General features: G+C 57.8%; 56 protein-coding genes (2 of these 56 cut by a window edge). 28 read left to right on the top strand and 28 right to left on the bottom strand.

Annotated features, from left to right (window positions below; genetic code table 11):
- The 8 genes from mrdA to lipA form a co-directional block, all read left to right on the top strand.
- On the top strand, window positions 1-899 hold the end of the coding sequence (gene mrdA / locus IM295_RS13110) for a peptidoglycan DD-transpeptidase MrdA (RefSeq protein ID WP_028012338.1). 1003 nt of this gene lie to the left of the window's left edge; 899 of the gene's 1902 nt are visible here — the last part of the coding sequence; its start codon lies off the left edge, out of view; the stop codon is at window positions 897-899.
- 2 nt (window positions 900-901) lie between these two features.
- Window positions 902-2014 (top strand): peptidoglycan glycosyltransferase MrdB, encoded by a 1113-nt coding sequence (mrdB, locus tag IM295_RS13105; RefSeq protein WP_042715186.1) that lies wholly within the window; start codon window positions 902-904, stop codon window positions 2012-2014.
- A gap of 16 nt (window positions 2015-2030) precedes the next feature.
- Window positions 2031-3140, top strand: coding sequence for an endolytic peptidoglycan transglycosylase RlpA (gene rlpA / locus IM295_RS13100; RefSeq protein WP_150143066.1), 1110 nt, complete (start codon window positions 2031-2033; stop codon window positions 3138-3140).
- Window positions 3141-3278: 138 nt separating this feature from the next.
- The gene (gene dacA, locus IM295_RS13095) at window positions 3279-4490 is read left to right on the top strand and encodes a D-alanyl-D-alanine carboxypeptidase DacA (RefSeq protein ID WP_045261014.1); all 1212 of its coding nucleotides are present in this window, start codon (window positions 3279-3281) and stop codon (window positions 4488-4490) included.
- 105 nt (window positions 4491-4595) lie between these two features.
- Entirely contained in the window at window positions 4596-4859 is a 264-nt protein-coding gene (gene ybeD, locus IM295_RS13090; RefSeq protein ID WP_003858718.1) for a DUF493 family protein YbeD, read from the top strand.
- 94 nt (window positions 4860-4953) lie between these two features.
- A complete protein-coding gene (gene lipB / locus IM295_RS13085; protein ID WP_193066797.1) occupies window positions 4954-5595 on the top strand; it encodes a lipoyl(octanoyl) transferase LipB in 642 nt (213 codons plus the stop codon).
- Between the two features lie 291 nt (window positions 5596-5886).
- Window positions 5887-6840 carry a YbeF family transcriptional regulator gene (locus tag IM295_RS13080; RefSeq protein ID WP_193066796.1) on the top strand — a complete coding sequence of 318 codons (954 nt, stop codon included), beginning with the start codon at window positions 5887-5889 and terminating at the stop codon, window positions 6838-6840.
- Window positions 6841-7047: 207 nt separating this feature from the next.
- On the top strand, window positions 7048-8013 hold the full coding sequence (gene lipA / locus IM295_RS13075; protein ID WP_028012333.1) for a lipoyl synthase: 966 nt from the start codon (window positions 7048-7050) through the stop codon (window positions 8011-8013).
- 81 nt (window positions 8014-8094) lie between these two features.
- Here the strand turns inward: lipA and tatE are convergent, their stop codons facing one another.
- Window positions 8095-8295: a twin-arginine translocase subunit TatE gene (tatE, locus tag IM295_RS13070; protein ID WP_028012332.1), complete on the bottom strand. Its 201-nt coding sequence runs from the start codon at window positions 8293-8295 to the stop codon at window positions 8095-8097.
- A gap of 125 nt (window positions 8296-8420) precedes the next feature.
- Window positions 8421-9209, bottom strand: coding sequence for a deaminated glutathione amidase (locus IM295_RS13065; RefSeq protein ID WP_193066795.1), 789 nt, complete (start codon window positions 9207-9209; stop codon window positions 8421-8423).
- A gap of 67 nt (window positions 9210-9276) precedes the next feature.
- Between IM295_RS13065 and crcB the strand changes: the two genes are divergently transcribed.
- A complete protein-coding gene (gene crcB, locus IM295_RS13060) occupies window positions 9277-9660 on the top strand; it encodes a fluoride efflux transporter CrcB (RefSeq protein ID WP_041910922.1) in 384 nt (127 codons plus the stop codon).
- A 218-nt stretch (window positions 9661-9878) separates the two neighbouring features.
- Here crcB and cspE read toward each other — a convergent pair whose 3' ends face one another.
- Together cspE and pagP are read right to left on the bottom strand one after the other, a co-directional pair.
- On the bottom strand, window positions 9879-10088 hold the full coding sequence (gene cspE, locus IM295_RS13055; RefSeq protein ID WP_002439184.1) for a transcription antiterminator/RNA stability regulator CspE: 210 nt from the start codon (window positions 10086-10088) through the stop codon (window positions 9879-9881).
- A 190-nt stretch (window positions 10089-10278) separates the two neighbouring features.
- A complete protein-coding gene (gene pagP, locus IM295_RS13050) occupies window positions 10279-10896 on the bottom strand; it encodes a lipid IV(A) palmitoyltransferase PagP (RefSeq protein WP_193066794.1) in 618 nt (205 codons plus the stop codon).
- Between the two features lie 394 nt (window positions 10897-11290).
- Between pagP and dcuC the strand changes: the two genes are divergently transcribed.
- A complete protein-coding gene (dcuC, locus tag IM295_RS13045) occupies window positions 11291-12658 on the top strand; it encodes an anaerobic C4-dicarboxylate transporter DcuC (RefSeq protein ID WP_028012328.1) in 1368 nt (455 codons plus the stop codon).
- Between the two features lie 94 nt (window positions 12659-12752).
- Entirely contained in the window at window positions 12753-13562 is an 810-nt protein-coding gene (rna, locus tag IM295_RS13040) for a ribonuclease I (RefSeq protein WP_193066793.1), read from the top strand.
- Here rna and IM295_RS13035 read toward each other — a convergent pair.
- On the bottom strand, window positions 13556-14176 hold the full coding sequence (locus IM295_RS13035; protein ID WP_045261019.1) for a flavin reductase family protein: 621 nt from the start codon (window positions 14174-14176) through the stop codon (window positions 13556-13558). The two genes, rna and IM295_RS13035, sit on opposite strands and share 7 nt — an antisense overlap.
- Window positions 14177-14446: 270 nt before the next feature.
- On the opposite strand from IM295_RS13035, the gene rnk reads away from it, so the two are divergent.
- The gene (rnk, locus tag IM295_RS13030) at window positions 14447-14857 is read left to right on the top strand and encodes a nucleoside diphosphate kinase regulator (RefSeq protein WP_028012325.1); all 411 of its coding nucleotides are present in this window, start codon (window positions 14447-14449) and stop codon (window positions 14855-14857) included.
- Between the two features lie 123 nt (window positions 14858-14980).
- On the opposite strand, the gene IM295_RS13025 is transcribed toward rnk, so the two are convergent.
- Window positions 14981-16219 carry a zinc-dependent alcohol dehydrogenase gene (locus IM295_RS13025; RefSeq protein WP_193066792.1) on the bottom strand — a complete coding sequence of 413 codons (1239 nt, stop codon included), beginning with the start codon at window positions 16217-16219 and terminating at the stop codon, window positions 14981-14983.
- 181 nt (window positions 16220-16400) lie between these two features.
- Here IM295_RS13025 and uspG point away from each other — a divergent pair, with 181 nt between their 5' ends.
- Window positions 16401-16829: a universal stress protein UspG gene (uspG, locus tag IM295_RS13020; protein ID WP_028012323.1), complete on the top strand. Its 429-nt coding sequence runs from the start codon at window positions 16401-16403 to the stop codon at window positions 16827-16829.
- Between the two features lie 36 nt (window positions 16830-16865).
- On the opposite strand, the gene IM295_RS13015 is transcribed toward uspG, so the two are convergent.
- From IM295_RS13015 to ahpC, 6 genes are all read right to left on the bottom strand, one after another.
- On the bottom strand, window positions 16866-17636 hold the full coding sequence (locus tag IM295_RS13015) for a DmsC/YnfH family molybdoenzyme membrane anchor subunit (protein ID WP_193066791.1): 771 nt from the start codon (window positions 17634-17636) through the stop codon (window positions 16866-16868).
- Window positions 17636-18193, bottom strand: coding sequence for a 4Fe-4S dicluster domain-containing protein (locus tag IM295_RS13010; protein WP_193066790.1), 558 nt, complete (start codon window positions 18191-18193; stop codon window positions 17636-17638). The genes IM295_RS13015 and IM295_RS13010 overlap by 1 nt, the downstream gene beginning before the upstream one ends.
- Window positions 18190-20466, bottom strand: a complete 2277-nt coding sequence (locus IM295_RS13005; protein ID WP_193066789.1) for a molybdopterin-dependent oxidoreductase — start codon at window positions 20464-20466, stop codon at window positions 18190-18192. The genes IM295_RS13010 and IM295_RS13005 overlap by 4 nt, the downstream gene beginning before the upstream one ends.
- Window positions 20463-20969: a molecular chaperone gene (locus IM295_RS13000; RefSeq protein WP_193066788.1), complete on the bottom strand. Its 507-nt coding sequence runs from the start codon at window positions 20967-20969 to the stop codon at window positions 20463-20465. The genes IM295_RS13005 and IM295_RS13000 overlap by 4 nt, the downstream gene beginning before the upstream one ends.
- A gap of 257 nt (window positions 20970-21226) precedes the next feature.
- Window positions 21227-22792 carry an alkyl hydroperoxide reductase subunit F gene (gene ahpF / locus IM295_RS12995; RefSeq protein ID WP_028012318.1) on the bottom strand — a complete coding sequence of 522 codons (1566 nt, stop codon included), beginning with the start codon at window positions 22790-22792 and terminating at the stop codon, window positions 21227-21229.
- 126 nt (window positions 22793-22918) lie between these two features.
- The gene (gene ahpC, locus IM295_RS12990) at window positions 22919-23482 is read right to left on the bottom strand and encodes an alkyl hydroperoxide reductase subunit C (protein ID WP_008501015.1); all 564 of its coding nucleotides are present in this window, start codon (window positions 23480-23482) and stop codon (window positions 22919-22921) included.
- Between the two features lie 619 nt (window positions 23483-24101).
- Between ahpC and IM295_RS12985 the strand changes: the two genes are divergently transcribed.
- The 3 genes from IM295_RS12985 to IM295_RS12975 all read left to right on the top strand — a co-directional run bounded on the left by IM295_RS12985 (window position 24102) and on the right by IM295_RS12975 (window position 26982).
- A complete protein-coding gene (locus IM295_RS12985) occupies window positions 24102-25007 on the top strand; it encodes a LysR substrate-binding domain-containing protein (protein ID WP_048961264.1) in 906 nt (301 codons plus the stop codon).
- A gap of 140 nt (window positions 25008-25147) precedes the next feature.
- Window positions 25148-26371, top strand: coding sequence for a phosphoadenosine phosphosulfate reductase (locus tag IM295_RS12980; protein ID WP_047367717.1), 1224 nt, complete (start codon window positions 25148-25150; stop codon window positions 26369-26371).
- Window positions 26356-26982, top strand: a complete 627-nt coding sequence (locus tag IM295_RS12975) for a ParB/RepB/Spo0J family partition protein (RefSeq protein WP_028012316.1) — start codon at window positions 26356-26358, stop codon at window positions 26980-26982. Before IM295_RS12980 ends, IM295_RS12975 begins: the two co-directional genes overlap by 16 nt.
- Here the strand turns inward: IM295_RS12975 and IM295_RS12970 are convergent, their stop codons facing one another.
- Window positions 26983-28143 carry a pyridoxal phosphate-dependent aminotransferase gene (locus tag IM295_RS12970; protein ID WP_193066787.1) on the bottom strand — a complete coding sequence of 387 codons (1161 nt, stop codon included), beginning with the start codon at window positions 28141-28143 and terminating at the stop codon, window positions 26983-26985.
- A gap of 121 nt (window positions 28144-28264) precedes the next feature.
- Between IM295_RS12970 and IM295_RS12965 the strand changes: the two genes are divergently transcribed.
- From IM295_RS12965 to IM295_RS12955, 3 genes are read left to right on the top strand one after another with little or no spacing between them, the layout of a single operon-like run.
- Window positions 28265-28879 carry a methylthioribulose 1-phosphate dehydratase gene (locus tag IM295_RS12965; RefSeq protein WP_028012314.1) on the top strand — a complete coding sequence of 205 codons (615 nt, stop codon included), beginning with the start codon at window positions 28265-28267 and terminating at the stop codon, window positions 28877-28879.
- The gene (gene mtnC / locus IM295_RS12960; protein WP_047367714.1) at window positions 28876-29565 is read left to right on the top strand and encodes an acireductone synthase; all 690 of its coding nucleotides are present in this window, start codon (window positions 28876-28878) and stop codon (window positions 29563-29565) included. Before IM295_RS12965 ends, mtnC begins: the two co-directional genes overlap by 4 nt.
- Window positions 29562-30104, top strand: coding sequence for an acireductone dioxygenase (locus IM295_RS12955; protein ID WP_010428475.1), 543 nt, complete (start codon window positions 29562-29564; stop codon window positions 30102-30104). Before mtnC ends, IM295_RS12955 begins: the two co-directional genes overlap by 4 nt.
- A gap of 53 nt (window positions 30105-30157) precedes the next feature.
- Here the strand turns inward: IM295_RS12955 and IM295_RS12950 are convergent, their stop codons facing one another.
- Both IM295_RS12950 and mtnA read right to left on the bottom strand, forming a co-directional pair.
- Entirely contained in the window at window positions 30158-30628 is a 471-nt protein-coding gene (locus IM295_RS12950; RefSeq protein ID WP_059357933.1) for an SRPBCC family protein, read from the bottom strand.
- A 42-nt stretch (window positions 30629-30670) separates the two neighbouring features.
- A complete protein-coding gene (gene mtnA / locus IM295_RS12945) occupies window positions 30671-31687 on the bottom strand; it encodes an S-methyl-5-thioribose-1-phosphate isomerase (RefSeq protein WP_193066786.1) in 1017 nt (338 codons plus the stop codon).
- Window positions 31688-31791: 104 nt separating this feature from the next.
- Between mtnA and mtnK the strand changes: the two genes are divergently transcribed.
- Window positions 31792-32991: an S-methyl-5-thioribose kinase gene (gene mtnK / locus IM295_RS12940; protein ID WP_193066785.1), complete on the top strand. Its 1200-nt coding sequence runs from the start codon at window positions 31792-31794 to the stop codon at window positions 32989-32991.
- 40 nt (window positions 32992-33031) lie between these two features.
- Here the strand turns inward: mtnK and IM295_RS12935 are convergent, their stop codons facing one another.
- Genes IM295_RS12935 through IM295_RS12920 form a run of 4 tightly spaced genes read right to left on the bottom strand, consistent with a single transcriptional unit; the run spans window position 33032 to window position 37848 of the window.
- A complete protein-coding gene (locus IM295_RS12935) occupies window positions 33032-34273 on the bottom strand; it encodes an LVIVD repeat-containing protein (protein ID WP_028012308.1) in 1242 nt (413 codons plus the stop codon).
- Window positions 34270-35334, bottom strand: coding sequence for a sugar ABC transporter substrate-binding protein (locus tag IM295_RS12930; RefSeq protein ID WP_045261033.1), 1065 nt, complete (start codon window positions 35332-35334; stop codon window positions 34270-34272). The genes IM295_RS12935 and IM295_RS12930 overlap by 4 nt, the downstream gene beginning before the upstream one ends.
- A 19-nt stretch (window positions 35335-35353) precedes the next feature.
- Window positions 35354-36349 (bottom strand): ABC transporter permease, encoded by a 996-nt coding sequence (locus IM295_RS12925; protein WP_048999873.1) that lies wholly within the window; start codon window positions 36347-36349, stop codon window positions 35354-35356.
- On the bottom strand, window positions 36346-37848 hold the full coding sequence (locus IM295_RS12920; protein WP_193066784.1) for a sugar ABC transporter ATP-binding protein: 1503 nt from the start codon (window positions 37846-37848) through the stop codon (window positions 36346-36348). The genes IM295_RS12925 and IM295_RS12920 overlap by 4 nt, the downstream gene beginning before the upstream one ends.
- 159 nt (window positions 37849-38007) lie before the next feature.
- Here IM295_RS12920 and IM295_RS12915 point away from each other — a divergent pair, with 159 nt between their 5' ends.
- The 4 genes from IM295_RS12915 to IM295_RS12900 all read left to right on the top strand — a co-directional run bounded on the left by IM295_RS12915 (window position 38008) and on the right by IM295_RS12900 (window position 40762).
- The gene (locus IM295_RS12915; RefSeq protein WP_193066783.1) at window positions 38008-39096 is read left to right on the top strand and encodes an oxidoreductase; all 1089 of its coding nucleotides are present in this window, start codon (window positions 38008-38010) and stop codon (window positions 39094-39096) included.
- Window positions 39097-39153: 57 nt separating this feature from the next.
- Window positions 39154-39897: an SDR family NAD(P)-dependent oxidoreductase gene (locus tag IM295_RS12910; RefSeq protein ID WP_028012303.1), complete on the top strand. Its 744-nt coding sequence runs from the start codon at window positions 39154-39156 to the stop codon at window positions 39895-39897.
- A gap of 183 nt (window positions 39898-40080) precedes the next feature.
- The gene (locus IM295_RS12905; RefSeq protein WP_048338850.1) at window positions 40081-40377 is read left to right on the top strand and encodes a type II toxin-antitoxin system RelE/ParE family toxin; all 297 of its coding nucleotides are present in this window, start codon (window positions 40081-40083) and stop codon (window positions 40375-40377) included.
- Window positions 40358-40762 (top strand): helix-turn-helix domain-containing protein, encoded by a 405-nt coding sequence (locus tag IM295_RS12900; protein ID WP_047367705.1) that lies wholly within the window; start codon window positions 40358-40360, stop codon window positions 40760-40762. The genes IM295_RS12905 and IM295_RS12900 overlap by 20 nt, the downstream gene beginning before the upstream one ends.
- Here the strand turns inward: IM295_RS12900 and IM295_RS12895 are convergent.
- From IM295_RS12895 to entC, 7 genes are all read right to left on the bottom strand, one after another.
- Complete coding sequence (locus IM295_RS12895; RefSeq protein WP_006809671.1) at window positions 40759-40956, bottom strand: YbdD/YjiX family protein; 198 nt, start codon at window positions 40954-40956, stop codon at window positions 40759-40761. The two genes, IM295_RS12900 and IM295_RS12895, sit on opposite strands and share 4 nt — an antisense overlap.
- A gap of 59 nt (window positions 40957-41015) precedes the next feature.
- Window positions 41016-43121 (bottom strand): pyruvate/proton symporter CstA, encoded by a 2106-nt coding sequence (gene cstA, locus IM295_RS12890; protein WP_193066782.1) that lies wholly within the window; start codon window positions 43119-43121, stop codon window positions 41016-41018.
- 149 nt (window positions 43122-43270) lie between these two features.
- On the bottom strand, window positions 43271-43684 hold the full coding sequence (gene entH, locus IM295_RS12885) for a proofreading thioesterase EntH (protein WP_069733602.1): 414 nt from the start codon (window positions 43682-43684) through the stop codon (window positions 43271-43273).
- Window positions 43684-44439: a 2,3-dihydro-2,3-dihydroxybenzoate dehydrogenase EntA gene (entA, locus tag IM295_RS12880; protein ID WP_049138725.1), complete on the bottom strand. Its 756-nt coding sequence runs from the start codon at window positions 44437-44439 to the stop codon at window positions 43684-43686. Before entA ends, entH begins: the two co-directional genes overlap by 1 nt.
- Window positions 44439-45293 carry an isochorismatase gene (locus IM295_RS12875; protein WP_063154729.1) on the bottom strand — a complete coding sequence of 285 codons (855 nt, stop codon included), beginning with the start codon at window positions 45291-45293 and terminating at the stop codon, window positions 44439-44441. The genes entA and IM295_RS12875 overlap by 1 nt, the downstream gene beginning before the upstream one ends.
- A gap of 10 nt (window positions 45294-45303) precedes the next feature.
- Window positions 45304-46914, bottom strand: coding sequence for a (2,3-dihydroxybenzoyl)adenylate synthase EntE (gene entE / locus IM295_RS12870; protein ID WP_193066781.1), 1611 nt, complete (start codon window positions 46912-46914; stop codon window positions 45304-45306).
- A 9-nt stretch (window positions 46915-46923) separates the two neighbouring features.
- Complete coding sequence (entC, locus tag IM295_RS12865; protein ID WP_048961277.1) at window positions 46924-48099, bottom strand: isochorismate synthase EntC; 1176 nt, start codon at window positions 48097-48099, stop codon at window positions 46924-46926.
- 188 nt (window positions 48100-48287) lie between these two features.
- On the opposite strand from entC, the gene fepB reads away from it, so the two are divergent.
- The gene (gene fepB / locus IM295_RS12860) at window positions 48288-49247 is read left to right on the top strand and encodes a Fe2+-enterobactin ABC transporter substrate-binding protein (RefSeq protein ID WP_150143036.1); all 960 of its coding nucleotides are present in this window, start codon (window positions 48288-48290) and stop codon (window positions 49245-49247) included.
- A gap of 46 nt (window positions 49248-49293) precedes the next feature.
- On the opposite strand, the gene entS is transcribed toward fepB, so the two are convergent.
- Window positions 49294-50541 carry an enterobactin transporter EntS gene (gene entS, locus IM295_RS12855; protein ID WP_193066780.1) on the bottom strand — a complete coding sequence of 416 codons (1248 nt, stop codon included), beginning with the start codon at window positions 50539-50541 and terminating at the stop codon, window positions 49294-49296.
- A gap of 108 nt (window positions 50542-50649) precedes the next feature.
- Here entS and fepD point away from each other — a divergent pair, with 108 nt between their 5' ends.
- From fepD to fepC, 3 genes are read left to right on the top strand one after another with little or no spacing between them, the layout of a single operon-like run.
- On the top strand, window positions 50650-51654 hold the full coding sequence (gene fepD, locus IM295_RS12850; RefSeq protein WP_193066779.1) for a Fe(3+)-siderophore ABC transporter permease: 1005 nt from the start codon (window positions 50650-50652) through the stop codon (window positions 51652-51654).
- Window positions 51654-52643, top strand: a complete 990-nt coding sequence (gene fepG / locus IM295_RS12845; protein ID WP_120266909.1) for an iron-enterobactin ABC transporter permease — start codon at window positions 51654-51656, stop codon at window positions 52641-52643. The genes fepD and fepG overlap by 1 nt, the downstream gene beginning before the upstream one ends.
- Window positions 52640-53434: an iron-enterobactin ABC transporter ATP-binding protein gene (gene fepC / locus IM295_RS12840; protein ID WP_059357479.1), complete on the top strand. Its 795-nt coding sequence runs from the start codon at window positions 52640-52642 to the stop codon at window positions 53432-53434. The genes fepG and fepC overlap by 4 nt, the downstream gene beginning before the upstream one ends.
- A 73-nt stretch (window positions 53435-53507) precedes the next feature.
- Here the strand turns inward: fepC and entF are convergent, their stop codons facing one another.
- A protein-coding gene (gene entF, locus IM295_RS12835) for an enterobactin non-ribosomal peptide synthetase EntF (RefSeq protein ID WP_193066778.1) crosses the window boundary here: on the bottom strand, window positions 53508-56981 show its 3' portion. The gene runs 384 nt beyond the window's last position; 3474 of the gene's 3858 nt are visible here — the last part of the coding sequence; its start codon lies off the right edge, out of view — the gene reads right to left on this strand; the stop codon is at window positions 53508-53510.

Below are 56981 nucleotides of genomic sequence, written 5' to 3'. Positions count from 1 at the left end.
ACGTGGCGGTCTCGGCGCTGAGCGCGGGCGTCATCAACCGCAATACCAGCCTGTTTGACCCGGGCTGGTGGCAGCTACCGGGCTCTGAAAAACGCTATCGCGACTGGAAGAAATGGGGCCACGGCCATCTGAACGTTACGAAATCTCTGGAAGAATCTGCGGATACCTTCTTCTATCAGGTGGCGTATGACATGGGCATTGACCGCCTGTCAGAATGGATGAGCAAATTCGGCTACGGACATTACACCGGCGTGGATCTGGCTGAGGAACGGTCAGGCAACATGCCAACCCGCGAGTGGAAACTAAAGCGCTTCAAGAAGCCGTGGTATCAGGGTGATACCATACCGGTGGGTATCGGCCAGGGTTACTGGACGGCCACCCCGCTTCAGATGAACAAAGCGATGATGATCCTCATTAACGACGGCGTGGTGAAAGTTCCGCATCTGCTGCAAAGCACCGTTGAAGATGGCAAAAAAGTGCCGTGGGTGCAGCCCCATGAAGCGCCGGTAGGCGACATCCATTCCGGCTTCTGGGAAATAGCGAAAGACGGTATGTACGGTGTGGCAAACCGTCCAAACGGAACCGCGCACAAGTATTTCGCCGGTACGCCATATAAAGTGGCCGCGAAATCCGGTACGGCGCAGGTCTTTGGCCTGAAAGCCAATGAAACCTATAACGCACACCGCATTGCCGAACGTCTGCGTGACCATAAGCTGATGACGGCGTTTGCCCCTTATGATAACCCGCAGGTGGCGGTGGCAATGATTCTGGAGAACGGCGGCGCTGGCCCGGCGGTAGGGACCATCATGCGCCAGATCCTGGACCACATTATGCTGGGTGATAACAACACCGAACTGCCGGCTGAAAATCCGGCCGCCGCTGCGGCGGAGGACCAATAATCATGACGGATAATCCAAATAAAAAATCGCTGTGGGATAAAATTCACATCGACCCAGCCATGCTGCTGATCCTGCTGGCCCTGCTGGTTTACAGCGCCCTGGTTATCTGGAGCGCCAGCGGCCAGGACATCGGCATGATGGAACGCAAGATCGGCCAGATCGCGATGGGTCTGGTCATTATGGTGGTGATGGCGCAGATCCCGCCGCGCGTCTATGAAGGCTGGGCGCCGTATCTCTACATTTTCTGTATTATTTTGCTGGTGGCGGTAGATGCGTTCGGTGCCATCTCAAAAGGGGCACAGCGCTGGCTGGATCTGGGCATTGTTCGTTTTCAGCCCTCGGAGATTGCCAAAATCGCAGTCCCGCTGATGGTGGCGCGCTTTATCAACCGCGACGTCTGTCCGCCGTCGCTGAAAAATACCGCTATCGCCCTGGTGCTGATATTCCTGCCGACACTGCTGGTTGCGGCGCAGCCTGACCTCGGCACCTCGATCCTTATCGCCCTCTCCGGCCTGTTTGTCCTGTTCCTGTCGGGCTTAAGCTGGCGTCTGATTGGTATCGCGGTAGTGCTGGTTGCAGCGTTTATCCCTATCCTGTGGTTCTTCCTGATGCATGACTACCAGCGCCAGCGCGTCATGATGCTTCTCGATCCGGAAACCGATCCGCTCGGTGCGGGCTATCATATTATTCAGTCCAAGATTGCGATTGGCTCCGGCGGCCTGCGCGGAAAAGGCTGGCTGCACGGTACCCAGTCGCAGCTGGAGTTTTTACCGGAGCGCCACACCGACTTTATCTTTGCGGTACTGGCGGAAGAGCTGGGACTGGTTGGCATCCTGATCCTGCTGGCGCTCTACGTGCTGCTCATCATGCGAGGTTTGTGGATTGCGGCTCGCGCGCAGACCACCTTCGGCCGCGTCATGGCAGGCGGACTGATGTTGATTTTATTCGTTTATGTCTTCGTAAATATTGGTATGGTGAGTGGTATTCTGCCGGTGGTAGGCGTACCGCTGCCGCTGGTGAGTTACGGAGGCTCGGCACTGATCGTGTTGATGGCCGGGTTTGGTATCGTGATGTCGATCCACACCCACAGAAAAATGTTGTCAAAAAGCGTATAAAAATAAGGGGATCGGAATGCGTAAGCAGTGGCTGGGTATCTGCATTGCGGCAAGTTTACTTGCGGCCTGTACAAGTGATGATGGTCAGCAACAGGCAACCGTCGCGCCGCCGCAGCCTGCGGTGTGTAATGGCCCAATCGTTGAAATTAGCGGTGCCGATCCCGTTTATGAACCGCTGAATGCCAGCGCGAATCAGGATTACGAGCGCGACGGCAAAAGCTACAAAATTGTGCAGGATCCGTCCCGCTTTAGCCAGGCTGGCTTTGCCGCCATTTATGATGCTGAGCCGGGCAGTAACCTGACGGCAACGGGTGAAACATTTGACCCAATGCAGCTGACTGCGGCGCACCCGACGCTACCTATCCCTAGCTACGCCCGTATCACCAACCTGGCGAACGGCCGTATGATCGTCGTGCGTATTAACGACCGCGGCCCGTACGGTAATGACCGGGTGATTTCCCTGTCCCGCGCGTCTGCCGATCGCCTGAATACCTCGAACAACACCAAAGTTCGCATTGACCCAATTATCGTGGCGCAGGATGGTTCGCTCTCCGGGCCGGGAACCGCGTGTACCACGGTGGCGAAACAGACCTATGCCCTCCCCGACCGCCCAAATCTGGACGGCGGCATGGGAAGCGTCTCCTCGCCGGCAGAGCCTTCTCAGCCGGCGGGAGAAATACGCCCAATCAGCAATGACACCCTGCAAAGCGATGATGCCACTGGCGCACCGGTAAAAAGCAGCGGCTTCCTTGGCGCACCAACGAACTTAGCCTCGGGCGTGCTGGAGAGCAGTGAGCCGACGCCAGCCCCTGTTGCCGCCCCCGTCGTGCAGCAGCCTGCCCCGGTAACGGCTCCGGTCACGACCCAGAGCGCAGCCGTTGCCGCTCCCGCAGCAGCCAGCGGCGGCTTTGTCGTCCAGGTGGGCGCAGTGAGCGATCGGGCCCGTGCCCAGCAGTATCAGCAGCGTCTAAGCCAGCAGTTTGGCGTGCCAGGACGCGTTGAGCAAAACGGCGCGGTCTGGCGTATTCAGATGGGGCCGTTTGCCAGCAAGTCGCAGGCGGCATCCCTGCAGCAGCGTTTGCAGAGCGAGGCACAGCTGCAGTCCTTTATCGCTGTTACGAAGTAATTAATCGGCGGTATCCGAAATGTCAGTTTGTGTAAAACACATTCACAAACTCATGCTTAAAGTCGGATGCCTGCCTGAATAGCATTTGCTATAGTAAGGCACTTTTTTAATTCCATCACGGATGTCGTAGTTCTGACCATGAAGACCACTTTTTCTGCTCGTTTTGTGCAGCGCATGGCGCTGACCACGGCCCTTTGCGCGGCTGCACTCTCTGCAGCTCATGCTGATGACCTGAATATCAAGACAATGATCCCTGGCGTTCCGCAAATCGACGCGGAATCCTACATCCTGATCGATTACAACTCTGGCAAAGTGCTGGCAGAACAGAATGCCGATGCCCGCCGTGATCCGGCCAGCCTGACCAAAATGATGACCAGCTACGTCATCGGCCAGGCAATGAAAGCCGGTAAGTTTAAAGAGACGGACCTGGTCACCATCGGCAACGATGCGTGGGCTACCGGGAACCCGGTTTTCAAAGGTTCCTCGCTGATGTTCCTGAAACCGGGAATGCAGGTTCCGGTTTCTCAGTTAATTCGTGGCATTAACCTGCAGTCCGGTAACGATGCCTGCGTGGCCATGGCCGATTTCGCCGCCGGTAGTCAGGATGCGTTCGTGGGCCTGATGAACAGCTACGTAAATGCCCTGGGTCTGAAGAACAGCCACTTCCAGACCGTACACGGTCTCGATGCAGACGGTCAGTACAGCTCCGCGCGTGATATGGCGCTGATCGGTCAGGCGCTGATCCGCGACGTACCTAACGAGTACTCTATCTACAAAGAGAAAGAGTTCACCTTCAACGGCATTCGTCAGACCAACCGTAACGGCCTGCTGTGGGATAACAGCCTGAACGTTGACGGCATCAAAACCGGCCACACCGACAAAGCCGGTTACAACCTGGTGGCCTCTGCCACTGAAGGCCAGATGCGCCTGATCTCTGCCGTGATGGGCGGTCGCACCTTTAAAGGTCGCGAAACCGAAAGTAAGAAGCTGCTGACCTGGGGCTTCCGTTTCTTCGAAACCGTGAACCCGCTGAAAGCAGGCAAAGAATTTGCTTCTGAACCCGTCTGGTTCGGCGATAACGATCGTGCTTCTCTGGGCGTGGATAAAGACCTCTACCTGACCATTCCACGCGGTCGTATGAAGGATCTGAAAGCAAGCTATGTGCTCAACACCACCGAACTGCATGCCCCGCTGCAGAAAAACCAGGTGGTGGGTACCATCAACTTCCAGCTGGACGGTAAAACCATCGACCAGCGTCCACTCGTGGTATTGGAAGAAATTCCTGAAGGCAATTTCTTCGGCAAAATCATTGATTACATTAAATTGATGTTCCATCACTGGTTTGGCTAAAAATCGAACACTTGAAAGTGTGATTTTGATCCCCATATACTAAGTATCCTGATAACTCCCACCTGACGTGGGAGTTATTCTTTTTGACGTTACGCCGGAGCTGACATGAAAACCAAACTTAACGAACTGCTTGAATTCCCTACCCCGTTTACCTACAAAGTAATGGGTCTGGCGAAACCTGAGCTGGTTGATCAGGTGGTTGAAGTGGTACAGCGCCATGCGCCGGGTGACTACTCTCCGTCAGTAAAACCAAGCAGCAAGGGCAACTACCACTCGGTTTCTATTACCATCACTGCCACACATATCGAGCAGGTTGAGACGCTGTACGAAGAGCTCGGCAATATCGAAATCGTTCGTATGGTGCTGTAGTCCCTTTGCGGTTACCCGGTTTGCCGGGTAACCCCTCTTCCCCGCTGTGATATACTCCCCCTCATCTTTTGTTTCTCGTCTTCGGAGACGCGTTTTGTATCAGGATAAAATTCTGGTCCGTCATCTCGGGCTGCAACCTTATGAGTCTGTCTCTCAGGCTATGCACGAGTTCACCGATTCACGCGATGACACAACCCCTGATGAGATTTGGCTGGTCGAACATCTGCCGGTATTTACGCAGGGCCAGGCGGGAAAAGCGGAACACTTATTAATGACGGGCGATATCCCGGTGATCCAGAGCGATCGTGGCGGACAGGTGACTTACCACGGTCCGGGTCAGCAGGTCATGTACGTCCTGCTTAATCTGAAGCGCAGAAAGCTTGGCGTACGTGAGCTGGTGACGTTACTGGAACAGACCGTCGTCAACACGCTGGCGGAGTATGGTATTGACGCGCATCCGCGTGCCGATGCGCCGGGTGTCTACGTTGGCGAAATGAAGATCTGCTCTCTGGGGCTACGTATTCGTAAAGGTTGTTCCTTCCACGGTCTGGCATTGAATATTAATATGGATCTTACGCCTTTCCAGCGCATAAACCCCTGCGGCTACGCCGGCATGGAAATGACGCAAATGCGCCAGTGGGTCGATACCGCTACGCCAGAAAATATACGTCCCGTGCTTCTGAAGAATGTGTTAGCGCTACTTAACAATCCCCCACACGAATATATCCCTGCTTAATATATCATCCAGAATGGCTCGATAATTTGACGGGCCACTGTTTATTTACCGCTTTTACGCTTTACAATAATCCGCAGATTCTATATTTTCGAAGCGCCCGAATATTGCCCTTACATATTATTTAGCCTCCGGACAGCACGGCATACACAGGCTAAGTAACTTGAGTGATAATCACACAACTGTTTGTTTTTGATAAACAAGTGGAACAAAAGCAACACTTTACGAATCTCTACAAGCATAATAAATAAATTGAACTATCATTCATGTTGTGAATGTATACGGAGTGAAAGCGTGGAGTATAATAATTTACCAGCCAAACGCCTGAATGACCCTGGTGGCGAAGATAAGCCGCAAATTTTTCGGACTTTACGTAATATTGATCTCAATTTACTGACTATTTTTGAGGCAGTATATGTCCATAAGGGTATCGTTAATGCTGCGAAAATTCTTAATCTCACGCCATCGGCAATAAGTCAGTCAATTCAAAAGCTACGGGCTATATTTCCCGACCCCTTATTTATCCGTAAGGGCCAGGGCGTCACGCCAACGGCCTATGCGACACATCTCCACGAATACATCAGCCAGGGGCTGGAGTCGATTCTGGGTGCGCTGGATTTAACCGGAAGCTATGACAAACAGAGAACCATCACCATCGGCTGCTCCCCTTCTGTCGGCGTGCTGGTGATGCCCGCGATCTTCCAGGCCGTGAAAGAGCATGCGCCTCAGCTTCTGCTTCGCAATGTGCCTCTTAACGAACCTGACGTTCAGCTTGCTCAGTTCCAGACGGACCTGGTCATCGACAGCGGCAGCTTTAGCGCCCGAGCGCTGGGGCAAAATGTGCTTTACGCGGATAACCTGGTGCTGATTTGCCGCAAGCAGCACCCCGTCCTCAGCGAGCCGTTATCCATTGAAAACCTGCGCAACTACGACCACTCGTCTTTCATGACCGAAGGACAGTCTAACCACGCTCTGCGTCAGCGTATTGACGAAATTTTCCCGGAACGTCAGATCAGTTTCAGCAGTTACAATATGTTCACCACCGCATCCCTGATTGGCAGCAGCGATATGCTGTGCATCATGCCTTCACGCCTGTATAACCTGCTGCGGAAATGCTGGCCGCTGGAGAGTATTCCGCTTAGCCAGCTCAATGCAGAATCTATCGAGATTTCACTGCATTACAACAAGCTCAGCTTGCGCGATCCGGTACTGGAAAACGTCATCCGCATTATCCGTCAGGCCTTCTGACAGAGCGTACCCGTACACGTCCCTGCCGCTCGCAGGGCAAAAGGCACAAAACAACAACTATTTTACAAATTGGCGACCTGGCAGGCTGCTTTAACGCCCCTATAAATGATATACTACCTGTCGTTCGTTCAAAAATAGTTGATAAATACAACATTCCCTTGAATTGAAACGCTTTCCTTCGATATTCGCAACTGGAACACGCACGCTATGAGTAAACCCATTGTGATGGAACGCGGTGTAAAATACCGCGATGCCGATAAAATGGCCCTTATCCCGGTTAAAAACGTGGCTACAGAGCGCGAGGCGCTGTTAAGAAAACCGGAATGGATGAAAATCAAACTTCCGGCAGACTCTTCGCGTATCCAGGGGATCAAAGCGGCGATGCGTAAGAATGGCCTTCACTCTGTTTGTGAAGAAGCCTCTTGCCCGAACCTTGCTGAATGTTTCAATCACGGCACCGCGACGTTTATGATTCTGGGTGCCATCTGTACCCGCCGCTGCCCATTCTGCGACGTGGCGCATGGCCGCCCGGTGGCCCCCGATGCCAACGAGCCGCAAAAACTGGCGCAAACCATCGCCGACATGGCGCTGCGTTATGTGGTTATCACCTCCGTTGACCGCGACGATCTGCGTGATGGCGGTGCTCAGCACTTCGCTGACTGCATTACTGCCATTCGCGAAAAAAGCCCGAACATCAAAATCGAAACGCTGGTTCCTGACTTCCGCGGCCGTATGGACCGCGCGCTGGATATCCTGACCGCGACGCCGCCAGATGTGTTTAACCACAACCTGGAGAACGTTCCGCGTCTTTACCGTCAGGTGCGTCCGGGAGCCGACTATAACTGGTCTCTGAAGCTGCTGGAGCGCTTTAAAGAAGCACATCCGCATATCCCGACCAAGTCAGGTCTGATGGTTGGTCTGGGTGAAACCAATGACGAAATCATCGACGTCATGCGCGATCTGCGCCGCCACGGTGTGACCATGTTGACGCTCGGCCAGTATCTGCAGCCAAGCCGTCACCACCTGCCGGTACAGCGCTACGTGAGCCCGGATGAATTTGACGAGATGAAAGCCGAAGCGCTGGCGATGGGCTTTACCCACGCGGCTTGTGGTCCGTTTGTTCGTTCTTCTTACCATGCGGATATGCAGGCGAAAGGCGAAGAAGTCAAATAACACCGTAATATTCATTTACAGTAATGCAAAAAAACCGGCCTCATGAGCCGGTTTTTTTTCGCAAGCCCTCAGGCATTGCCGTTACTCTTTGTGGGAAAGCTTCTCTGCCGGGATGTCATCAGCGCTTTTCTTCGCGGCTGCGTCATCGTCGTTCATCGCTTTCTTGAAGCCTTTGATGGCAGCCCCCAGGTCACCACCCAGCGTGCGTAACTTCTTGGTACCAAACAGCAGGACGACCAGTGCGGCAACCACCAGCAGTTTGGTAATACTAATCTCACCCATAGATACCTTCTTTACTTAAAACAGGCTGCATTCAGCGCCAAAACCCGATCGTATTAACGGTCATTTGGCGCGTGCACACAATAGCAATCTGTAACAAGGTGAATCAAGCATTGTTGAAAAAAACATCACAATAATTGCGGTGGCGCAAAGCGACGGTTGCGAAGAACAGGTAATTGCTGACGCGCAAGCGCAACTCTTTCTAAAATTATCTCCGCCATCAGCAGAACCGGCGCTTCTGCTGCGGCGGCAATCGTCACTCCCAGGGGATCAACCACCCTGCTCTGCCCGATGTTTTTATTGCCGCACTCCCCGGCGGCAACAACATAACAGGTCGTGTCCAGCGCGCGTGCCGCAAGCAGCGTAGCCCAGTGTTGCTCTTTTAGCGGCCCCTTAACCCATGCGGCGGGCAATACCAGCACCTCCGCCCCCTGCAGCGCCAGATGCACCGCCAGCTCCGGGAACCGCAGGTCATAGCAGGTCATCAACCCCACCTTAAACCCGTCGATATCAATGAGCGGTGGGACGACATCTCCCGGATCAACGCGTCGCGACTCCTGGATGCTGAACGCATCATAGAGATGAAGCTTGGCGTAGCGCGCAACAATGGCACCGTCACGGATAGCCACCAGCGTATTCACTGCGCGACCCGGCGTTGAGGGAACGTGCACGGTTAAGACGGTGGTCATCGTTCTGCCTACGCTCTGGGCGAGCAGCTGTTGTAAAAATTCGCCGTCAAGGGCCTGTGCGGACTTCACGGACAAATCCGGGTCGTTATCATCCCTTGCCAGCAACGCCTCAGGAAGCACCAGCAGCGACGCGCCTTTCTGTCGGGCCTGTATCATCAGGTTAACGCACTGCACTGCGTTAACCCGCCAATCAGGCGTGACCGCAAACTGCCCTACCGCAACATACATATTTGTCCCCTCATTATAAACAGCGTTAAACTCGCTACTCTTACACATCAAATAGCAGGTATTTAGCGTGTTACAACTCCTTTTAGCTGTTTTTATTGGTGGAGGCACGGGGAGCGTTGCGAGGTGGTTACTGAGTATGCGGTTTAATCCCCTGCACCAGGCGATTCCATTAGGAACGCTGGCCGCCAACCTGATTGGTGCTTTTATTATTGGTATGGGGCTGGCCTGGTTTAACCGGATGACGCACATCGATCCTATGTGGAAAGTCTTGATTACCACCGGCTTCTGCGGCGGTTTGACCACCTTTTCAACCTTTTCCGCGGAAACGGTTTTTCTCTTTCAGGAAGGACGTATCGGCTGGGCGCTGGTGAATATCGCGATCAACATGATCGGATCTTTCGCGATGACGGGGATCGCATTTTGGCTTTTTTCCTCTGTAAGCACGCATTAACTGCCGGAGCGTTAATGTTGGCTTAATTTTTCTCTGTCACTCTGAAGGCAATACTGAACGAGGGTGACAAATGAAACAGAGTCTGATGAGCGCAGGCATGGTGTTGTTGAGCGTACTGATCGTGGCCAGCTTCCTGAAAATTTACCTGCTTGGCTGATTCATAACGAAAAAAACCCGCTCAATGAGCGGGTTTTGAAATTCTTGCTGACGCGTCTGAATTACAGAGCGATTACGTTAGCAGCAGAAGGGCCTTTGGCACCGTTAGTGATTTCGAACTCTACACGCTGACCTTCAGCCAGAGTTTTGAAACCATTAGACTGGATTGCAGAGAAGTGTACGAACACGTCTTTGCTGCCATCTTCAGGAGTAATGAAACCGAATCCTTTGGACTCATTAAACCACTTAACGTTACCTTTAATCTTAGACATCAAAATTACCTTTACATTAAAAAACGACACAAATGCTGTGTCGGTTACCAGTACATCAATTGTGGGACCTTTTGTCCAGCGGATCTTTGACAAAAAGTGACTAAAGTCGCGTTAATTTTCACTGACAGATTTTTATCGCTTACGAATCAACGGCTGCACGTTTTTTCACCACCAGGTAATGTTTTGTCAGTTAAAACTGAAAACGCATCCAGGCGAAGTAAACGTTACCGTTGTTATACGTTCCCGGAATGTAGGTCATCTGGAACGTTGCAGGGCCGTAACCAACAGAGGCCAGAGGCAGCAATACGGGGATCGGAATGTACTTCCAGTTGTCGCGCGCGGTCACCCCGGCGGTATAGCCCAGACCAACGTGGAAGTTCTCATCCGCCAGCGGGCGCCAGGTTTTTTCCCAGCCGTAGCCGCCAATCGGTTCCCACTTGTTAAAGGAGTCTTTGAAGGCCATCAGATAGATGCCATGCCAGTTTCCTTTTTCATCCCAGCGCGACTGACCAAAACCCGCTCCCCAGGGACGCTCGTTGTATTTATCCGTTTTCTCTTTGTCGTAAGCAAAGCGCGCATGCCACGTTATTGCCGGGACATAGAGATCATAATGTTCAGGCGCTGACCAGGTCTGCGAAACATTATCCGTAAAAGTAGAGTACCAGCCTTTATCCGTCGCGTTGTTCTCTGCCTGTGCAACAGAAGAAAACGTTAACTGACCAATAATAAACAATAAAATAGAGAAAAAAGTATTACGTACAATCACAATGCAATTACCATTCTTGATATTCGAGGCAAAGTTTAACATAGAATAATTGAACCAAGCCTTAACGGCATCACCCCTACTCTTAAATATCAGGCCGCTTTTCGGGAATATTCTTAAAGCGGCGTTCTGCTTATCCCGAATAAACCCACATCATGTACGCCTAATGTCTGTTAACGGTCTCCAGTACTAACAGGCCAGACCACACAAAAGTTTAACATTTTGTTATCATTACATAGACATGTTACGCTGTCATTGCCGGTCAAGATCCTTATGACATAAATGCCTTAGCCATGGCAAAAACGCTGTTATGCTGTTCGTTAGTCGTCTGTTTATTGATTTTAATCAGCAAGGGCGGGCCATTAATTCGGCACATTTTCATCCTTCTTTTTTTATATTAATTTTTTATATCTCAGGGCAGAAAGACACAGGGGAAATCATGCTTACGTTTATCGAACTCCTAATTGGGGTCGTCGTCATTGTGGGTGTAGCTCGCTACATCATTAAAGGATACTCAGCCACGGGCGTTTTATTTGTCGGTGGTTTAACGCTGCTGATAATCAGCGCAGTAATGGGTCATCAGGTTTTACCTGCCAGCGCAGCCAGCACGGGCTACACCGCCACGGATATTGTTGAATATATTAAAATCCTGCTCATGAGCCGCGGTGGCGATCTGGGTATGATGATCATGATGCTGTGCGGTTTTGCAGCCTATATGACCCATATCGGCGCGAACGACATGGTTGTGAAGCTTGCCTCGAAACCCCTGCAGTACATTAACTCGCCGTATCTGTTGATGGTTGCCGCCTATTTCCTCGCCTGCCTGATGTCGCTGGCCGTTTCATCGGCAACCGGGCTTGGCGTACTGTTAATGGCCACGCTGTTCCCGGTGATGGTGAACGTGGGCATCAGCCGTGGGGCAGCGGCGGCAATTTGCGCCTCCCCGGCGGCCATTATTCTCTCCCCGACGTCAGGAGACGTTGTGCTGGCGGCGAAAGCAGCCGAAATGTCGCTTATCGACTTCGCCTTTAAAACCACGCTGCCGATCTCGATTGTCGCCATTGTGGGAATGGGTATCGCGCATTTCTTCTGGCAGCGCTATCTCGATAAGAAAGAGAACATCAGCCATGAAATGATGGATGTAAGCGAAATCACCACCACAGCGCCGGCGTTCTATGCCATTTTGCCGTTCACGCCAATTATCGGCGTGCTCATTTTTGACGGGAAATGGGGCCCGCAGCTGCACATTATTACTATCCTGGTTATCTGTATGCTGTTAGCCGCTGTGCTGGAGTTCGTTCGCGGTTTCAACACCCAAAAAGTCTTCTCCGGCCTTGAGGTCGCGTATCGCGGTATGGCAGATGCGTTTGCTGGCGTGGTGATGCTGTTGGTTGCAGCAGGTGTCTTTGCCCAGGGTCTGAGCACGATCGGCTTTATCCAGAGCCTGATCTCCATCGCCACCTCGTTTGGCTCGGCCAGTATTATCCTGATGCTGGTTCTGGTGGTACTGACCATGCTGGCAGCAATGACCACCGGTTCCGGGAATGCGCCATTTTACGCCTTCGTTGAGATGATCCCTAAGCTGGCTCACTCGTCCGGTATCAACCCGGCTTATCTTTCCATTCCCATGCTCCAGGCCTCAAACCTGGGTCGTACCATCTCGCCTGTCTCAGGCGTGGTGGTGGCGGTTGCCGGGATGGCCAAAATCTCGCCGTTTGAAGTGGTGAAACGCACGTCAGTGCCGGTGCTGGTTGGGCTGATCATCGTCATTATTGCTACCGAAGTGCTGGTTCCCGGCGCCGCCTAAGTGAAATTCCTGATTACCTAAAAGCGCCTGCGGGCGCTTTTTGTGCTTTAATAACCCACAAAAATGAATTGCGCACAACCAATCAGGAAATCACATGTTCAGGAAGGATATCGTTATCCCGTCTGGCGCAGTAGCGCTTGCACTCAGTCTCTTCTCAGCACAGGCCGAACCCCTCAAGGCCACGCAGTACGGCGATTTCGATCGCTATGTGCTGGCTTTATCCTGGCAAACGGGATTTTGTCAAAGCATGGTCGAGCGTAACCGCAATGAACCGGATGAATGTCGTCTGCAAAAAGAGCGCGACAATAAAACCGATTTTCTGACCGTTCACGGGCTATGGCCCGGCCTGCCGAAATCCATTGCCGCACGCGGCGTGGATGAACGTCGATGGATGCGGTTTGGCTGCGCCACGCGCCCTATCCCGAATATGCCGGAAGTGAAGGCCAGCCGCAAATGCGCAGCAGCCGAAACCGGGCTGTCGCTTTCCGGCGCGGCTAAGCTGAACGAGGTCATGCCGGGCGCGGGTGGAAACTCCTGTCTGGAACGTTACGAATATGCCAAACATGGCGTCTGCTTTGGTTTTGATCCCGATGCCTATTTCGGCACCATGGTGAGAATGAATCAGGAAGTGAAAAACAGCGCCGTCGGTCATTTCCTTGCGGAAAATTACGGTAAAACCGTCAGCCGGAGTGATTTTGACAACGCCGTTGCCAAAACCTGGGGCAAGGAAAATATAAAAGCCTTCAAGCTGACCTGCAACGGTAATCCGGCGTATCTGACCGAGATGCAAATTTCACTCAAAGCAGACACCATTAACGCCCCGCTTTCTGCGACATCCTTTGCCCCGCAGCCGCATCCAGGCAACTGCGGAAAACAATTTGTCATTGATAAGGCCGGTTACTGATCGCCCACCACCGGTCGCACCATGTCAAACCGGTGTTCGTCACTGATGCCATAGTAAGCCGTCGGCCCACCCGCACGCAGGATGGGCTGCGCTTTCGCCGTCTGGTATATCCCCTCTTCCAGCAGCGTTTCGGCAATATGGATCCCGACCACTTCTCCCAGCACCAGCCAGGTATCCACCGGCGTACCGTCGGCGCCGGTAAGCTGAATGCACTGAGACAGGCGGCACTCAAAGTTGACCGGGCTTTCCGCCACGCGGGGGGCGCTCACCAGCTGGCTTGCTGCAGGCGTTAATCCGGAAAAGGTAAATTCGTCCTGGTCGTGAGGCAGCATGGCAGAGGTCTGATTCATCGCTTCCGCAAGATCGCGCGTTGCCAGATTCCAGACAAACTCCTTTGTTTCAACAATATTACGCACGCTGTCCTTCCAGCCGTTGCTGGAAAAGCCAATGATCGGCGGGCGATAGTTAAAGCAGTTGAAGAAGCTATACGGCGCAAGGTTGAGCTGACCGGCCTGGTCGCAAGAGGAGATCCAGCCAATCGGACGGGGGCCGACAATGGCGTTCAGCGGGTCATGCGGCAGGCCATGCCCCTGAGACGGTTGGTAGAAGTACATAGCGCTCTCTCGTTGGTAAGGGCTGCGGCGAATGATGTTTCGCGCAGCGCCCGGGTTCAGAACATACAGCGTAACGCAATCCGCCAGGAATGAAGACTGAATAAATTTCAGTGAAAATTCATATGGCACATGAATGTGACCTTCATCACTTCAAACTTGCGCGTTCAGCCAGTATCATCGGGAAAGTTAAACCCTCGCTGCCAGACGGCGAGGGTTTTCTTTTGGAATGGTTTCTGCGTTAGACGCAGCATTAACGACATGGAGTAAAAAATGTCCAGACCTACAATCATCATCAACGAGCTCGACGCAGAACGTATCGACAGGCTGCTGGAAAAAGCAGAATTCGCCTCACTTCCGGTGGCCGATGCCCTGAATGAGGAACTCGACCGGGCGCAGATGTGCACGCCTGAGACGATGCCGCATAACGTGGTCACCATGAACAGCCAGGTGAAATTCCGCAACCTGACCACCGGTGAAGAGCTGACCCGCACGCTGGTTTACCCAGCCCAGATGACGGACAGCAGCGCGCAACTTTCGGTTCTTGCGCCGGTGGGGGCCGCACTGCTGGGGCTGCGCACGGGCGATACCATCCACTGGGACTTGCCGGGCGGTGCCTCCACCCATCTGGAAGTGCTGGAGCTGCTCTACCAGCCAGAAGCTGCGGGCGATTACCTGCGTTAATGTCATTCTGAACAAACGCGACCCGCGTTGCACAGAGGATGCGCCTGCATCCTCTTTCCGAACATCTTCACCCGATTGCGCTACATCGCAGGACAGTAACTTGAGCGCCACCGACGAGTGACCTCACACCACGCCGCCCGGGAACGCATTTACCAGGCCCTTCACTTTTTGCTCAGCGGCCTCAGGCGTTTCCGCGCTGGGCACCAGAATCACCTTCCGGCACTCCTCCTCCCGTTTTTCGAAAATCTTATAAGCACGTTCCGCATCCGCCAGGGGGAGATAATGCGTCACAATCTCTTCCGGCGTCAGCAGCCCTTTTTCGATCAGCGGCAACAGTTCGCCCAGCCAGGCGTGGACGTGCGTCTGGCCCATCTTAAACATCAGCCCTTTATCGAAGGCATCCCCAAACAGGAAGCCATGAATAAACCCGGCATACACGCCGGGTACGCTGACCACCCCGCCGCGCCGGACGGCAGCGATACACTGACGCAGCGCTTTGCCGCTGCTGCCCTCAATTTTAAGGTTGCTGAGGATCGTCTCCGTGGTGCTGCCCTTGGCTTCGAACCCGACGGCATCAATGACGGCATCGACACCCCGCTGCCCGGCGGTTTGCTCGATTATCTTTTCCGCCGCGTCGTTATCATCATCAAAATTGATGGGGATAGCACCGTAGCGCGCCTCGGCAAACCGCAGCCGATAGGGGTGATGGTCGATAACAAAAATCTGCTCAGCCCCTAACAGCCGTGCGCAGGCAATCGTCAACAACCCCACCGGACCGGCACCGAAAACGGCGACGCTGGAGCCTTTTTCAATCTGCGCATTTTTTGCCGCCTGCCAGGCGGTGGGTAAAATATCAGAAAGAAACAGGGCTTTATCATCGGAGAGCAGCTGCGGCACCTTAAACGGTCCGACGTTGCCTTTCGGCACGCGCACATATTCCGCCTGCCCTCCCGGCACGCCGCCGTAGAGATGGCTATAGCCAAACAGCGCTGCCGGCGCGGGAATTTGCTTTTTGTTCAGCGCAGCGCCCTGCCCGGCATTGGTATTCTCACAGGCAGCGTACTGCTGCAGACGGCAAAAGAAGCAGTCACCGCAGGCGATGACAAAGGGGATCACCACGCGATCGCCTTTTTGCAGGTCCTTCACCTCTCGTCCGCACTCGACGATCTCGCCCATAAATTCATGTCCAAAAATGTCGCCGTGCTGCACCTTTGGGATCTTTCCACGATAGAGATGCAGGTCGGAGCCGCAAATCGCCGTGGCCGTGACGCGCAGGATGATATCGTCGGGCTGTTCAATGATGGGATCGGGGACATTCTCAACGCGAACATGGTGCGGACCGTGGTACGTGAGTGCTTTCATGCGACCTCCGAAAGGTTTCAGGTAAGTTTATAAAGGGTAGCTACCCCTGAAAGTCTGCCGGGAAATACGCGCCTTTTGAGATTTATCCTGGCGAGAGAGGAAAAGTGCCGAAGCGCTTACAGAAACCATTCATATTTTGTGGTTGAATGTATCCAGCGTTTATAAACAAGGAGAAACGGTTATGTATAAGACAATCATTATGCCGGTTGATGTTTTCGAAATGGAACTGAGCGACAAAGCTGTTCGCCACGCGGAATTCCTCGCGCAGCAGGACGGAATTATTCATCTTTTACACGTCTTACCGGGCTCTGCCAGCCTGAGCCTGCACCGCTTTGCCGCCGACGTGCGTCGCTTTGAGGAGCATTTACAGCACGAAGCCGAAACGCGGCTGCAGACCATGGTCGGGCATTTCAGCATCGACCCTTCCCGCATCAAAACCCACGTCCGGTTCGGTAGCGTGCGCGATGCCGTCAATGAACTGGCCGCGGAGCTGAATGCAGACGTGGTGGTGATCGGTTCACGTAATCCTTCCATTACCACTCACCTGCTGGGGTCGAACGCTTCCAGCGTGATCCGCCACACCCATATTCCGGTGATGGTGGTCCGGTAAATACCAACAAAAAACCCCGCTTTCGCGGGGTTTTGTTTAACAGTACAGGTGACCAATATTGACGATGGTGCTGATGGTATCGCCGAAGAAGGTCAGGCGGCTGAGCACCACGCCCACCAGCAGGAGCGCAAACACCGCTTTCTGCATCGGCTGGCGCTTCAGCGATAACGCGCCACCCACAACGCAGCACAGCAGGCTGCCCAGATAGAGCGGCGAGCTTAACCAGGCGTGAGCGGTCATTTTCATGATAGTACCGCCGCTGAGCCACATCACCGGCGCGGCAATCAGCAGCGCCATCAGGGCGATAATCCCCTGGCGCAGCGCGGCGTTTGATCCTTTCAGCCCGAGCAGCGGCGTTGCGGCACAGCCCATCACCCAGACCGTCGCAAAGAACAGCATCATGGTGATGCCGTTGGCAATGGCCTGCATCGCCGGTGCCGCGTAGGTCATTCCCTGCACCACCACCAGCAGGATCCCGAACAGGGACGCCAGCAGCGCTGCGCCTTTGTTTCCCTTACTCAGGAAGGCCAGCCCAATCATGGCGCCGTACAGGGTCGCGCCCAGAATTTCGCGGCTCAGCCAGGCATGTTTCAGGTTAATCAACGCGTTGTATGCGTGTTCCGGGTGCGCCAGATGCAGCACCGCGGCAATGGAGGCAACACCCAGAATCAGCCCGGTAATCAGCCAGTGAAGGCGGGTGCCATGCACTTCACCACGCAGCGTACGCCAGGTCAGGAGCAGCGTCATCCCGACGGACATCTGGCTTAGCACGGTAAAAATCACCAACGGCAGTTCGTACTTTTCCATTATTTATCCCCCGGCTGTTTTGGCTGACGGGCCAGAATGAAGCGCGTACCCGGATTAAGCTGAGGCATCTTCGGGAAGCCCGGCGGATACTGCACGGCATTGTTCGGCAGAGGATCGGCATCCAGATCGATAATCGACAGGGCACCGACCGGACACGCGTTCACGCAGGCCGGAGCCATACCGATATCCAGACGTTCATAGCACATGCTGCACTTCTCCGCCTTTTGCGTCTCTTCATTGAAGCGCGGCGCGCCGTACGGGCAGTTACGGATGCAGTTTTTACAGCCGATACAGCGTTCAGGGTTATGGATCACCACGCCGTCATCACGTTTGGTGTAGGCTTCCACCGGGCATGCCGCCAGACAGGCCGGGTTTTCACAGTGGTTACAGGCCAGCGAGAAAAACGCACGCTCCTCATGCGGATAAATTTCTTTATCCAGCGGATAGACATAGCGCCAGTAGCGATCCGGCTCAAGCTGGTTAAAGCTCTTGCAGGCCATGGCGCATCCGCGGCAGCCAATACATTTATCACTGTTCACTAAAAATGCGCGTCTCATGCGTCTGCTCCTTCATTCGCGATAAGGGCAATGTCGACAAACTGGCTGTGGATCGCCGCGCCAGGCGCGCCGGTTGCCATCTTGCCCATATCGGCTGGCGTATCTTTCACGACGTTCTGCACGTTGTACTTAAGCTTGTTAAACCAGGACTCATACATCACCAGGAAATCTTCCGGCACGTTGGTGGTAATCTTCGCCCGCAGCTCCACTTCGCCCACGTCGTTAAACACGCGGACTTTCGCCAGCTCGCGAATCCCCTTCTTGTGCGCGGCGGCTGGGTGGATATAGACAAACGGCTCCGGCCAGAAGACCTGCATCCAGTCGAGGTTGACGAACTGAGAGTGGAGGCCGTACTGCAAATGCGGGGTAAACAGATGGAACGGCAGCTTGCCCTCCGCGGCAGGCAGATACTCCGGCAGCGCTTTATGGCCGTTCTTTTCACACAGCTCGGAGAGGAACTCATACTTGCCCGATGGCGTTTTAAACTTGCGGTCGTGCCAGGCCGCCGAGCTGACCATTTTGGCTTTCACCGGCCCATCCAGCAGATCGTCCCAGGAGCGGATACCGAACTGCTTCGCCATGCCCTCATTGAACTCAAGGTCGAGCCATTTTTTCTGGTCAATGTCCTGCGGGAAGGTACAGGAGCCCGGCTCCATTTTGTTGATGGTACGCGAGAGCAGCACGGCAATATCCAAATCGCTCTTGCACTCGTACATCGGTTTAATGGCCGGTTCATTCACCGAAAGCCAGTAATGCCAGTAAGACGACGACAGGTTCCAGTGCTCAAAGGTGGTGGTCACCGGCAGCACAATATCGGCATGCTGCACCGTCTCGTTGAAGAACTGATCGACGCAGACCACCATCTCCAGCTTGCTGAAGGCTTTTTCCATTTTGTTGCGGTCAAAGTCCTGCGCGAACGGGTTCTTGCACGCCACCCACAGCATACGAATGGGCGGATCGTTGGCATCTAGAATGCTCTGCGCGGTCTGGTTCAGGTTCAGCGCGCGGTCGGAATAGTGGCTCTTTTCGCCGCTGTCGCTGACGAACTCCCCTACCGGGCCGCTTTCTCCCACCATGCCAACAGATCCGACCGGTGGCTTCTGCGTCATCGCATGATAGTTGTAGCCCCAGGTCTGCAGATGGCCGTAGCGGGCACCGCCGCCTTCCACACCGATGTTGCCTGTCATGGCAACAAAAGCGTCAATGGCGCGCACGTTCGCCCCACCGTTGACGTGGCGCTGCATCCCGTAGCCGATCCAGACGGTGGCAGGTTTTACCGCGGTGAACTCTTCCGCCAGCTGGCGAATCACCTCTGCCGACAGGCCACAGATTTCAGATGCCCACTCCACGGTAATACTGCTGCGCAGATACTGTTCAAATTCCGGGAAGCCGTGCGCGAAGTTGTTCACAAACTCCTGGTCGACGCGGCCAATATCCAGCAGGTGCCGCGCCATTCCCAGCGCCAATGCGCCGTCCGATCCCGGGCGCACGCGCAGATACAAATCGGCTTTCGCGGCGGTTTGTGAGAACAGCGGATCAATGACCACCACTTTCGCCCCTTTCTCACGCGCCTGATAGATGTACTTCATGGTATGCATGGAGCACCAGGCCGGGTTTGCGCCCCAGATAATGATGTATTTGGCTTTCACCAAATCTTCCGGGTCGTTACACCACATGTCGCCCATGTCATAGTGATGGGCATCGATCCCGGCTGGCCAGCATGGCGTACCGGCGAACCGCGTGGTGTAACCGAGGGAAGACATCATCCCCTCCACGGCATAACTCATCACGCCCAGGTTGCCGGAGTATTTCGACAGCGCCAGACCGAGCATAGACCCGTCTTTCTTTTTAATCTCCAGCATCTTGCTTGCAATGCGCTGCATGGCCTCATCCCAGGAGATGCGACGCCATTTACCGCTGCCGCGCCCATCCTGGATCATCGGGTATTTAATACGGTCCGGGGAGTAGACCCGGCGCGGGTAGGTCAGCCCTTTCACACACGGGGCACCGTGTGTAAACGTGGACTCGCTTGCCCCGTCAACGAAGGTGATGACATCATCTTTGACCCAGGTTTTTAAGCTGCAGGTGTCGTAGCAGTTACGCGGGCAAGCGTTACGGAAAATTTTGTAGGTTTTTGGGTTAAACGGAATGGGGGGCTGTGCCATGGCACATCGGGATGATAATAGTCCGCCGGGTAATGCGGCAACGGTACCCAGCGCAATCAGCCCTTTTAAAAAGGAGCGCCGGTTTAGCTGCCCTTTATCAATACTCATAATATTACTCTCGTCTTTAATTCATCAAACCAATTAGTCATCTGCAACGCGAGACATTTAATTGCGGATGTTTTCGCGCAATCCTTTATTTTTGCGATAAATGCTGGGAGCCATAATTCAAGATGCCCCTGCACAAAGCGGGCGAGTGCGTCATGATATTGCGGCGAATGTCTGGCATGCGCGGAGAGCATCACCACCAGCTCCATTTCATAGCTGACGTGATCGTCGGGAACGCTATTTTCCCCGGTCACAAAAAGCCCGATGCTGCGCAGGAATTCGCGTACGCTCAGCGTTGTAGCGCCCATCAGCAGAGGCTCTTCGTCCAGATACACCGAGGCATAAGGCGGCGCCAATAGCGTTGCAGGGCCGACAAACAGGGCGTTGAAATCATACTCAACCTCTAACGCCTCATCCTGCTGCCAGGTTTCACTTTCCGGGAATAAAGGATGTAACGAAGCGCATCGCGATGCTATGTCCGCCGCGTTAAAGAAATCACGAAACATCAATCCCTTTATTTCAAATGGGGTTAACGTCTCATATATTGAAGAAGTAGATGTATCTTTGCCATTCATATTAAATATAAATATTTATCGCTATAAAAACGACAAGATATTATCAGCAGGCTTATTATTTTCTTTGATCGAAGCAGGTAATTAACGCATGAAGGGGTTAATAACGAGGATAATTGAGGGTAAAAAAATCTAAAAAAAAGCCACCTCATAAAGAGGTGGCTACTGCAGGTATGTCTTACTTTCTTTTATTATGCGGTTTTGGTGCGGATCAGGTAGTCAAACGCGCTCAGGGACGCTTTTGCACCTTCGCCAGTCGCGATGATGATCTGCTTGTACGGCACGGTGGTGCAGTCGCCCGCGGCAAACACGCCCTTCACGCTGGTTTCACATTTCGCATCGATGATAATCTCGCCCATGCGGTTGCGCTCAATCGCGCCTTCAAGCCAGGTGGTGTTCGGCAGCAGGCCAATTTGCACGAAGATCCCCGAAAGCTGAACGCTATGAACGTCGCCGCTTACGCGGTCACGGTACTCCAGACCGGTCACTTTGCTGCCGTCGCCCTTCACTTCCGTGGTCTGCGCGTTCAGCACGATGTCGACGTTTTTCAGGCTGCGAACTTTATCCTGCAGCACCTGGTCGGCCTTCATCTCAGGCGCGAACTCCAGCAGCGTCACGTGTTCAACAATCCCCGCCAGGTCGATAGCCGCTTCCACGCCGGAGTTACCGCCGCCGATCACCGCCACCCGTTTGCCTTTAAACAGCGGGCCGTCACAGTGCGGGCAATAGGTCACGCCTTTGGTACGGTACTGATCTTCGCCCGGCACATTCATGTTGCGCCATTTTGCCCCGGTGGCAACGATCACGCTGCGAGCTTTCAGCACCGCGCCAGAGGCGGTTTCAATCTGGTGTAAGCCCCCTTCCACCGCCGCCGGAATCAGCTTGCTGGCGCTCTGGCTGTCGATCACATCTACCTCGTAATCGCTGACATGAGCCTTCAGTGCACCGGCCAGCTTCTGACCTTCGGTTTTTGGTACGGAAATGTAGTTTTCAATATCCACGGTATCCAGCACCTGTCCGCCAAAGCGTTCGCCCATAAGACCGGTACGAATACCTTTACGTGCAGAGTAAACCGCTGCCGCCGCGCCCGCAGGGCCGGAACCGACAATCAGCACATCGTACGCATCGCGTTTGTTCAGTTCTTCCGCCGCGCGTTTTTCCGCGCCGGTATCCACTTTGGCGACGATTTCCGTCAGCGTCATGCGGCCCTGGCCGAACTCCTGACCATTCAGATACACCGCCGGAACACCCATCACGTTGCGATCGGTGATCTCATTCTGGAACGTACCGCCGTCAATCGCCGTATGCTTGATGCGCGGGTTCAGAACCGACATCAGGTTCAGCGCCTGCACCACGTCCGGGCAGTTGTGGCAGGAGAGCGAATAATAGGTTTCAAACTCAAAATCACCGTCGATATCGCGGATCTGCTCCAACAGCGCCTGCGCTTCTTTTGACGGATGACCGCCGGTCCACAGCAGCGCCAGCACCAGTGAGGTAAATTCATGCCCCAGCGGAGAGCCGGCAAAACGCGGTCCCTTGTCCGAGCCCGGGTTAGTAATCAGGAAAGAGGGTTTACGAACCGCAAGCGAATTGTCTTCTTTGAAGGTCACTTTCGGCGACAGTTCAGCGATCTCTGCCAGCAGCTCTTTGATTTCTGCCGATTTCGCGCTGTCGTCCAGCGTGGCAATCAGCTCAACGGGTTTAGTCAGTTTCTCAAGGTAGGCCTTGAGCTGGGTTTTCATATTGGTGTCGAGCATAGTTCTTCCCTCTCTTAAGACGTCATCATGCAAGCTGCCTTTGCGGGCGGCCTGAATGCAACTTGCATCATGGTGCTGGAATGAAATGGGCGCGGGGGCGCCCATTGATTGCCGGATGGTGAAAACTTAGATTTTACCGACCAGGTCCAGGGATGGAGCCAGGGTCGCTTCGCCTTCTTTCCATTTAGCCGGGCACACTTCACCTGGGTGAGAAGCCACGTACTGAGCCGCTTTCACTTTACGCAGCAGGTCAGAAGCATCACGGCCGATACCTTCAGCGGTAACTTCGATAGCCTGGATAATGCCCTGCGGGTCAACCACGAAGGTTGCACGGTCGGCCAGGCCTTCATCTTCACGCATGTTGTCGAAGTTACGGGTCAGGGCGCCAGTCGGGTCGCCGATCATCGCGTATTTGATTTTCGCGATGGTTTCAGAGCTGCTGTGCCACGCTTTGTGGGTGAAGTGGGTATCGGTAGACACAGAGTAAACGTCTACGCCCAGCTTCTGCAGTTCGTCGTAATGGTCAGCTACGTCACCCAGTTCGGTCGGGCAAACGAAGGTGAAGTCAGCCGGATAGAAGAAGAAGACGCTCCAGCGACCTTCGGTATCTTTCTCGGTTACTTCAATGAACTCACCGTTTTTGAACGCCTGGTTTTTGAAAGGTTTAATTTTAGTGTTAATCAAAGACATCTGTACTTCCTCCGTGTTTTCGTTGAGAGCTAAGGTAACCAACTTTGCTCATCGGGGCTAATGCGTATGCTTTATCAAATCAATCAGCCAAACCTTACAACTTCAACAAGACAGCAAGGTGAACCTGCTGCGGTACTCCAGAAAGTATAAAGGCCGCCTCAACGGGCGGCCCTGATACCTGAATTCCCCGCAGGTACATTCAGTGCCAGCCGAGGCTGGCGTTGCGTTGCGCTCTACATACCTTGTATCAAGGTCGTAACAGCAGGTTGATTACACCACCAGCCCCCATCGAGAGCAATCCATCAAAAGCGCGTTCCTGCCTATGGCTGTGATAGGTTTTGACTGAGAGAAATACATTACGCTCGTAAATTAACTTTACGTAATCAATTTACGGCAATATATAAATGTCAACATTTATTAAATTGAACCCAGCCCATTCAAAGATAAAATTATCTTAATCTCACATGTAATTCTATTTCAATAATCCGATAGCGTGATATATTAAGATAACTTAAATAACACTTTAAGTTAGTTAACCACAAGGATTGTAAATGGTTAGCTTTAATCTATAGTTATCATCAATATGTTAACAACAGACTCACGGCAAACAGGATGACACATGGCAAATCTTTATGACCTTAAAAAATTCGACCTTAATTTACTGGTCATTTTTGAGTGTATCTATCAACATCTTAGCATCAGCAAGGCCGCTGAAACGCTTTACATCACCCCTTCAGCCGTCAGTCAGTCTTTGCAACGCCTGCGTGGCCAGCTTAACGATCCGCTGTTTATCCGTTCCGGCAAGGGGATCACCCCCACGACCGTCGGGACTAACCTGCACCTGCATCTTGAGCAAAACCTCAATCAGATTGAGCAGACCATCAACCTGATGCACCACACCGACATCAAGAAAAATTTTGTCATTTATTGTTCTCAGATGGTGACGCCAGGCTATCTTCTCGACCCCATTCAACTGTTAATGTCTCAAGAAAATTGTGAGGTAGAACAACGCGATATGCTTGTCTCTGCGGAGTCAGCAGAGGATTTACTGGCCTACCGTAAAGCCGATCTCATTTTTACCGTTGCGCCCGTGAATAATCGCTCCGTTGTCTGCTCGCATTTCACCACCATTCCCACCGTGATGATCTGCCGCGAAGACCATCCGAGAATTGGTACAGAAGTCTCCGTCGAGCAGTTATACAATGAGAAATTCACGATGTATCAAAGCACGAATACGGGCGTGAAGGAGTATCAGGTTCGAGCCAACGAAGCGTTCCCGGAGAGAAACATCGCGTTCCGTTCGGACTCTCTCAGTTCGCTCCTCTCTATGATCAGCATGTCTGATTTAGTCGGCTATATTCCTCTTTCCATTTTTGAAACCTATAAACACGCTTTAAAATTAAAGTCCGTAGCCGCGCCCTTCAAATTGCCCGAAGCGCAAATCTATATGGTCTACAACCGCGCGTCGTTAAACAGCAGTGTATTCGCCAGCTTTATTGAAAAATTGCATAAGTTGGCTCAATAGAATGGACGCGTCATCGCGAAGGTATTTCCAGCAAGAATAGAGTGAAGGCGTAAAATAATTAGTTGAGAATGAAAACATATAATAACATGATGGCAGTTTAATAGCATTAACGGTATTCCATACGCAGGATGCGACTCATCATGTCTATCTATAAATACCCTCTTCAGGAAAACGTTCTGGAGGCTGCTTCAGAACGCATAAACTGGACGCTGCAAAATTTTACCCGCGTGTGCGTCTCATTTTCTGGCGGAAAAGATTCAACGGTGATGCTTCATCTTGCTGCGCAACGGGCGCGGCAGCTGAACAGAAAAATAGATGTCCTTTTTCTGGACTGGGAAGCACAGTTCTCCTGCACCATTGAGCATATTGAGAACATGAGGACCCAATATCGTGACGTCATCAATCAGTTCTGGTGGGTGGCGCTGCCGATCACCACGCAAAATGCCCTCTCTCAGTACCAGCCGGAATGGCAGTGCTGGGAACCTGGCATAAGCTGGGTCAGACAGCCTCCGCCTGATGCCATCACCAGTACGTGTTATTTTGATTTTTATCAGCAGGGGATGACCTTCGAGGCCTTCGTCAGGGACTTTGCCGAATGGTATGCGCGAAGGCGCCCCGCCGCAGTGATGGTGGGCATCCGCGCCGACGAATCCTATAACCGCTTCCTGGCAATCGCCTGCGCACGCAAGCAGCGCTTTTCCGACGACAAACCCTGGACGACCGTCGCGCCCGGCGGTCATGCCTGGTATATCTATCCTCTCTACGACTGGAAAACCGCCGACATCTGGACCTGGTTTGCCAAAACGGGCTGCGCCTATAACCCCCTCTACAATCTGATGTACCAGGCCGGCGTGCCGCCGCGCTACATGCGCATCTGTGAACCCTTTGGCCCGGAGCAGCGACAGGGTTTATGGCTCTATCATGTCGTTGAACCTGAACGCTGGGCCGCCATGTGCGCACGCGTCAGCGGCGTGCGCAGCGGCGGAATTTACGCGGGGCACGACAACCACTTCTACGGTCACAGAAAGATCCTCAAGCCCGACCACCTCAGCTGGCAGGAGTACGCCATGCTGCTCCTCGACAGCATGCCGCAACAGACGGCTGAACATTATCGCAATAAAGTCGCGGTGTACCTGCACTGGTATCAGAAGCGCGGGATGTCCGATCTTCCCGATACGCAGGAGGGTGATATCGGCTCAAAGGATATCCCGTCCTGGCGGCGAATATGCAAGGTTCTGCTCAACAACGATTACTGGTGTCGGGCCCTCTCCTTTAGCCCGAACAAGCCAAAGCACTATCAGCGCTATAGCGAACGGATGAAATCAAAACGCAATGAGTGGGGGATCTTATGCAGCAACGACTGATTACCGAACTGGAAACCTATTTGCAGACGCTCACCGACGAGCAACGTATAGATGCCATCAATGCTTTTCGCCAGGCCATGCATCATCTCAGCCCGTTCAGCGACCAGCCCGTCGACTGCGTGCTGTGGATAAAGCAGGACGCTATCGTTGCCAACGACTACAACCCGAATAACGTGGCGCCGCCGGAAAAGCGTCTGCTGAGTCAATCGCTCGAGCTCGACGGGTTTACGCAGCCCATCGTGGTGACGGAAAGCGAGCCGGCGCATTACGAAATTGTCGATGGCTTCCATCGTCACGAAATCGGTAAAAGCAGGGCCGCGCTGAAGCGCCAGCTTCGGGGCTATTTGCCCGTCACCTGCCTGCGCAAAGATCGCCAGCAAAAGCTTGACCGGATGGCCGCCACCATCCGCCACAACCGTGCGAGGGGACGCCACCAGATCAACGCCATGTCCGACATCGTCCGGGAGCTGGCCCAGCTTGGCTGGAACGATGAGAAAATTGGTAAGGAACTGGGGATGGACAGCGACGAGGTGCTGCGCCTGAAGCAGATCAACGGCCTGCTGGAGCTGTTTGCAGACCGTCGCTATTCCGAAGCCTGGACGGTGAAATAGTCAGAGCGTCGCCAGACGCTCTGCCGCAGCCAGCAGCGTCGATTCCTGTTTCGCAAAGCACAGGCGGATCAGCTTATGCGGGAAGGGATCGGCGCAGAACACCGACAGCGGAATAGCCGCCACGCCCACCTCCGTCGTCAGCCATCGGCAAAAGCTGACGTCGTCCAGATCGGAAATCGCGCTGTAGTCCGCCAGCAGGAAGTATGTCCCTTCACACGGCAGAATTTCCAGACGGCTTTTGCTCAGCGCATTTACAAACATATCCCGACGCGCGCGGTAAAAATCCGGCAGCTCGCGATAGTGCTGCGGTTCGCTGCGCAGCATGTCCGCCAGCGCCAGCTGGGCCGGGGTATTGACCGCAAAGGTCAGGTACTGATGCACCTTGCGCAGCTCCGCGCTGATGGCCGCGGGGGCCACGCAGTACCCTACCTTCCAGCCGGTCATATGGTAGGTTTTTCCAAATGACGACACCGCAACCGCGCGCTCGCGAAGCTGCGGATGGGCCAGCACGCTGGCGTGCCGTTCCTCCGCAAAGCAGATGTGCTCGTAGACTTCATCGCTCAGGACGTAAATTTCCCGCTCGGCGATAGCCTGCCACAGCGCGGCAAAATCGGCCTTTTGCCACACCGTCGCCGACGGGTTGTGCGGGGTATTCAGGATCACCAGGCGCGTTTTATCACTCAGCAGCGCGGCGAACGCCTGCCAGTCCGGGCGGAAATGCGGCGGCTGGAGCGCCACGCGCTTCACCACGCCACCGGAGAGTTCAACCGCAGGCGCATAGCTGTCGTAGCTTGGGTCAAAGCAGATGACTTCATCCCCCGCGCGCACCAGTGCGGTGATGGCCGCATACAGCGCTTCGGTCGCCCCTGCCGTCACCGTGATATCGCTGTTCGCATCGGGGTGATAGCCATACAGCACCGCCGTTTTGTCGGCAATGGCTTCCCGCAGCGCCTGCACGCCGGTCATCGGCGCATACTGATTCGCCCCCTGCGCCACGTGGTGCGCCAGACGTTCCTGCAAATATTTCGGACCATCGAAATCGGGGAACCCCTGCGAGAGGTTAATGGCATTGTGCTGCTGCGCCAGGGCGCTCATCTGCGTAAAGATGGTGGTACCGAGATTAGGAAGTTTACTCTGCGGGATCAATGCGTTATTGCTCATGTTGTCGTGCCTGCTTGTAATACTTATGTTGCTGCCACTATAACACGATGTTAGTCTTTAGCAATCAAGACGCTTAGACGTCTAAACCATATCAATATTCCTGGCCGAGGGGTAAAAGGAAATGACAGACAACCTGCTGCTCACACACCTGGTCGACGCCTGCCGCTGGATAGGCGCCAAAGGCTGGGCACCCGCCACCGGCGGTAATATGTCGTTGCGTCAGGACGAGCACCTCTGCTGGCTCAGCGAATCCGGCAAGGACAAAGGCAGCCTGACCACCGACGATTTTCTACAGGTTGAGATCGCCACCAACCGGGCGCCGTCCGGTCGAAAACCGTCGGCGGAGACCGGGCTACACACCCTTATCTATCGCCTGTTCCCGGAGGCTAACGCTGTCCTGCACGTTCATACCGTTAACGCCACGGTGCTGTCGCGTCTGGTCAAAGAAGCCGAACTGAATATCAGCGGTTTCGAGATGCAGAAATCGCTTACCGGGCAGACTACCCATCTGGATACCGTCGCCATCCCGGTGTTTGATAACGACCAGGACATCGACGCCCTCGCCTCGCGCATCGCTCATTACGCCCAGGAGCGTCCGCTTAATTATGGTTTTCTTCTGCGCGGCCATGGCTTAACCTGCTGGGGACGCGACGTGGCCGAAGCCCGCCGTCATCTGGAAGGTTTAGAATTCTTATTTGAATGCGAAATGCGTTTACGACAACTGGAGAGAGTATGATTCGCGCGATTGTGACGGATATTGAAGGAACCACCAGCGATATTCGTTTTGTCCATGATGTTTTGTTCCCCTACGCGCGTGAGCGGCTGGCGGCCTTCGTGACCGCCCAGCAGTACGCCGAGCCGGTCAAATCGATTCTGGACAACCTGCGCGATGAAATCAGCGATCCGCATGCCGGCGTCGGCGATCTCATCAACGTGCTGTTTAGCTTTATGGATGAAGACCGCAAATCGACGGCGCTCAAAGCACTGCAAGGCATCATCTGGCAGGAGGGCTACATCAACGGTGACTTTACCGGCCATCTCTACCCTGACGTTCTGCCCGCGCTGGAAAAATGGAAGGCGCAAGGGATTGATCTCTATGTTTATTCCTCTGGCTCCGTTGCTGCGCAGAAACTGTTATTTGGCTACAGCGACGAAGGTGATATTACTCATCTGTTCAGCGGCTATTTTGATACCCACATCGGCGCCAAGCGCGAGGTGCAGTCTTACAAGAACATAGCGGCGCACACGGGCATCGCCCCGTCGCAGATCCTGTTCCTCTCGGATATTCATCAGGAGCTGGACGCGGCTGAACAGGCGGGTTTTCGCACCCTGCAACTGATTCGCGGTGAAGATGACGGCGCGAGCCATCACCATCAAATCCACCAGTTTGACGAGATTAATCCGGAGCAGATCCCTTCATGAGCGCATTGACCATTTATTCCGATAAAGACGCCAGTCAACACCAGTGGCACAGCACCGACGCCGCCGAAATCGCGCAACAGCTGAACGCTAAAGGCGTGCGCTTTGAGCGCTGGGCGGCGGACCGTGATTTAGGGCAGGATCCTGCGCCCGAAGCCGTGATCGAAGCGTATCAACATGCGATCGACAAGCTGGTGGCAGAGAAAGGCTACCAGAGCTGGGATGTCATCAGCCTGCGCGCCGACAATCCGCAGAAAGAGGCGCTGCGCGCGAAGTTCCTGAACGAACACACCCACGGCGAGGACGAAGTACGCTTTTTCGTGGAAGGTGCCGGGCTGTTCTGCCTGCACATTGGCGATGAGGTTTATCAGGTGCTGTGCGAGAAAAACGACCTGATTTCCGTGCCGGCAGGCACGCCGCACTGGTTTGATATGGGTTCAGAGCCGAACTTTACGGCCATTCGTATTTTCGACAATCCGGAAGGCTGGGTTGCCCAGTTTACGGGCGATGCGATCGCGGATGCCTATCCACGCCTGGCCTGATCTTTTCTCCCTCTCCCTGTGGGAGAGGGTCGGGGTGAGGGCACCAGCGCGCACTAAGCGTTAAGCCCTTTCACATACTTCACCAGCTGATCCAGCACTATCCCCCACCCTTCGTGGAAGCCCATCTGTTCATGCTGCTCGCGGATTTCCTTCGTCGGATGGCGCGCAATCGCCGTATAGCGGGTTTTCCCCTCCCCGACGTCTTCCAGCAACAAAATTGCCGTCATAAACGGCTTCTCGGCCGGTTTCCAGCCTTCGGTATAGCCATCGGTAAACACCAGCTTTTTCCCCGGGTCGATTTCCAGGAAGACACCCCGGTTATCCATCCGCTGCCCGTCCACCTCAAACACGGTGTTGAACCGCCCGCCCACGCGCAGGTCGAGGTCGCATTCGGTCACCTTGTGCGGAGCAGGAATGAAGAAGTTTTTGATGTGGTCCGGCGTGGTCCAGCAGAGCCAGAGCAGGTCGCGCGGTGCGTCCACCACGCGCTCCAGTTTTAAGTCTGTTTCAGGATCGAGCGTCACAATGTTGTCCTCTCAGGGAACCCCCTTAAAGGATAGCCGGACTCAGGCAAATTTCCCTTCCGCCACCTCATCCGGCGTGACCACACCCGTATCCAGCACCCAGCCGCTAATCAGCGAGGCGGGCGTGACGTCGAATGCCGGATTATAGACCTGCGCGTCTTCCGGCGCCCACTGCACCGCGCCAAAGCTTCCGGCAACGCCCGTCACTTCGCTGGCGGCGCGCTGCTCGATGGGGATCGCATCCCCGTTCGGGCAGGCCGGGTCGAGGGTCGTTTGTGGGGCGGCGACGTAGAACGGAATGCCGTGGAATTTCGCCAGCACCGCCAGCGAATAAGTGCCGATCTTGTTCGCCACATCACCGTTGGCGGCGATGCGATCGGCCCCTACCCACACGGCGTCCACCTGCCCTTTCGCCATCAGGCTGGCGGCCATGGAGTCGGTAATCAGCTGATACGGCACCCCCAGCTCGCCCAGCTCCCATGCGGTCAGCCTGCCGCCCTGCAACAGCGGACGGGTTTCATCCACCCAGACGCTGCTGACGTTACCCTCCTGATGCGCGCGGGCAATCACGCCCAGCGCCGTACCGACGCCCGCGGTTGCCAGCCCGCCGGTGTTGCAGTGGGTCAGCAGACGGCTTCCGGGCTTCACCAGCGCGCTGCCCGCTTTCGCAATGGCGTCACAGAGCCGTTTGTCTTCGTCAATCAGGCGCAGCGCCTCCGCCACTAGCGCCGGAACATACTCTTCCTGCCACAGCGCCAGCTTCATGCGGTCAAGGTTGTTCATCAGGTTCACCGCCGTCGGGCGGGACGCGCGCAGGGTTTCCAGCGCAACCGCCAGCTCATCGCGGCTCTTGCCGTTTTCCGCCAGCAGCGCCAGCAGCAGACTTGCAGAGAGACCGATCAGCGGCGCGCCGCGCACCCGTAGGGCGTGAATATGCCCGACCAGCGCCTCTACCGTTGAGGCATCCAGCCAGCGTTTCTCCTGCGGAAGGGCCTGCTGGTCGAGAATAAAGAGCTGATTATCCGCTACCCGCAGGCTGGTCGTCTGTAATGTCTGCATGTCGTTAATTCCCTGTTGCGTTGTTGTAGCACATTGTGTCAGGATGAAATCCAGATGTATAGACGTCTACATGTCTTTATTAGTAAACCCGTGAGGAGCAGGCCATGTCGCAATATCGTACCTTTACCGCTCAGGACGCCGTGGAGTATGCCAGGCAGTTTGGTGGGCTTGACGATCCGTCATCGCTGGTAGAGGCGCAGGAAGTGGGCGACGGCAACCTCAATCTGGTTTTTAAAATTTACGACAGCGCGGGCGTCAGCCGCATCATCGTCAAACAGGCGCTGCCCTACGTGCGCTGCGTCGGCGAGTCCTGGCCGCTGACGCTGGATCGCGCCCGCCTCGAGGCGCAAACCCTGGTCGAGCATTACCAGCACAGCCCGCAGCACACCGTGAAAATCCACCACTTTGACCCGGAACTGGCGGTGATGGTGATGGAAGATCTCTCCAGCCATCGCATCTGGCGCGGCGAGCTGATCAACAACATTTACTACCCGCAGGCGGCGCGCCAGCTGGGCGAATACCTCGCGCACGCGCTGTTCCACACCAGCGATTTCTATCTGCACCCGCACGCGAAAAAAGCGCAGGTGGCGAAATTCATCAACCCGGAGATGTGCGAGATCACCGAAGATCTGTTCTTCAACGATCCGTACCAGGTTCATGAGCGCAATAACTACCCTGCCGAGCTGGAAAATGACGTCGCCGCCCTGCGCGACGACGCCCCGCTAAAAATTGCCGTGGCCTCCCTGAAGCACCGCTTCTTCTCGCATGCCGAAGCGCTGCTGCACGGGGATATTCACAGCGGCTCGATTTTTGTGGCCGACGGTAGCCTGAAGGCCATCGACGCCGAGTTCGGCTATTTCGGGCCGATTGGCTTTGACGTCGGCACCGCCATCGGTAACCTGCTGCTCAACTTCTGCGGCCTGCCGGGCCATCTGGGCATTCGCGATGCCGCCGCCGCGCGCGAGCAGCGCCTGACCGATATTCAGGAGCTGTGGAACACCTTCGCGGAACGCTTCCATGCGCTGGCAAACGAGAAAGCCCGCGACGCCGCGCTCAGCGCGCCAGGCTATGCCTCCGCGTTCCTGAAAAAGGTTTGGCATGACGCCATCGGCTTCTGCGGCACCGAACTCATTCGCCGCAGCGTCGGGCTTTCCCACGTCGCGGATATCGACACCATTCAGGACGAGGCCATGCGCCACGAGTGCCTGCGCCACGCGATGACGCTCGGCAAGGCGCTCATTGTGATTGCCGACCGTATCGACAGCGCGGAAGATCTGGTGGCGCGGGTGCGGCAGTACAGTTGATTTTCTCCCTCTCCCTGTGGGTGAGGGCATCAAACCGCACTCACCCCAGATACTCAATCACCGACAGCCCGCCGTTATAGTCCGTGCTGTAAATAATTCCCTGCGCATCCACAAACACGTCACAGGACTGGATCACCTGCGGGCGATTCGGGCGCGTGTCCATCATCCTCTCCGGTGCCGCGGGCACCAGCGCACCGGTTTCTACCGGGCGATACGGATTGGAGATGTCATACGCGCGCACGCCAGCATTCTGATAGGTGGCAAAAATCAGCGTTGAGCTGACAAAGCTTCCGGGCCGGTTCTCGTGCAGGTTGTGCGGGCCGAAATGCGCCCCTTTTGCCACGTAGTCGATTTCATTCGGCTGCGGGAAGGTCGAGATGCTCACCGGGTTCGACGGCTCGCGGATATCAAACAGCCAGATCAGCTTCTCGCCGTCTTCCTGGTTATCGAGCACCGCTTCGTCCAGCACCACCAGCAGATCCCGGTCCGGCAGCGGCAGCGCGGTGTGCGTCCCACCGCCAAACGGCGGACTCCAGTTACGGTGGCTAATAAGCTTAGGCTGGGTACGATCCTTCACGTCAAGCAGCGTTAAGCCGCCGTCGCGCCAACTGCCGTACGCCGTATCGCCGGCAATAATCGCGTGGTGCAGCGCGTAGCGTTTCCCTTCCGGCCAGTTCGGCTGTTCGCCTTCGGCCTGGTTCATGCCCGGCAGCCACCAGCGCCCTGCCACCTCAGGCTTACGCGGGTCGGCCAGGTCGATCGTCAGAAAGATGTAGTCGGTAAAACCGTCGATCAGCGCCGACACGTACGCCCAGCGGCCACCGACGTACCAGATGCGGTGAATGCCGATGCCGCTCAGCGAGAGAAAGCCAATTTCGCGCGGCGCGTCCGGCGTGGAGATATCAAAAACGCGAAGCCCGGCGCTCCAGCCCCTGTCCTGCACGTCGCTGACGGTCTCTCCTACCTGACGGGTATAGTAGACCTTCTCGTCGGCGAAGCGGGCATCGGCAAACAGATCCCGGGCGTTGATCACCAGCAGCAGGTCGTCATGCGCCTGGAGGTGCACGTTCCAGGTGCCCGGCGGCGCAGGCACATAGCCCGCGGGTTTCGGGTTTTTCGGGTCGCGCACGTCTACTATCGAAAAGCCCTGCGACACCATATGGCCGATATAGGCGAAACCGCGGTGCACCATCAGCTGCACGCCGTCCGGGCGACCGCCCTGATCGCTATGGCCGATCAGCCGCATATTGCGGCTGTATTCTGGCGTGGGGAGGATGCTCATTTATTTTTCGCTTCCAGCGTCGCAAACCACGGCGCGATAAAATCTTCCGTCTGGCCCCAGCCCGGAATGATTTTGCCCAGCGACGCTACGTTCACCGCCCCCGGCTGCGCGGTCAGCAGCGCCTGCGGGATCGCAGCGGCTTTGAAGTCGTAGGTGGCAGGCGTGGCTTCCCCGGCAATCTTATTAGCGATCAGGCGCACGTTGGTCGCGCCAATCAGCTTCGGATCCACCGCCACGCTCACCTTCCACGGGCTGCCCGGCTCGCGCATCAGCTGTAAATCCTGGTTGGAGATGTCGATGCTGTAGAGTTTAATCTCGGTACGGCCGTTCTCCTTCAGCGCCTTATACGCGCCCTGGCTGAAGGCATCCCAGGTGCCCCAGATGGCGTCGATTTTGCCTTTCGGGTATTTCGCCAGGATCGCGCCCACCTTGTTGGCGGTGTCGCCCTGCACGTCAGAAGAGACCGCGCCGATGGACTCCAGCTCTTTAATCTCCGGGTACTGCTTTTGCAATTCTTTATAGGCTGCCTGACGGCGCTCCATCGGCGGGAAGCCCGCCACCCACAGCTTGACGATATTCGCCTTGCCGTTGAAATCTTTCGCCAGTTGGCCGAAGGAGAGATTCGTCAGGGAGGCGTCGTCCTGCTGGGTGACGGTCACGCCCGGGATCTCGCCGTTTACGGCGGTATCAAATACGGCGACCTTGATCCCGGCATCCACCGCCTTCTTCACCAGCGCGGTGGAGTACGGATCGCGGCCCTGCGACAGGATGATCCCGTCATATTTCTGGCTGATGGCCTGGTTAACGAAGTCCTGGAATTTAGCGTCATCCCCGTTGCTCAAAAAGGTACTGACCTTAAAGCCGAGCTTTTTCCCTTCCTGAATGGCCCCGGCAACAAACTGCGTGGTGTTGTCGTCCGAGCCGAGGTTACGGATCACCGCGATGCGGATCGGTCCGTCGTGGTTCGCAATGGCGGCCGGAACCGGCGCGGGCGTGGCCGCAAATCCCGGCAGAGAAGTGAGTAACCCCAGTGCGACCAAAGAGAGCGCAATCTTTTTCATTTTTTATCCCGTTGTGTTGTCAGCGTTTTTGTATGTAGGTAATCGCCAGCGCTACCGCGAGCACCAGCCCTTTTATTATGTCCATGGCGTAATACGGCACGGAGAGCATCACCAGCCCGTTCGACAGCACGCCGAGGATCACCGCCCCCACCAGCGTGCCAAGCGCGTTCGGCTTGCCGGACCCGGCCAGCGAGAAGCCGATCCACGCCGCGGCCACCGCATCCATGAGATAGCCGCCACCCGCATTGACCTGCGACGATCCGATGCGGGAGGCCAGCAGAATGCCGCCCAGCCCCGCCAGCAGCGAGGCAATCACATAGGCCGCCACCTTGTAGCGCGTGGTGCGAATGCCCGAGAGGCGCGCCGCTTCCGGGTTGCCGCCAATGGCGTACATCCGGCGTCCGTGAGTGGTCAGCGACAGCCCCAGCTGCGCCAGAAGGGTCACCGCCAGCATGATGATGACGATGGTCGGCACCTGCCCCAGCAGGCTGAACGCCGCCGGAATGGTCCCTTCCGCCATGTCGCCGCTCGGCAGCACCATATTCTCGGTAATCGACCCGCCGTAGCTATAGGTCATCGCCACGCCCTGGATGACAAACAAGCTGGCGAGGGTGGCGAGCATGTCCGGAATACGCAGGATGACGATCAGGAAAGCGTTAAACAGGCCGACCAGCGTGCAGAGCGCGAGAGTGATTACAATCGACTCGGTGGTGCCGAAGCCGTGCCAGACGAAAAGCGAAATGACCAGCGCGTTCGCCAGCGACGCCGTGGAGCCCACGGAGAGATCGAACCCGCCGACGGTCAGCGAAATCGACACGCCAACGGCAATCACCGTCACGATGGCAATCGAGCGCAGAATATTGATGATGTTGTTCGGGTCGAGGAAGCTGTCCGACGCCAGGCCAAAGACGGCCACCAGCGCGACGACGGTGAGCAGCATGCCCCATTTATAGAGAAAATCAAAAAGTTGCTGACGGCCAGACGCCGTCGCGTTTACTGAAAGGGCCTTGCTCACGACGCCGTTCCTCCGGTTGAATAATAAAGTAGTGTCTCTTCACGGGCCTCGGCCCCGGCGATTTCTGCCACGATGCGCCCGTCCCAAAGGACGCAGATGCGGTCGCACAGTCCCACCAGCTCGGCAAACTCGCCGGAGGCGTAAATCACCCCTTTGCCCTCGCGAGCCAGGCCGTCAATCAGCTGGAACAGATCGGTTTTGGCCTTCACGTCCACGCCTTTGGTCGGCTCGTCGAAGATCAGCACGCTGGCGTCATTACGCAGCCACTTGCCGATGGCGACCTTCTGCTGGTTACCGCCGGAGAGACGTCGCAAAACCTGCCCGGGACCGCGGGCGCGAACGCCGACGCGGGCAATGACCTCTTCCGCCCAGCGCCACGCCTGACGATAGCCGAACAGGCTCCAGCGCGAAAAGCTGTTATCGGCGCTCACGGCAAGGTTCATGCTTACCGGCTCGTCGATAAAAATGCCCTCCTTGCGCCGCTCCTCCGGCACCAGCGCCAGGCCGCGCAGCACCGAGTCTGCCGGATCGCGCGGCTGCCAGGATTGATGATTCAGCTCACCGCGCGCCACGCGGCTTTTGCTGGCGCCAAACAGCGCCTTGCAGAGTTCGGTTTTCCCCGCCCCCGCCAGCCCGGCAATGCCGAGGATTTCGCCTTTACGCAGGTGCAGGGAGATATCCTTCAGCAGCGCGTCGTCGTGCAGCCCTTCCACTCGCAACAGCGTTTCGTCGCCGTGCGGCGGTCGCGCGGGCGGGTAGATATCGCTCAGCACGTGGCCGAGCATCTTCTCAACAATTTCTTCACCGCTGAGATCGGCCATCGGGCCAGACTCAATCAGCTTGCCGTCGCGCAGCACCGTCAGGGTGTCGCAGATAGCTTTTAGCTCGTGAATGCGGTGGGAGATAAACACCACGCCGATGCCCTGCTGTTGCAGACGTCTTACCACCGCAAACAGACGCTCGCTCTCGTGCGCGTCCAGCGGCGCGGTGGGCTCGTCAAGAATCAAAAAACGGCAGTGGTGGGACAAAGCGCGTGCCAGCAAAATCTGCTGCTTTTCGGCCAGCGAACAGCCGTCGATGGAGCGGCGAACGTCCAGTGTAACGTCGAGCTGCGCCAGCGCCTGCCGCGCCTGCTGACGAACGGTGCGCCAGCGGTAGCGGTGCCCCGGCTGCGCCAGCTGGTCGAGCATGATGTTCTCCGCAATGCTCAGCCCGGGGATCAGCGCCACGTCCACCTCCTGCTGCACGAGGTGGATGCCCAGCCGTTTGGCGTCCAGCGGCTCGCGAATGTTTACCGGCTGGTTGTTAATGGAGATTTCGCCCTCATAGTGGTCGTGCGTCCCGCACAGCACCGCCATCAGCGTTGATTTCCCCGCACCGTTGGCGCCAGTCAGCGCATGCACCGACCCGCCGTTCAGCGTGAAGTCCACGCGCGTCAGCGCCTGAAAGCCGGAAAAGGCCAGGCTGATACCGCGCATTTCAAGGCGACTGGAAACCATCCGCGTAAATCCTTCATAACTCTTCTGATTTATCGAATTTTTCACAGCTCCGGTTGACTGACAACGACGGAAAAGGCATAAGATAAAGCGAAATATTATTAGCCATCCGGATGTCCAGACATAACATCGGGTTAGCGCTTGCGAAAAAAGGACAACACCATGAGCAACACCGACATCCGCGTCGTGCCCGGCCCGGCGAACTACTTCTCCCATTCCGGAAGCCTTGCGCATCTGAATGACTTCTTTACCCCGGAACAGCTTTCCCGCGCGGTGTGGATTTACGGCGAGCGCGCAATAGAGGGCGCGCGCCCGTTCCTGCCGGAGAGCTTTAACGCGCCGGGGGCGAAGCACCTGCTGTTTAAGGGCCACTGCAGCGAGCGCGACGTCACCCGTCTGGTGAACGGATCCGGCAGCGATGCCAGCGTGGTGATTGGCGTGGGCGGCGGCGCGGTGATGGACACCGTCAAGGCCGTGGCGCGCCGCTTAGGCGTTCCGTTCGTGGGCATTCCCACCATCGCCGCCACCTGCGCAGCGTGGACGCCGCTCTCCGTCTGGTACAACGATGCCGGTCAGGCGCTGCAGTTTGAGATTTTTAACGACGCTAACTTTCTGGTGCTGGTGGAGCCGCGAATCATTCTGAACGCCCCGGCGGAATATTTGCTGGCGGGCATCGGCGATACGCTGGCGAAGTGGTACGAAGCGGCGGTTCTCGCTCCTCAACCTGAGATCCTACCCCTCACCGTGCGTCTCGGCCTCAACGGTGCGCTGGCGATCCGCGACGTGCTGCTGGAGCGCAGCGAAGAGGCGCTAGAAGACCAGCAGCGCGGCGAGCTAACGCAGGCGTTTCGGGACGTGGTGGACGCCATTATTGCCGGCGGCGGGATGGTGGGCGGTCTGGGGGAGCGCTACACCCGCGTGGCGGCGGCGCACGCGGTGCACAACGGCTTGACCGTGCTGCCGCAGACGGAAAAATACCTGCACGGCACCAAGGTGGCCTACGGCATTCTGGTGCAGAGCGCCCTGCTCGGCCAGGACGACGTGCTGGCACAGCTGGTGGCGGCATACCGGCGCTTTAACCTGCCGACCACGCTTCGCGAGCTGGACGTCGACATCAATAACCGCGACGATCTCGACAAGGTCATCGCCCACACGCTGCGCCCGGTGGAGTCGATTCACTATCTGCCGGTGACGTTAACGCCTGAGGTTCTGCGCGCCGCGTTTGAGAAAGTAGAATCCTTCCGCCGTTAATTGCACCGACGGGCTATACCTAATGATGGTTCTCACCACTCTCGTAACGAGGTCATCATGCAGATCGATTTAACAGGTAAAAAGGCGCTGGTTACCGGCGCCAGCCGCGGGCTGGGTCGTGCGATTGCCCTGTCGCTGGCGCGCGCCGGTGCCGATGTGGTCATCACCTATGAAAAATCCGCCGATAAAGCCCAGGCGGTCGCGGATGAAATTAAGGCGCTGGGGCGGCACGGCGAGGCCATTCAGGCGGACAGCGCCAGCGCGCAGGCGATTCAGGATGCCGTCACCCATGCGGCACGCTCTCTCGGCGGGCTGGACATCCTGGTCAATAACGCCGGTATCGCGCGCGGCGGCCCGCTGGAGTCCATGACGCTGGCGGACATCGACGCCCTCATCAACGTCAACATCCGCGGCGTGGTGATCGCTATTCAGGAAGCGCTGGTGCATATGTCTGACGGCGGGCGCATTATCAACATCGGCAGTTGTCTGGCGAACCGCGTGGCACAGCCGGGGATTGCCGTCTACTCAATGACCAAATCTGCACTGAACTCCCTCACCCGTGGTCTGGCCCGCGATCTTGGCCCGCGCGGTATTACCGTTAACCTGGTGCACCCCGGCCCGACCAACAGCGATATGAACCCGGAGGACGGTGAGCAGGCTGACTCACAGCGTCAGCTTATTGCCCTGGGCCATTACGGCCAGCCGGAAGACGTTGCGGCGGCGGTCACCTTCCTTGCCAGCCCGGCAGCCGGGCAGATCTCAGGCACCGGTCTGGACGTGGACGGCGGTTTGAACGCCTGATCGCATTTTTCCTGCAAGCCTCTGTCGCCCGGCAGAGGCCTTTTCGAGCCGCCTCGACGGTTTGCGTTTTGCCTCTTACCGGCGCTTTTTTTCCGCTCTACAGTACCCCATAAGAAATTCGGAATTTATCTAATAGTCTTATTATTTCCTTATATTTTGTGTGGGCGTACAGTGGAGGTACGGATGAAGATTGTCTGGTCTAATGGTGCAAAAAAGGCTTTTTCTAGAATTGACGAGCGGTATCAACGCCGCATTGAGGTAAAGCTTGCCGAACTGGATGACCGCTCGGCACCCCGACCCGATATCAAAAAAATATCGGCGAAAGAAAATCATTTCCGGCTACGCGTTGGCGATTACCGCATCCTGATTACACTTCGGGACAATCCCAATACCCATTGTTATGTTTTAGCCGTCAAACGCAGAACATCAACGACTTACCTTCACGAGGAGAACGCTCCCTATGGCTGTTCAGCTAATTAAGGACGATAACGGAAAAACGCAGTACGTAGTTATTCCCTATGATGAATACTTTCGCATGTGCTTACAGATGGCGGAGATCGACGACGAAACCGACGACGATCTGGAGGATATTGAAGTCGAACACGATTGCTATGATGACGTGGAATTGCCTGGAGACGTGTGCAGCATCATGACCTGGCAGAACGTCAGCCTGCAGGCCGCATGGCGCATTCTGCGCGGCATGTCACAGCAGGAGGTGGCGGAAAAACTCGGCATCAGCCAGTCCGCCGTATCACAGCTTGAAGCGCTGGACTCCCGTCCGCAAAAGCGCACCCGCGAAAAGCTGGCGGCAATTTATGGCTGCAAGCAGGAGCAAATCAGCCTCTATTTACCGAAAGAGGGTTAACAGCACTTCGCCCCGCCCTTGCCGCCGTAGCGGGCGTCCTGGCGGTCGCGGAAAAACTCTTCGTAGGTCATCGGCGTCTGGTCCGGGTGGTTGACGCGCATATGCTCGACGTAGTTATCGTAATCCGGCACGCCAATCATCATTTTGGCGGCCTGGCCCAGGTACTTACCTGCTTTGGAGAGGGTGTCGAACATCATTCTGGTCTCACTGGAAATGTAGGCCGGGTAAGCGCTAGCGCCACCCGGCACACAGGTTAATGCGCCCCTTTCGCCTGGGTCACAATCTCGTCCAGGTTTTCAGGCATCGGCTCGTACGGCGTCTCTTTCGCCGTCGGCGTGTCGACCTTCAGCGCCGCCAGCGCGGTTTTCAGAGAATACAACGCCAGCACCACAACCACCACCATAAAGAAGATGGTCAGTCCGGCATCCAGACGGTTGTTGAACACCAACTGCGACAACTGCGATTCGGTGTACTGCGCCGGGATCTTGCCGCTGTCGATCATCGCCTGGAACTTGTTGGCGATCGCCAGGAAGCCCACCTTATTGTCCGGGCTGAAGGCTTTTTGCCAGCCCGCCGTCAGGGTACAGATTAGCAGCCAGGCGGTTGGCACCAGCGCCACCCACGCGTAGCGCTGGCGCTTCATCTTGAACAGCACCACCGCGCAGAGCATCAGCGCCATGCCCGCCAGCATCTGGTTGGCGATACCGAACAGCGGCCACAAGGTGTTGATCCCGCCCAGCGGATCGACCACGCCCTGATGCAGGAAGTAGCCCCACGCCAGCACGCACAGCGCCGTCGCCAACAGGTTAGCCGGGAGCGAATCGGTCCGCTTCAGGTTCGGGGAGATCACCCCCAGCAGATCCTGTAGCATAAAGCGCGCCGCACGGGTTCCCGCATCCACCGCCGTCAGGATAAACAGCGCCTCGAACAGAATGGCGAAGTGATACCAGAACGACACGTCCATCAGCCCGCCCAGCGCGCCGTGCAGGATGTAGGCCATGCCCACCGCCAGCGTCGGCGCCCCGCCCGCGCGGGAGATAATTGACTGCTCGCCCACCTCAGTAGCGATATGCGTCAGCGTTTCCGGGGTAATGGCAAAGCCCCAGCCGCTCACCACCTGCGCGGCGGACGCTACCACGTCAACGGTGCCAGCCGGGGCCAGTACCGCCATCGGGCTGTTCATCGCAAAGTAAACGCCCGGATCAATAATGCAGGCGGAGACCAGCGCCATAATCGCCACGAAGGACTCCATCAGCATGCCGCCGTAGCCAATCAGGCAGGCCTGATTCTCGTTGGCCAGCATCTTCGGCGTGGTTCCGGAGGCGATCAGCGCGTGGAAGCCGGACACCGCGCCGCAGGCGATGGTAATAAACAGGAACGGGAACAGGTTACCAGTCCAGACCGGGCCGGTACCGTCGATGAATTTGGTCAGCGCAGGCATGGTCAGGGTCGGGCGCATAATCAGAATGCCGATGGCCAGACCGACGATGGTGCCGATTTTCAGGAAGGTTGAGAGGTAATCGCGCGGGGCCAGCAGCAGCCACACCGGCAGCACCGCCGCCACAAAGCCGTAGCCCACCAGCATCCAGGTCAGCTGCACGCCGGTAAAGTCGAAGAACGGTGCCCAGGTCGGGCTTTCCGCCACCCAGCCGCCGGAGATAATCGCAAATACCAGGAACACCAGGCCAATGACAGAGACTTCACCAATGCGCCCGGGGCGCAGGTAGCGAATGTAAATCCCCATAAACAGCGCCAGCGGAATGGTAAAGGCGACCGTGTAGGTTCCCCACGGGCTGTGGGTCAGCGCTTTCACCACGATCATCGCCAGCACCGCGAGGATGATCACCATGATCATAAAGGTCGCCACCAGCGCAATCACCCCGGCGGTTGCCCCCATCTCCTCTTTCACCAGCTCACCCAGAGAACGGCCGTCGCGACGGGTGGAGACGAACAGCACCATAAAGTCCTGCACCGCGCCCGCCAGCACCACCCCCGCGAGGATCCAGATCATCCCCGGCAGGTAGCCCATCTGCGCCGCAAGCACCGGCCCCACCAGCGGGCCTGCTCCGGCAATCGCCGCGAAATGGTGACCGAACAGCACTTTTTTATCGGTCGGCACGTAGTCCAGCCCGTCGTTGTGGCGTACGGCAGGCGTCATGCGTGTGCCGTCTACGCCCAGTACCGTCTTTGCGATATAGCGGCCATAAAAACGGTACGCAATGAGATAAATGCAGACGGAGGCGACGACGATCCAGAGCGCATTGATCTGCTCCCCCCGGTTGAGGGCGATATAGCCCAGGGCAAAGGCTCCCACAACGGAGAGCACCGCCCACGTAAGATATTTCCCTGAGTTGTTCATAGTTGTTGTCCGTTGTTGTGAAACAGTGAGATGTTACATTTTGTTTCTAGAACAACGGATAAAATTTAACAACTTTGAAACGCAATAATGCGTGGTCAAACCAGAGATTTACACCACAGTGTTAAGCCGATCACTTTCAGCTGAATGGCCTACCCCAGCACCATCGTGCTCAACCGACAGGTACAGCACCGCCGCCCCTGCTCGTCGAATACCACGATCTCCCAGCTCTGGCTCGAACGCCCCAGATGCAGCGGCTGACACACGCCGCGCACCTTACCGTGAGAGACCGCGCGATGGTGCGTGGCGTTCAGCTCTGTGCCGACCACGTTCTGCCCGTCGCGGGTCATCAGAAAACCGGCCATTGAGCCCAGCGTTTCCGCCAGCGCCGCCGACGCCCCGCCGTGCAGCAGGCCAAACGGCTGATGGGTACGGGCATCCACCGGCATCTCCGCTTCCAGCGTGTCGTCCCCGAGGCGGGTATAGACGATGCCCAGATGCGCCACCAGGGTGTTCACGCTGGTGGCGTTCAGTTCTTCAAGCGATAAATGACGTTTCCAGATCATTACGCCCCCAGTGTGGAGCCGCCGTCCACCACGATATCCTGCAGGGTAATATGGCTGGCGGCATCGGACGCAAGGAACAGCACGGTGGCGGCAATTTCCCGCGGACGGGCGATTTTGCCGAGCGGAATGCCGAGCTTGAACTGCTCGCCAAAGCCGCGAATGCGCTGCTGCTCCGCATCGTCGCTTTTCCACAGGGTGCGCTGCATGTCGGTGTCCGTTGAGCCCGGCGACACCAGGTTACAGCGCACGCCGCTGCCCGCCAGCTCCAGCCCGACGGTCAGCGCCAGGCTTTTCAGCGCTGCCTTCGACGCGCCGTAGGCACTCATGCCGATGCGCGGGGTGTGCGCCGCGTCGGAGGCCACGGTCACTATCGCTCCGCCCTGCTGACGGCGGAACTGGCCCATCGTCTGCTGAAACAGGTTAAACGCGCCGCCGACGTTAACCGCAAAGGTCTGCTGCCAGTCCTCCTGCGAAAGCTCGTCCGTCGCGCCCATGCGCAGAATGCCCGCCGCGTTAACCAGCACGTCGAGGCGCTCAAGGGTGCCAAGTAAGCGCCCGCAGACGTCGCCCACCTGCGACGCATCCGCCACGTCCAGCGTTTCGGTGGCAAACGGATAATCGTCCTGCGGGAAGGCCAGATCGAACCCGGTCACCCGCGCGCCCGCCTCCACAAAGGCCAGCGCGGTCGCATAGCCAATACCTTTACCCGCGCCCGTTACCCAAACCGTTTTACCGGTAAAATCGAACCCCGCCATCACTTCACCTCACGGGAGAGCAGCGCCCACCAGGCGTCAAGGGTCGGATTTTTCGCCAGCATCACGAAGTCGATGTCGCCGTGCACCTTCCGCCAGCGGGCGGCCAGCGCCATCATGCGCACCGAGTCCAGACCGTAGTCGATCAGGTTTTCGTCATCCATCGGCTCGTCGGACTCGTCCAGCAGCGGCAGGATCAGCTCGCGCAGCGCGGCTTTCGTTGCCGGAACGGACGGCAGCAGCTCGTCGGTCATCACCACGCGGCCCGAACGTCCTGCCACGTATTTCAGCGACATCAGGTGCTCGTCGCGGGTGAAGTCCGCCAGCGCGTCGGCGATAAAGAACGGCTTGATGTCGCGCATAAAGGCGTCGGTAGCGGTGGTCATGCAGCCGATGTGGGCATAAACGCCGGTAATCAGCAGCTGGTTGCGGCCGGTCTCTTTCAGCATCTGCTCCAGCGGCGAGCGGTGAAACGCGCTGTAGCGCCACTTCACCAGCACGGTGTCCGCTTCGTCCGGCGTCAGTTCAGCCACGATGCGCTGCTGCTCCGGCGAGCGGGTCAGGCCCGGCCCCCACATGTCGTTCAGCAGGGCGCGGTCTTCATCGCTCTGCTCTTTCGGCTGCGCGGTGTAGTACACCGGGATATTGTGTTCTTTGCAGTAAGCGCGCAGTTTAGCGATGTTCGCCACCACCTGCTGCATCATGTCGCTATTTTCGCCCCAGAAGTTCAGGAAATACTCCTGCATATCGTGGATCAGCAGCGCGGCGCGCTCCGGCTCAAACGCCCAGTTCACCTTGTTGGTCGGCAGCTCTGCGGCGGTTGGCAGCGCGTAAGCGGTTAATTTTGGAATGGCCATTCTCTGTTCCTCAGCCCCGGGCGCGTTCAGCAAGCCACAGGCGCAACTGTTTCTTATCAACTTTGCCGACCGGCGTGAGCGGAAGCGCATCCACGCTCTCCACGCGGTCCGGCAGCTTAAATTCGGCAACGCCCTGCTCACGCAGGAAGCGGCGCACCTCAACCGCGCGCAGGGGCTGTTTCACCACCAGATACGCACAGCTTTTTTCGCCCAGCAGGGTGTCCTCCATGCTCACCAGCGCGGCGTGGATCACCGCCTCGTGGCGCAGCAGCAGGTTTTCGATCTCTTCGGCGGCAATCTTTTCGCCACCGCGGTTGATCTGATCTTTCTCGCGCCCCTGCACGGTGATGTAGCCCTGCTCATCGATGGCGATCAGATCGCCGGAGCAGTAGAAACCGTTGGCATCAAAGGCGCTGGCGTTGTGCTCCGGGCTGTTGAAATAGCCGCGGAAGGTGTATGGGCCGCGCGTCATCAAACGTCCGACTTCCCCGCGCGGGAGCGGGTTGCCGTCCTCGTCCGCCACCCACACCTCGTCGTCCGGACACATTGGGCGGCCCTGGGTGTTGATGATGCGTTCCGGTGCGTCGTCGAGGGCGGTGTAGTTCACCAGCCCTTCCGCCATGCCAAACACCTGCTGCAGCTGGCAGCCGATTTCCGCCGGAATACGCGCCGCGAGCGTGGCGGAGAGGCGTGCGCCGCCCACCTGGAGCAGCTTGAGGGATTTCAGCTGCGCGTTCCCCGCGCCGTCGGCAATCGCCTGCAGCCAGAGGCTCACCGCCGGAGGGACCAGCGACGTCACGTTGATCTGATGCTGCTCAATCAGCGGGAAGCAGAGCGTGGCGCTCGGATCGTTCGCCAGCACCACGCAGCCGCCCGCCGTGAATACGCCTAACGATCCCGGCGAGCTCATGGCGTAGTTATGCGCTGCGGGAAGCGCGTTCAGATAGCGGGTGTGCGCAGTGATGCCGCAGATTTCATTGCTGCGGCGGATGCTGTAGTCGTAGTCGTTGTGCGTACGCGGGATCAGCTTCGGCGTGCCGGTGCTGCCGCCGGAGAGCTGGAAGAACGCCACCTCGTCTGCGGGCGTCGGGTTCGGGATGAAGTTGTCCGCCGGGCGCGCAATCGCCGCTTCCAGCGCATGTTCACCCTTATCGCCGCGCAGCAGCACGGCGCGAACCGAGCGGTGTTCATTCACAAAGGTATTGAGAAAATCATCCCCCGCGAACAGGGCATGTTGGCGATCGGCGATCAGCACGGCGGGTTTTATCTGCACCGCGTAGGCGTTCAGTTCGCTGCGTTGATGGCAAAAGAGCGCGTTGACCGGCGCGACGCCAATTTGCAGCAGCGCAAAGAAAGTGATGTAAAACTCGGCCACGTTGCCGAGCTGCACCAGCGCGGTCTCACCGCGGTGCAGCCCCTGCGCCTGGAGGGCAGACGCCAGATTCGTCACCGCCTCATTAAACGCGCGGTAGGTGATGTGGCGATCGCCGTCAATAATCGCGACCGCATCGCTTTGCGCATGGTCCGTCAGGATGTGGGTCAGCGGCAGATCCTGCCAGTAGCCTTTTTCACGGTAGCGGCGGGCAAAATCCTCAGGCCAGCGGGTAAAAGGGATGGTCATGGGTATTCCTTAGTGCAAACCAAACACGTTAAGCATGGTGGAGAGCTTCACGCCCGTCTCACGCCACTCGCCCACCGGGGAGGAGGCAGGCACAATGCCCGCGCCGGCAAACAGGCGAACGGTATTTTCGTGAAGACGCGCGCAGCGGATGGTCACCACCCACTCGCCGTTGCCTTCGCTGTCGCACCAGCCGACAATGCCGCCGAACAGCTCACGGTCGAACGGCTCCAGCTCGGCAATCAGTTCTTTAGCCGCCTGATGCGGGAAGCCGCTCAGGGCCGGGGTCGGGTGCAGCAGGCAGGCCAGCGTCAGGGCGTTTTCGTTCTCGCGCGCGTCACCTTCAACCGGCGTCGCCAGATGCCACAGCGTCGGCGTGGTGATGAGCTGCGGGGAAGACGGCATGCTCAGATGATGGCTGCGCGGTTCCAGAATGGCCTTCATCGCCTGGGTCACCAGGTCGTGTTCGTGGCGGTCCTTTTCGGAGGCCAGCAGCTTATTGCCCGCCTCGCGATCCAGCACGTCGTCCGGCTGGCGGCGCGCGGAGCCTGCCAGCGGCAGCGAGCTAAAGTGCCTGCCCTCTTTGCGCAGCAGCAGTTCCGGGCTGGCGCCGAGCAGCACGCCGCCGTCTTCCAGCGGCACGTGGAAGTTAAAACTCGCCGGGTTCTGAGCGATCAGACGCTCCATCAGCGCGCCGCTGTCCATTTTTTTGTCGGTGGCGATATCAATCAGGCGCGACAGCACTACCTTATTCACCTGCGGCGTGGCGGTGAGCGATGCGGCGCGCGCGACCATCTCTTCAAAAACGGGCTGAGCGGGGATCTCAGTGCGCTGTTCCACCTTCAGCGCCTGCGCGCCGGAGAAATAGCGTGCGGACTGCTGACGCGCGGGGCGGGAAAACGTCTCCCAGCGTTGCGGAATAAACAGCGAAGACGGCTTGCGGGTATCGAACGGGATGGCCCCTACCATAACGGGATGGGCGATGCCGCTGGCTTTCGCATCCCGGAAAGCCTGGGCTAATTTCTGCTGGAACTGCCCCGCCGGATCGTCGCCGCCGACGGCAGGTTCAGAGAATCGGGCAAAACAGCCTGAGGTGGTAAAACTGCGGTAAGGCGACATAAAGAAAAAGCTGTCTGATTGCAGCGTGGTCGCGGTGTGCTGAACTTCCTCAGCCAGGGACGTGTCCATATCATCCTCCTCAAAATGATAAAAGAAGCAATAATGATTATCATTTATATTTTCGTCGGCTAACCTAATCCCACAGCGCCCCGCTGTCAACCGTCGGGCCATTAACTTCTGCGACAAACGCTTGCATCCCTTCCCGGCAACCATGAAAATGAGAAGCATTATCTTCAATAAAAACAGGATGCCGCTCTGTGAAAATCGCTGCCGTTTGCCGCAATGCCCTTCTTCTGACAGGACTTTTTGTTTTAGGACTAACCTCAGCCGCCGCCGCCGACTGGCCGCGCCAGGTCAACGACAGCCGCGGCGTGCATACGCTTGAGAGCAAACCGACGCGCATTGTTTCTACCAGCGTGACCTTAACCGGCTCCCTGCTGGCGATTGACGCGCCGGTCATTGCCAGCGGCGCAACCACGCCGAACAACCGCGTGGCGGACGCGCAGGGTTTCCTGCGCCAGTGGGGGGATATTGCAAAACAGCGTAAGGTTGCACGGCTGTACATCGGCGAGCCGAGCGCCGAAGCGGTGGCCGCCCAGATGCCGGATCTGATTTTGATCAGCGCCACCGGCGGGGATTCCGCGCTGGCGCTGTACGATCAGCTCTCCGCCATCGCCCCGACGCTTATCATCAATTACGACGACAAAAGCTGGCAGGAACTGCTGACCCAGCTGGGCACGATGACCGGGCAAGAGAAACAGGCCGCTGAACGCATCGCCGCGTTCGATAAACAGCTCGCACAGGTGAAGCAGCAGATGAAACTGCCGCCGCAGCCGGTGAATGCCATCGTCTACACCGCCGCCGCGCACACGGCGAACCTGTGGACGACAGAATCGGCGCAGGGCAAGCTGTTACACCAGCTGGGCTTTACGCTGGCGGCGTTACCCGATGGGCTGCACACCTCAAAAAGCCAGGGCAAGCGTCACGACATTATTCAGCTGGGTGGAGAAAATCTGGCGACGGGGCTGAACGGCGAAGGGCTGTTCGTGTTTGCCGGCGACGAGAAAGACGTGAATGCGATTTACGCCAACCCGCTGCTGGCGCATTTACCGTCGGTGAAAAACAAACGCGTCTGGGCGCTGGGAACGGAGACGTTCCGCCTGGATTATTACAGCGCGATGCTGGTGTTAGACAGATTGAATGCGTTGTTTAAGTAGGCATTTTCCCTCCCTCTCCCCGTGGGAGAGGGCCGGGGTGAGGGCATCAGGCCGCACCGTCGTTCAACGCGACCTCCTGCCTGAACCGCCGCAATTCCACCAGCGCCACCAGTAAGATCGCGCCAACCATCGCTAACACAAACCCGCTGCTGCTCGCCGACGCCACCGGGGTCATTATCGCCCCCAGCCCGCCGAGGATCGCCGCGCCGATGGCATCGCCCGTGACGTTCTGCGCGGTCCACAGGCCGTTGATGCGCCCGAGCATCCCTTCCGGCGTCTGGGTCTGGATCAGGGTGTACTGCAGCAGCGAGCTGATGGCGCTCAGCCAGCCGAAGATCACCAGACACATCACCCCGAGCGCCCAGACCGGCATCAGGCTGAAGAAGCCAATGGCGATAAACGAGGCCAGCGTGGCAAGCAGCATAATCAACCCCGGCCGCGCGCTCTGCGCCAGGTTGCCGCTGGTCAGCGCCCCGCAGGCCGCACCGAGCGGAATGGCGGCGTACAGCACGCCAATCTCTGAGGCGCTCATCTGCCACTCGCCCGCCAGCGCCGGGTAAAGCACGCGCACTGCGCTCGCCATCGTCAGCAGGCCGCCGAGCAGTGCAATGCCGCCAATCAGCGGGTTGCTGAACAGAAAACGAATCGCGGCCATCAGGGACTTCAGCGGATGCTCGCGCGGCTGCGGCGGCGGTGGCAGGAGCGGCAGACGCAGTAACGTCAGGGTGGTGATAAAGGTGCCCGCCGCGGCAAGGCCGTAGTTCCACGCCACGTTGCCGGTGGCCAGCAGCAGGCCGCCCACCATCGGCGAAATCACCGAGCCGAGGCGCACGGTGAGCATGGTGATCGCCCCCGCCTGCATCAGGTTCTCGCGCCCCACCAGCGCGGGCGTCGCCGCCAGCAGCGCCGTCACGCCTAGCGAGGCGAAAAAACCGTCCCACAGGCCCAGGGCATAAATCGCCACCAGCGACGGCTCCGGCAGCATCGCGTTCAGACACAGCCCGATAAAGCCCACGCCGCAGGTGCCGCGCGCGAGCAGGATCAGTTTCTTACGCTCGTAGCGATCCGCCAGCACGCCGCCGACCATCAGGCCGATAAACATCGCCCCGCCGGTTAACGTCACCGATAACCCCACCAGCCAGCTGGAGTGCGTTATGGTCTGGATCTGTACCGGCACGGCGACGCCGAGCAGGCCGAGGGACAAAATGGAGATAAAGCGAGCGATAAAAACGGCGCGATACGCCGGGTGCGTTTTCAACAGGCTGAGGTTAAGCAGCCAGGATTTTTGATTCATGACAAAGCCTTGAGTCTATTTCTACCCATTCCATGGGCGCACATGCTAACATAGCCAAATAAGATAGATAACGATAATCACTATCATTATCAAATCATGGATGTTGCTATGTCGTTTTCCTCTTCTGCGGTGCGCGCCATTGCCGTGCCCGTATTATTGCTACTGCTAATCCTTGCGATTGCACTCAGCCTGCTGGTCGGCGCGAAGCCGCTACCCGCGTCCGTTATCGTTGATGCGCTCTCCGGAACCTGTCAGAGCGCGGACTGCACCATCGTGCTCGACGCCCGCCTGCCCCGCACTCTTGCCGGACTGCTGGCCGGTGGCGCGCTCGGCCTTGCGGGTGCCCTGATGCAAACCCTTACCCGTAACCCGCTGGCGGACCCCGGCATTCTCGGCGTCAACTCCGGCGCCAGCTTTGCCATCGTGCTCGGCGCAGCGCTGTTCGGGTTGACGTCACCCTCTGAACAGCTGGCGATGGCCTTCTGCGGCGCGCTGGCCGCCTCGCTGGTGGTCGCGTTTACCGGCAGCCAGGGCGGCGGGCAGCTCAGCCCGGTACGCTTGACCCTGGCAGGCGTGGCGCTGGCCGCGGTGCTGGAAGGCTTGTCCAGCGGCATCGCCCTGCTCAACCCGGACGTCTACGACCAGCTGCGCTTCTGGCAGGCCGGTTCGCTGGATATCCGGACTCTTGAAACCTTAAACGTGGTGGCAATCCCGGTCATTATCGCCGCCGTCGTGGCGCTGTGTTTAAGCCGGTCGCTGAACAGCCTGAGCCTCGGCAGCGACACCGCAACCGCCCTCGGCAACCGCGTCGCGCGCACGCAGCTGACTGGCCTGCTCGCTATCACCGTGCTGAGCGGCAGCGCAACCGCCGTGGTCGGTCCGATCGCCTTTATCGGCCTGATGATGCCGCACATGGCGCGCTGGCTGGTGGGGTCGGACCACCGCTGGTCGCTGCCGGTCACGCTGCTGGCGACCCCTGCCCTGCTGCTGTTTGCCGACGTGCTGGGCCGCCTGCTGGTGCCCGGCGAGCTGCGCGTCTCGGTGGTGAGCGCGTTTATCGGCGCGCCGGTGCTGATCTTCCTGGTACGTCGCAGACGCGGAGGGGGCACATGATGGCTCCTTCCCGTCGTTTACTCACCAGCGTCTTCCTGCTGGCTATCGCCATTACTCTGCTGGCGGTCTGGAGCCTGCAAAGCGGTGCCGTAACGCTTGATTTCGCGCAGGTCTTTCACGCCCTCACCGGCAGCGCGCCGCGTAACATCACCATGGTGGTCACCGAATGGCGACTGCCGCGCGTGGCGATGGCGATCCTGGTGGGCGCGGCGCTCGGCGTCAGCGGCGCGATTTTCCAGTCGCTGATGCGTAACCCCCTCGGCAGCCCGGACGTGATGGGCCTGAATACCGGCGCGTGGAGCGGCGTGCTGGTGGCGATGGTGCTGTTCGGGCAGCATCTGACGGCCATTACCTTTACGGCGATGGCGGGCGGCATTCTGACCTCGCTGCTTATCTGGGCCCTAGCCTGGCGCAACGGCATTGACACCTTCCGGCTGATCATTATCGGGATCGGCATCCGCGCGATGCTGATGGCGTTTAACACCTGGCTTTTGTTGCAGGCGTCTCTGGAAACCGCGCTCTCCGCCGGGCTGTGGTACGCCGGCTCCCTCAACGGCCTGACGTGGGGCAAAACCTGGCCCGCCGCGCCGCTGATTTTGCTGATGTTTATCGGCGCCCTGCTGCTGGTACGCCGGATGCGCCTGCTGGAGATGGGCGACGACAGCGCCTGCGCGCTGGGCGTGAGCGTTGAGCGTTCGCGCCTGATGCTGATGCTGGTGGCGGTATTGCTGACCGCTGCGTCCACCGCGATTGCCGGGCCGATCTCGTTTATTGCCCTTGTCGCGCCGCACATCGCGCGGCGTCTTAGCGGCACCGCGCGCTGGGGCTTGACCCAGGCTGCCCTGTGCGGTGCGATGCTGCTGCTGGCCGCCGATCTCTGCGCCCAGCGGCTGTTTATGCCTTATCAACTGCCGGTGGGCGTGGTGACCGTCAGCCTCGGCGGGATTTACCTCATCGTCTTGCTCGTTCAGGAGTCACGCAAGAAATGACAGATTCAACAACCCGCTTGCGCGGCGAAAACTTGACCCTCGGCTATGGCAAAAAAATCATTGCCCGTGATTTAACCGTCGCCATTCCGGACGGCCACTTCACCGCGATTATCGGTCCGAACGGCTGCGGCAAATCAACCCTGCTGCGCACTCTGAGCCGCCTGATGTCGCCGACAGAGGGCAGCGTATTCCTCGACGGGGAGCAGATCCAGCGCTTCGCCAGCAAAGAGGTGGCCAGGCGCATCGGGCTGCTGGCGCAAAACGCCACCACGCCGGGAGACATCACAGTGCAGGAGCTGGTCTCGCGCGGGCGCTACCCACACCAGCCGCTGTTTACCCGCTGGCGCAAAGAGGACGACGAGGCCGTGAAGCGCGCGATGCAGGCAACGGGCATCACCGATCTGGCTCAGCAAAGCGTGGATACCCTCTCCGGCGGACAGCGACAGCGGGCGTGGATCGCGATGGTGCTGGCGCAGGAAACCGCCATTATGCTGCTGGACGAGCCAACGACCTGGCTGGACATCAGCCATCAGATTGACCTGCTGGAGCTGCTGAGCGAGCTGAACCGCACGCAGGGGTATACCCTGGCGGCGGTACTGCATGATTTAAACCAGGCGTGCCGCTACGCCACGCATCTGATTGCGCTGCGCGACGGCGAGATTGTGGCGCAGGGCGCGCCGAAGGAGATTGTGACGCCAGAGCTGATCGCGCGGATCTACGGCATGCGCTGCATGATTATTGACGATCCGGTGGCGGGTACGCCGCTGGTGGTGCCGTTAGGTCGGCGGTAATAGCCGGGTGGCGGCTACGCCTTACCCGGCCTACATTCAGGCCCGGTAAGCGCAGCGCCACCGGGCATTTGCACTATCCTAAAATTTCCTTCAGTACCGGCCCAATCTTTTCAAACGCCTGCGGTGAAATGATATCCACGTGGGCGCAGTCCTGGCTGTAGACCTCCAGCTCGCCCACCCACGGCGCCCAGGCCGTATGCGGATCCATCGTTCGGGTACGTTCGGCAACAAACAGCGTCGCTTTACCGTCAAAGCGTGAACTGTGCGCGGTGGTGAGCAACCGCACCGCGTCCGCGTAGTTGCCTTCAATGGTGTTAAACAATTCGCTGGAGCCCTGTCCCTGCTGGGCGGCGATAAACGCCTGACGCTCGCGCTCGATCTCCGCCAGCACTTCCGGGTCAAGGCCGTTTGCCTCTTTCTCCGCCCAGTTCTGGGTTTCCGGCGGCCAGGTATCCAGCAGGCCGAGGAACGCCACCGCTTCACCCTGCTCGCGCAGACGCGCCGCAATGCCCTGCGCCAGCGTGCCGCCGAGGGAATAACCGAACAGGTAATACGGTCCGTGCGGCTGCTGCTTACGCAACGTTTTCAGGTGATGTTCGATCACCCCATCGAGATCCGCGCACTGCTGCATCGGGCCGTTTGGCCGCGGCGACTGAATGCCGGTAATCGACCAGCGCGGGCTGAGGTAGCGCGCCAGGACGCTGAACTGCCAGGCAAAGCCGGACGCCGGATGGAAGCAGAACAGCGTCGGGCCGTTGCTTTCACGCAGCGGCAAAAGGGTTTCATACCCCAGACGCTGCGCCTGTTCGTCGCTCAGTTGCGAGTCCAGCAGCGCGCTGAGCTTGCCGACCGTCGAGGCGACCATAATCTGCCCCGGCGTGACCTTGCGGCTGAACGCACGGCCGAGCTGAGCCGCGAGGCGCATCGCCAGCAGCGAGTGGCCGCCAAGGGCAAAGAAGTCGGCGTCGATATCGTTCACTTCGCAGCCCAGCAGCGCAGAAAACGCCTGCGCCACGGCGGCTTCGGTTTGCGTCTCGGGTGCGCGACCGGAGGTTTTACTGGTCAGCTCCGGCAGCGGCAGCGCCTTGCGATCCAGCTTGCCGTTGGCGCTTAGCGGCAGCGCGCTGATTTGCAGCAGCACCACCGGCACCATATGCGGCGGCAGCTGTGCCCTGAGCGAGTCCAGCAGCGCGTCGCGATCCAGCGGTAAACCGGATTCGGAAACCACGTACCCCACCAGCTGGCGGGCATCGCCGCCCGTTGCCGCAGCCTGATTAAACACGCACGCATGCGCCACGGCCTGAGCCACGTCAGGCAATGACAGCATCGCCCGGTCGATTTCGCCCAGCTCAATGCGCTGACCGCGGATTTTCAGCTGGTCATCGCTGCGGCCCAGATATTCCACCGCGCCGTTGTCCAGCCAGCGGGCAACGTCTCCGGTGCGATACATCCGCTCGCCTGGGGCAAACGGATCGGCAATAAAGCGGCTGGCGGTGAGGTCGGGACGTCCCAGATACCCCTGTGCCAGCTGAATGCCGGTGAGATACAGATCGCCCGCCACGCCGAACGGCACCGGGCGCATCATCGCATCCAGAATGCGCAGCCCCGTATTCCACACCGGGAAGCCGATCGGCACGCTGTTGCCCTCCACCGCCGCCAGCTCCGGGCCGTACGCCGGATACCAGCTCACGTCCACCGCCGCTTCGGTTGGGCCGTAGAGGTTGTGCAGCGGTACATGAGTGAGCTGCTCCCACTCGCGGCACAGCGCCGTTGGCAGCGCCTCGCCGCTACAGAACACCTGCTTCAGCGTCCTGCAACAGTCGACGTTTTCCGGCGTCAGCGAGGCAACAAATGCCGCCAACATCGAGGGCACGAAGTGGGTGGTGGTTACGCCATATTCTGCGAAGAAGCTCTGCATCGCCTGCGGATCGCGGTGCGCGTCCGGCTCGGCCATCACCAGCTTTGCCCCGGCGATAAACGGCCACCAGAACTCCCACACCGACACGTCAAAGCTGCACGGCGTTTTCTGCGCCACGACGTCATGCGCCGCCAGTGGATAATGATCCTGCATCCACTTCAGGCGGTTAACGATGGCGGTATGCCCCACCATCACCCCTTTCGGGCGTCCCGTTGAACCTGAGGTAAAGATGATGTACGCGGTCTGCTCCGGCTTCGCCAGACGCAGAGGTTCAGCGCCTGTGGTTGGCAATAGCATGTTGTAACTAAGCGAAGGTATCGGCAGATCGTTAAAGCGCGGAAGCTGCGCGTCGGTGGTAATGAGGAGCGACGGTTTCGCGTCCTCCAGCATCATCCGCAGACGATCGTCCGGGTAGCCGGTATCCAGCGGCAGCCAGGCGGCGCCGGCTTCAACAATCCCGTGCAGCGCCAGGGTCAGGAACACCGAGCGCGGAAGCGCCACCGCCACGCTGTCGCCCGGCTTCACGCCGCGCGCGCGCAGCAGGTTTGCCAGCGCGACCACCTGCTCGCGCATCTGGCGGTAGTTCAGCTCAATATGGGCATCCGCCAGCGCGGGAGCGTCCGGCGTTTTGCTCGCCTGCTCCGCCACCAGATCCGCCAGCGTGGTGGAGGGCAGCGCCAGGCCGGTATCGTTGATGCGCGCCAGCCGGGCGTATTCCTGCTCGGATACGGTTTCCACGTCGCCACAGCGCAGGTCCGGGTTCGCGGCAAACTGCGCCAGCATCGCGTTCAGGCGCGAAACGTGGCGCTTCAGCGTCGCGTCGTCGTAACGCTGCCTGTTGGCGAGGATCTCAATGCTTAATCCGCCCTGCTCGTCCGGGAACAGCGCCAGCTCGAGATCGTTCACCGGGCCGGTCGCCAGCGTGTGGGTGATGGCCTCCACGCCGTCGATATCCAGCTGATAATCAAATACCTTCACGTTCAGCACCGGCCCAAACAAGGGTTCGTCCCCTGCGGCCCGCCCGCTGTCGCGCACGATCTGCTCGGCGTCGTAGCGCTGATGGCGGCGCATTTTTTTCAGCTGGTTCGCGAGGCGCAGCGCCAGCGAGGGCAGGCTCTCCTGGGGATCGATATTGACCGCCAGCGGCAGAACGTTAAGCACCGGCCCGGTCGCGGTGAGCGCCGCGGATCCCATCCGGCGCATAAAGATAAACCCGGCGGCGTAGTCCAGCCGTCCGGTGAGGCGCCCCAGCCACAGCGCCACCAGCGCAAGCGCCAGGTCGGTGCGCTGTGCCTGCCCTGCCGCCTGCGCAAGCTGGCTAAAGGCGCGGCCGTCGGCGGCAACCTTCAGGCGAAGAATGTCAGTCGTGGCGGCGCGGCCCGGCAGCGGCGCGGGGGAGAGCGAGACCGGAGAAGGCAGCTGTTTGCGCTGCTCGGCCCAGAAGGCGCCGTCGCGCCGGTACGCCTCGCTGTCGCGGTAGCGCTGATACTCGTCCACCACCTCTGCAAATGGCGTAAACGGGGATTCCGGCGTGGGTTCGCCCTTTTTCCACGCGGCATAAATCGCGGCGATCTGGCGGGTTATGGCCGGGAAGCTGAAGCCATCCACCACCAGATGGTGATAGCGCTG

Source organism: Enterobacter cloacae complex sp. P14RS (genome assembly GCF_014895895.1).
In the GTDB taxonomy this organism is placed as follows: domain Bacteria; phylum Pseudomonadota; class Gammaproteobacteria; order Enterobacterales; family Enterobacteriaceae; genus Enterobacter; species Enterobacter bugandensis.
Note: the sequence above shows the minus strand (reverse complement) of the source record. Positions and strands in the feature narration are given on the sequence as shown.

Coding starts and splice junctions, on each gene's coding strand:
- rna (WP_193066793.1), top strand. CDS start 12,753: ATGTTCAGGAAGGATATCGTTATCCCGTCTGGCGCAGTAGCGCTTGCA.
- fepG (WP_120266909.1), top strand. CDS start 51,654: ATGGCTCCTTCCCGTCGTTTACTCACCAGCGTCTTCCTGCTGGCTATC.
- IM295_RS13015 (WP_193066791.1), bottom strand. CDS start 17,636: ATGGAAAAGTACGAACTGCCGTTGGTGATTTTTACCGTGCTAAGCCAG.
- mtnC (WP_047367714.1), top strand. CDS start 28,876: ATGATTCGCGCGATTGTGACGGATATTGAAGGAACCACCAGCGATATT.
- IM295_RS13005 (WP_193066789.1), bottom strand. CDS start 20,466: ATGAGTATTGATAAAGGGCAGCTAAACCGGCGCTCCTTTTTAAAAGGG.
- mrdB (WP_042715186.1), top strand. CDS start 902: ATGACGGATAATCCAAATAAAAAATCGCTGTGGGATAAAATTCACATC.
- cstA (WP_193066782.1), bottom strand. CDS start 43,121: ATGAACAACTCAGGGAAATATCTTACGTGGGCGGTGCTCTCCGTTGTG.
- IM295_RS13025 (WP_193066792.1), bottom strand. CDS start 16,219: ATGAAAGCACTCACGTACCACGGTCCGCACCATGTTCGCGTTGAGAAT.
- dacA (WP_045261014.1), top strand. CDS start 3,279: ATGAAGACCACTTTTTCTGCTCGTTTTGTGCAGCGCATGGCGCTGACC.
- IM295_RS13035 (WP_045261019.1), bottom strand. CDS start 14,176: ATGTACTTCTACCAACCGTCTCAGGGGCATGGCCTGCCGCATGACCCG.
- IM295_RS12985 (WP_048961264.1), top strand. CDS start 24,102: ATGGCAAATCTTTATGACCTTAAAAAATTCGACCTTAATTTACTGGTC.
- rlpA (WP_150143066.1), top strand. CDS start 2,031: ATGCGTAAGCAGTGGCTGGGTATCTGCATTGCGGCAAGTTTACTTGCG.
- fepC (WP_059357479.1), top strand. CDS start 52,640: ATGACAGATTCAACAACCCGCTTGCGCGGCGAAAACTTGACCCTCGGC.
- lipA (WP_028012333.1), top strand. CDS start 7,048: ATGAGTAAACCCATTGTGATGGAACGCGGTGTAAAATACCGCGATGCC.
- IM295_RS12920 (WP_193066784.1), bottom strand. CDS start 37,848: ATGGTTTCCAGTCGCCTTGAAATGCGCGGTATCAGCCTGGCCTTTTCC.
- IM295_RS12905 (WP_048338850.1), top strand. CDS start 40,081: ATGAAGATTGTCTGGTCTAATGGTGCAAAAAAGGCTTTTTCTAGAATT.
- ybeD (WP_003858718.1), top strand. CDS start 4,596: ATGAAAACCAAACTTAACGAACTGCTTGAATTCCCTACCCCGTTTACC.
- IM295_RS13000 (WP_193066788.1), bottom strand. CDS start 20,969: ATGTTTCGTGATTTCTTTAACGCGGCGGACATAGCATCGCGATGCGCT.
- IM295_RS13010 (WP_193066790.1), bottom strand. CDS start 18,193: ATGAGACGCGCATTTTTAGTGAACAGTGATAAATGTATTGGCTGCCGC.
- cspE (WP_002439184.1), bottom strand. CDS start 10,088: ATGTCTAAGATTAAAGGTAACGTTAAGTGGTTTAATGAGTCCAAAGGA.
- dcuC (WP_028012328.1), top strand. CDS start 11,291: ATGCTTACGTTTATCGAACTCCTAATTGGGGTCGTCGTCATTGTGGGT.
- IM295_RS12930 (WP_045261033.1), bottom strand. CDS start 35,334: ATGAAAAAGATTGCGCTCTCTTTGGTCGCACTGGGGTTACTCACTTCT.
- IM295_RS12900 (WP_047367705.1), top strand. CDS start 40,358: ATGGCTGTTCAGCTAATTAAGGACGATAACGGAAAAACGCAGTACGTA.
- IM295_RS12895 (WP_006809671.1), bottom strand. CDS start 40,956: ATGTTCGACACCCTCTCCAAAGCAGGTAAGTACCTGGGCCAGGCCGCC.
- entC (WP_048961277.1), bottom strand. CDS start 48,099: ATGGACACGTCCCTGGCTGAGGAAGTTCAGCACACCGCGACCACGCTG.
- IM295_RS12910 (WP_028012303.1), top strand. CDS start 39,154: ATGCAGATCGATTTAACAGGTAAAAAGGCGCTGGTTACCGGCGCCAGC.
- entS (WP_193066780.1), bottom strand. CDS start 50,541: ATGAATCAAAAATCCTGGCTGCTTAACCTCAGCCTGTTGAAAACGCAC.
- IM295_RS12980 (WP_047367717.1), top strand. CDS start 25,148: ATGTCTATCTATAAATACCCTCTTCAGGAAAACGTTCTGGAGGCTGCT.
- entA (WP_049138725.1), bottom strand. CDS start 44,439: ATGGCGGGGTTCGATTTTACCGGTAAAACGGTTTGGGTAACGGGCGCG.
- IM295_RS12965 (WP_028012314.1), top strand. CDS start 28,265: ATGACAGACAACCTGCTGCTCACACACCTGGTCGACGCCTGCCGCTGG.
- IM295_RS12975 (WP_028012316.1), top strand. CDS start 26,356: ATGCAGCAACGACTGATTACCGAACTGGAAACCTATTTGCAGACGCTC.
- IM295_RS12915 (WP_193066783.1), top strand. CDS start 38,008: ATGAGCAACACCGACATCCGCGTCGTGCCCGGCCCGGCGAACTACTTC.
- entH (WP_069733602.1), bottom strand. CDS start 43,684: ATGATCTGGAAACGTCATTTATCGCTTGAAGAACTGAACGCCACCAGC.
- IM295_RS12875 (WP_063154729.1), bottom strand. CDS start 45,293: ATGGCCATTCCAAAATTAACCGCTTACGCGCTGCCAACCGCCGCAGAG.
- mtnA (WP_193066786.1), bottom strand. CDS start 31,687: ATGCAGACATTACAGACGACCAGCCTGCGGGTAGCGGATAATCAGCTC.
- tatE (WP_028012332.1), bottom strand. CDS start 8,295: ATGGGTGAGATTAGTATTACCAAACTGCTGGTGGTTGCCGCACTGGTC.
- IM295_RS12955 (WP_010428475.1), top strand. CDS start 29,562: ATGAGCGCATTGACCATTTATTCCGATAAAGACGCCAGTCAACACCAG.
- entE (WP_193066781.1), bottom strand. CDS start 46,914: ATGACCATCCCTTTTACCCGCTGGCCTGAGGATTTTGCCCGCCGCTAC.
- IM295_RS12935 (WP_028012308.1), bottom strand. CDS start 34,273: ATGAGCATCCTCCCCACGCCAGAATACAGCCGCAATATGCGGCTGATC.
- rnk (WP_028012325.1), top strand. CDS start 14,447: ATGTCCAGACCTACAATCATCATCAACGAGCTCGACGCAGAACGTATC.
- uspG (WP_028012323.1), top strand. CDS start 16,401: ATGTATAAGACAATCATTATGCCGGTTGATGTTTTCGAAATGGAACTG.
- fepD (WP_193066779.1), top strand. CDS start 50,650: ATGTCGTTTTCCTCTTCTGCGGTGCGCGCCATTGCCGTGCCCGTATTA.
- ahpC (WP_008501015.1), bottom strand. CDS start 23,482: ATGTCTTTGATTAACACTAAAATTAAACCTTTCAAAAACCAGGCGTTC.
- IM295_RS12970 (WP_193066787.1), bottom strand. CDS start 28,143: ATGAGCAATAACGCATTGATCCCGCAGAGTAAACTTCCTAATCTCGGT.
- IM295_RS13065 (WP_193066795.1), bottom strand. CDS start 9,209: ATGTATGTTGCGGTAGGGCAGTTTGCGGTCACGCCTGATTGGCGGGTT.
- ahpF (WP_028012318.1), bottom strand. CDS start 22,792: ATGCTCGACACCAATATGAAAACCCAGCTCAAGGCCTACCTTGAGAAA.
- pagP (WP_193066794.1), bottom strand. CDS start 10,896: ATGTTAAACTTTGCCTCGAATATCAAGAATGGTAATTGCATTGTGATT.
- mtnK (WP_193066785.1), top strand. CDS start 31,792: ATGTCGCAATATCGTACCTTTACCGCTCAGGACGCCGTGGAGTATGCC.